Annotated in this window: 56 protein-coding genes and 2 pseudogenes (1 of these 58 only partly in view); 41 read left to right on the top strand and 17 right to left on the bottom strand. The window is 55.4% G+C overall.

Translation table 11 applies throughout. The features are described from left to right. Positions 1-235 precede the first annotated feature (235 nt). The 8 genes from gap (at position 236) to ACT3RQ_RS08740 (ending at position 8,216) form a co-directional block, all read left to right on the top strand. The gene (gap, locus tag ACT3RQ_RS08775; RefSeq protein WP_444680338.1) at positions 236-1,240 is read left to right on the top strand and encodes a type I glyceraldehyde-3-phosphate dehydrogenase; all 1,005 of its coding nucleotides are present in this window, start codon (positions 236-238) and stop codon (positions 1,238-1,240) included. 179 nt (positions 1,241-1,419) lie between these two features. After that, positions 1,420-1,941, top strand: coding sequence for a DUF3455 domain-containing protein (locus ACT3RQ_RS08770; RefSeq protein ID WP_444680337.1), 522 nt, complete (start codon positions 1,420-1,422; stop codon positions 1,939-1,941). A gap of 112 nt (positions 1,942-2,053) precedes the next feature. Further along, positions 2,054-2,617, top strand: coding sequence for a sigma-70 family RNA polymerase sigma factor (locus tag ACT3RQ_RS08765; RefSeq protein WP_444640581.1), 564 nt, complete (start codon positions 2,054-2,056; stop codon positions 2,615-2,617). Between the two features lie 19 nt (positions 2,618-2,636). After that, positions 2,637-3,077, top strand: coding sequence for an anti-sigma factor (locus ACT3RQ_RS08760; protein WP_444640579.1), 441 nt, complete (start codon positions 2,637-2,639; stop codon positions 3,075-3,077). A 393-nt stretch (positions 3,078-3,470) separates the two neighbouring features. Continuing rightward, on the top strand, positions 3,471-4,976 hold the full coding sequence (zwf, locus tag ACT3RQ_RS08755; RefSeq protein ID WP_444680336.1) for a glucose-6-phosphate dehydrogenase: 1,506 nt from the start codon (positions 3,471-3,473) through the stop codon (positions 4,974-4,976). Position 4,977: 1 nt separating this feature from the next. Further along, positions 4,978-5,643, top strand: coding sequence for a 6-phosphogluconolactonase (gene pgl / locus ACT3RQ_RS08750; RefSeq protein ID WP_441679274.1), 666 nt, complete (start codon positions 4,978-4,980; stop codon positions 5,641-5,643). Between the two features lie 34 nt (positions 5,644-5,677). After that, positions 5,678-6,340, top strand: a complete 663-nt coding sequence (locus ACT3RQ_RS08745) for a bifunctional 4-hydroxy-2-oxoglutarate aldolase/2-dehydro-3-deoxy-phosphogluconate aldolase (protein WP_172118281.1) — start codon at positions 5,678-5,680, stop codon at positions 6,338-6,340. A 280-nt stretch (positions 6,341-6,620) separates the two neighbouring features. Beyond that, a complete protein-coding gene (locus ACT3RQ_RS08740) occupies positions 6,621-8,216 on the top strand; it encodes a solute:sodium symporter family transporter (protein ID WP_444631309.1) in 1,596 nt (531 codons plus the stop codon). A gap of 124 nt (positions 8,217-8,340) precedes the next feature. On the opposite strand, the gene ACT3RQ_RS08735 is transcribed toward ACT3RQ_RS08740, so the two are convergent. The 8 genes and pseudogenes from ACT3RQ_RS08735 to edd form a co-directional block, all read right to left on the bottom strand. Then, positions 8,341-9,225, bottom strand: coding sequence for an SMP-30/gluconolactonase/LRE family protein (locus tag ACT3RQ_RS08735; RefSeq protein ID WP_444680335.1), 885 nt, complete (start codon positions 9,223-9,225; stop codon positions 8,341-8,343). After that, positions 9,225-9,833, bottom strand: coding sequence for a 2-dehydro-3-deoxy-6-phosphogalactonate aldolase (locus tag ACT3RQ_RS08730; RefSeq protein WP_444680334.1), 609 nt, complete (start codon positions 9,831-9,833; stop codon positions 9,225-9,227). Before ACT3RQ_RS08730 ends, ACT3RQ_RS08735 begins: the two co-directional genes overlap by 1 nt. After that, on the bottom strand, positions 9,830-10,822 hold the full coding sequence (locus ACT3RQ_RS08725; RefSeq protein ID WP_444680333.1) for a 2-dehydro-3-deoxygalactonokinase: 993 nt from the start codon (positions 10,820-10,822) through the stop codon (positions 9,830-9,832). The genes ACT3RQ_RS08730 and ACT3RQ_RS08725 overlap by 4 nt, the downstream gene beginning before the upstream one ends. Positions 10,823-10,873: 51 nt before the next feature. Continuing rightward, positions 10,874-12,022, bottom strand: a complete 1,149-nt coding sequence (dgoD, locus tag ACT3RQ_RS08720; RefSeq protein WP_193055084.1) for a galactonate dehydratase — start codon at positions 12,020-12,022, stop codon at positions 10,874-10,876. Positions 12,023-12,091: 69 nt separating this feature from the next. Continuing rightward, on the bottom strand, positions 12,092-12,808 hold the full coding sequence (locus tag ACT3RQ_RS08715; protein WP_441679278.1) for a FadR/GntR family transcriptional regulator: 717 nt from the start codon (positions 12,806-12,808) through the stop codon (positions 12,092-12,094). A 150-nt stretch (positions 12,809-12,958) separates the two neighbouring features. Next, positions 12,959-13,908 (bottom strand): annotated as a pseudogene (locus ACT3RQ_RS08710) (carbohydrate kinase family protein). 41 nt (positions 13,909-13,949) lie between these two features. Beyond that, positions 13,950-14,918, bottom strand: a complete 969-nt coding sequence (glk, locus tag ACT3RQ_RS08705) for a glucokinase (RefSeq protein ID WP_444680332.1) — start codon at positions 14,916-14,918, stop codon at positions 13,950-13,952. Continuing rightward, entirely contained in the window at positions 14,915-16,807 is a 1,893-nt protein-coding gene (gene edd / locus ACT3RQ_RS08700) for a phosphogluconate dehydratase (RefSeq protein WP_193055080.1), read from the bottom strand. Before edd ends, glk begins: the two co-directional genes overlap by 4 nt. A 416-nt stretch (positions 16,808-17,223) precedes the next feature. On the opposite strand from edd, the gene cobT reads away from it, so the two are divergent. From cobT to ACT3RQ_RS08665, 7 genes are read left to right on the top strand one after another with little or no spacing between them, the layout of a single operon-like run. Beyond that, on the top strand, positions 17,224-18,270 hold the full coding sequence (cobT, locus tag ACT3RQ_RS08695) for a nicotinate-nucleotide--dimethylbenzimidazole phosphoribosyltransferase (protein WP_444680331.1): 1,047 nt from the start codon (positions 17,224-17,226) through the stop codon (positions 18,268-18,270). After that, positions 18,267-19,232 (top strand): adenosylcobinamide-phosphate synthase CbiB, encoded by a 966-nt coding sequence (cbiB, locus tag ACT3RQ_RS08690; RefSeq protein ID WP_444680330.1) that lies wholly within the window; start codon positions 18,267-18,269, stop codon positions 19,230-19,232. The genes cobT and cbiB overlap by 4 nt, the downstream gene beginning before the upstream one ends. Then, positions 19,229-20,350, top strand: coding sequence for a threonine-phosphate decarboxylase CobD (cobD, locus tag ACT3RQ_RS08685; RefSeq protein WP_444680329.1), 1,122 nt, complete (start codon positions 19,229-19,231; stop codon positions 20,348-20,350). The genes cbiB and cobD overlap by 4 nt, the downstream gene beginning before the upstream one ends. After that, positions 20,334-20,870, top strand: coding sequence for a bifunctional adenosylcobinamide kinase/adenosylcobinamide-phosphate guanylyltransferase (locus ACT3RQ_RS08680; RefSeq protein ID WP_087106133.1), 537 nt, complete (start codon positions 20,334-20,336; stop codon positions 20,868-20,870). Before cobD ends, ACT3RQ_RS08680 begins: the two co-directional genes overlap by 17 nt. Beyond that, positions 20,867-21,637 (top strand): adenosylcobinamide-GDP ribazoletransferase, encoded by a 771-nt coding sequence (cobS, locus tag ACT3RQ_RS08675; RefSeq protein ID WP_444680328.1) that lies wholly within the window; start codon positions 20,867-20,869, stop codon positions 21,635-21,637. Before ACT3RQ_RS08680 ends, cobS begins: the two co-directional genes overlap by 4 nt. Beyond that, entirely contained in the window at positions 21,574-22,227 is a 654-nt protein-coding gene (locus ACT3RQ_RS08670) for a histidine phosphatase family protein (RefSeq protein WP_444680327.1), read from the top strand. The genes cobS and ACT3RQ_RS08670 overlap by 64 nt, the downstream gene beginning before the upstream one ends. Continuing rightward, a complete protein-coding gene (locus ACT3RQ_RS08665; protein WP_172118262.1) occupies positions 22,179-22,610 on the top strand; it encodes a bifunctional adenosylcobinamide kinase/adenosylcobinamide-phosphate guanylyltransferase in 432 nt (143 codons plus the stop codon). Before ACT3RQ_RS08670 ends, ACT3RQ_RS08665 begins: the two co-directional genes overlap by 49 nt. 54 nt (positions 22,611-22,664) lie before the next feature. Here the strand turns inward: ACT3RQ_RS08665 and ACT3RQ_RS08660 are convergent, their stop codons facing one another. After that, on the bottom strand, positions 22,665-23,429 hold the full coding sequence (locus tag ACT3RQ_RS08660; protein WP_444680326.1) for an ABC transporter ATP-binding protein: 765 nt from the start codon (positions 23,427-23,429) through the stop codon (positions 22,665-22,667). Beyond that, a complete protein-coding gene (locus ACT3RQ_RS08655; protein WP_444680325.1) occupies positions 23,426-24,481 on the bottom strand; it encodes a FecCD family ABC transporter permease in 1,056 nt (351 codons plus the stop codon). The genes ACT3RQ_RS08660 and ACT3RQ_RS08655 overlap by 4 nt, the downstream gene beginning before the upstream one ends. Before the next feature lie 407 nt (positions 24,482-24,888). Here ACT3RQ_RS08655 and ACT3RQ_RS08650 point away from each other — a divergent pair, with 407 nt between their 5' ends. The 9 genes from ACT3RQ_RS08650 to cobJ are packed head-to-tail and all read left to right on the top strand — an operon-like array spanning position 24,889 to position 36,812. Next, positions 24,889-26,616, top strand: a complete 1,728-nt coding sequence (locus ACT3RQ_RS08650) for an AAA family ATPase (RefSeq protein ID WP_444680346.1) — start codon at positions 24,889-24,891, stop codon at positions 26,614-26,616. Next, positions 26,613-27,206, top strand: a complete 594-nt coding sequence (gene cobO / locus ACT3RQ_RS08645; protein WP_444680324.1) for a cob(I)yrinic acid a,c-diamide adenosyltransferase — start codon at positions 26,613-26,615, stop codon at positions 27,204-27,206. Before ACT3RQ_RS08650 ends, cobO begins: the two co-directional genes overlap by 4 nt. Continuing rightward, positions 27,206-28,594: a cobyrinate a,c-diamide synthase gene (locus ACT3RQ_RS08640; RefSeq protein ID WP_444680323.1), complete on the top strand. Its 1,389-nt coding sequence runs from the start codon at positions 27,206-27,208 to the stop codon at positions 28,592-28,594. The genes cobO and ACT3RQ_RS08640 overlap by 1 nt, the downstream gene beginning before the upstream one ends. Beyond that, the gene (cobW, locus tag ACT3RQ_RS08635; RefSeq protein WP_444680322.1) at positions 28,581-29,693 is read left to right on the top strand and encodes a cobalamin biosynthesis protein CobW; all 1,113 of its coding nucleotides are present in this window, start codon (positions 28,581-28,583) and stop codon (positions 29,691-29,693) included. The genes ACT3RQ_RS08640 and cobW overlap by 14 nt, the downstream gene beginning before the upstream one ends. Continuing rightward, positions 29,693-33,523 (top strand): cobaltochelatase subunit CobN, encoded by a 3,831-nt coding sequence (gene cobN / locus ACT3RQ_RS08630; RefSeq protein ID WP_444680321.1) that lies wholly within the window; start codon positions 29,693-29,695, stop codon positions 33,521-33,523. Before cobW ends, cobN begins: the two co-directional genes overlap by 1 nt. Continuing rightward, the gene (locus ACT3RQ_RS08625) at positions 33,520-34,695 is read left to right on the top strand and encodes a cobalamin biosynthesis protein CobG (RefSeq protein WP_444680320.1); all 1,176 of its coding nucleotides are present in this window, start codon (positions 33,520-33,522) and stop codon (positions 34,693-34,695) included. Before cobN ends, ACT3RQ_RS08625 begins: the two co-directional genes overlap by 4 nt. Then, positions 34,679-35,308 carry a precorrin-8X methylmutase gene (locus ACT3RQ_RS08620; protein ID WP_172118253.1) on the top strand — a complete coding sequence of 210 codons (630 nt, stop codon included), beginning with the start codon at positions 34,679-34,681 and terminating at the stop codon, positions 35,306-35,308. Before ACT3RQ_RS08625 ends, ACT3RQ_RS08620 begins: the two co-directional genes overlap by 17 nt. Further along, a complete protein-coding gene (cobI, locus tag ACT3RQ_RS08615) occupies positions 35,305-36,066 on the top strand; it encodes a precorrin-2 C(20)-methyltransferase (RefSeq protein WP_444680319.1) in 762 nt (253 codons plus the stop codon). Before ACT3RQ_RS08620 ends, cobI begins: the two co-directional genes overlap by 4 nt. Beyond that, entirely contained in the window at positions 36,063-36,812 is a 750-nt protein-coding gene (gene cobJ / locus ACT3RQ_RS08610; RefSeq protein WP_444631701.1) for a precorrin-3B C(17)-methyltransferase, read from the top strand. Before cobI ends, cobJ begins: the two co-directional genes overlap by 4 nt. Here cobJ and ACT3RQ_RS08605 read toward each other — a convergent pair whose 3' ends face one another. Further along, a complete protein-coding gene (locus ACT3RQ_RS08605) occupies positions 36,813-37,550 on the bottom strand; it encodes a cobalt-precorrin-6A reductase (protein WP_444680345.1) in 738 nt (245 codons plus the stop codon). Here ACT3RQ_RS08605 and cbiE point away from each other — a divergent pair. The 8 genes and pseudogenes from cbiE (at position 37,549) to rho (ending at position 44,517) form a co-directional block, all read left to right on the top strand. Beyond that, positions 37,549-38,757, top strand: a complete 1,209-nt coding sequence (cbiE, locus tag ACT3RQ_RS08600; protein WP_444680318.1) for a precorrin-6y C5,15-methyltransferase (decarboxylating) subunit CbiE — start codon at positions 37,549-37,551, stop codon at positions 38,755-38,757. The genes ACT3RQ_RS08605 and cbiE overlap by 2 nt on opposite strands. After that, positions 38,754-39,161: a cobalamin biosynthesis protein gene (locus ACT3RQ_RS08595; protein ID WP_444680317.1), complete on the top strand. Its 408-nt coding sequence runs from the start codon at positions 38,754-38,756 to the stop codon at positions 39,159-39,161. The genes cbiE and ACT3RQ_RS08595 overlap by 4 nt, the downstream gene beginning before the upstream one ends. Beyond that, positions 39,158-39,955 carry a precorrin-4 C(11)-methyltransferase gene (cobM, locus tag ACT3RQ_RS08590; RefSeq protein WP_444680316.1) on the top strand — a complete coding sequence of 266 codons (798 nt, stop codon included), beginning with the start codon at positions 39,158-39,160 and terminating at the stop codon, positions 39,953-39,955. Before ACT3RQ_RS08595 ends, cobM begins: the two co-directional genes overlap by 4 nt. Continuing rightward, entirely contained in the window at positions 39,952-40,716 is a 765-nt protein-coding gene (gene cobF, locus ACT3RQ_RS08585; protein WP_444680315.1) for a precorrin-6A synthase (deacetylating), read from the top strand. The genes cobM and cobF overlap by 4 nt, the downstream gene beginning before the upstream one ends. Before the next feature lie 74 nt (positions 40,717-40,790). Beyond that, positions 40,791-41,231 carry a YtoQ family protein gene (locus tag ACT3RQ_RS08580; protein WP_193092533.1) on the top strand — a complete coding sequence of 147 codons (441 nt, stop codon included), beginning with the start codon at positions 40,791-40,793 and terminating at the stop codon, positions 41,229-41,231. A gap of 529 nt (positions 41,232-41,760) precedes the next feature. Next, complete coding sequence (locus ACT3RQ_RS08575; RefSeq protein WP_444680314.1) at positions 41,761-42,897, top strand: PIN-like domain-containing protein; 1,137 nt, start codon at positions 41,761-41,763, stop codon at positions 42,895-42,897. Between the two features lie 179 nt (positions 42,898-43,076). Next, positions 43,077-43,472: pseudogene (locus ACT3RQ_RS08570) on the top strand (GFA family protein). A gap of 85 nt (positions 43,473-43,557) precedes the next feature. Next, a complete protein-coding gene (gene rho, locus ACT3RQ_RS08565) occupies positions 43,558-44,517 on the top strand; it encodes a transcription termination factor Rho (protein WP_444680313.1) in 960 nt (319 codons plus the stop codon). Positions 44,518-44,651: 134 nt separating this feature from the next. On the opposite strand, the gene ACT3RQ_RS08560 is transcribed toward rho, so the two are convergent. After that, positions 44,652-45,839, bottom strand: coding sequence for a DEAD/DEAH box helicase (locus ACT3RQ_RS08560; protein WP_444680312.1), 1,188 nt, complete (start codon positions 45,837-45,839; stop codon positions 44,652-44,654). Between the two features lie 222 nt (positions 45,840-46,061). On the opposite strand from ACT3RQ_RS08560, the gene sugE reads away from it, so the two are divergent. Next, complete coding sequence (sugE, locus tag ACT3RQ_RS08555; RefSeq protein ID WP_444680311.1) at positions 46,062-46,379, top strand: quaternary ammonium compound efflux SMR transporter SugE; 318 nt, start codon at positions 46,062-46,064, stop codon at positions 46,377-46,379. 129 nt (positions 46,380-46,508) lie between these two features. Here the strand turns inward: sugE and soxR are convergent, their stop codons facing one another. Next, on the bottom strand, positions 46,509-46,988 hold the full coding sequence (soxR, locus tag ACT3RQ_RS08550; protein ID WP_444640952.1) for a redox-sensitive transcriptional activator SoxR: 480 nt from the start codon (positions 46,986-46,988) through the stop codon (positions 46,509-46,511). 95 nt (positions 46,989-47,083) lie between these two features. On the opposite strand from soxR, the gene ACT3RQ_RS08545 reads away from it, so the two are divergent. The 6 genes from ACT3RQ_RS08545 (at position 47,084) to ACT3RQ_RS08520 (ending at position 50,527) form a co-directional block, all read left to right on the top strand. Then, positions 47,084-47,509: a VOC family protein gene (locus ACT3RQ_RS08545; protein WP_444680310.1), complete on the top strand. Its 426-nt coding sequence runs from the start codon at positions 47,084-47,086 to the stop codon at positions 47,507-47,509. Between the two features lie 301 nt (positions 47,510-47,810). Then, a complete protein-coding gene (locus ACT3RQ_RS08540; protein ID WP_444680309.1) occupies positions 47,811-48,557 on the top strand; it encodes a class I SAM-dependent methyltransferase in 747 nt (248 codons plus the stop codon). 63 nt (positions 48,558-48,620) lie between these two features. Beyond that, positions 48,621-49,067 carry a GNAT family N-acetyltransferase gene (locus ACT3RQ_RS08535; protein WP_444680308.1) on the top strand — a complete coding sequence of 149 codons (447 nt, stop codon included), beginning with the start codon at positions 48,621-48,623 and terminating at the stop codon, positions 49,065-49,067. 13 nt (positions 49,068-49,080) lie between these two features. Continuing rightward, positions 49,081-49,356 (top strand): putative quinol monooxygenase, encoded by a 276-nt coding sequence (locus ACT3RQ_RS08530; protein WP_444680307.1) that lies wholly within the window; start codon positions 49,081-49,083, stop codon positions 49,354-49,356. A gap of 180 nt (positions 49,357-49,536) precedes the next feature. Further along, the gene (locus ACT3RQ_RS08525; RefSeq protein WP_444680344.1) at positions 49,537-49,959 is read left to right on the top strand and encodes a tetratricopeptide repeat protein; all 423 of its coding nucleotides are present in this window, start codon (positions 49,537-49,539) and stop codon (positions 49,957-49,959) included. Positions 49,960-50,044: 85 nt separating this feature from the next. Next, a complete protein-coding gene (locus tag ACT3RQ_RS08520) occupies positions 50,045-50,527 on the top strand; it encodes a YehS family protein (protein WP_087107629.1) in 483 nt (160 codons plus the stop codon). Positions 50,528-50,622: 95 nt separating this feature from the next. On the opposite strand, the gene poxB is transcribed toward ACT3RQ_RS08520, so the two are convergent. The 3 genes from poxB to ACT3RQ_RS08505 are packed head-to-tail and all read right to left on the bottom strand — an operon-like array spanning position 50,623 to position 54,287. Continuing rightward, the gene (gene poxB, locus ACT3RQ_RS08515; protein ID WP_444680306.1) at positions 50,623-52,359 is read right to left on the bottom strand and encodes a ubiquinone-dependent pyruvate dehydrogenase; all 1,737 of its coding nucleotides are present in this window, start codon (positions 52,357-52,359) and stop codon (positions 50,623-50,625) included. Between the two features lie 8 nt (positions 52,360-52,367). Further along, on the bottom strand, positions 52,368-53,870 hold the full coding sequence (gene mqo, locus ACT3RQ_RS08510; protein ID WP_444680305.1) for a malate dehydrogenase (quinone): 1,503 nt from the start codon (positions 53,868-53,870) through the stop codon (positions 52,368-52,370). 21 nt (positions 53,871-53,891) lie between these two features. Beyond that, positions 53,892-54,287, bottom strand: a complete 396-nt coding sequence (locus ACT3RQ_RS08505; RefSeq protein ID WP_444680304.1) for a hypothetical protein — start codon at positions 54,285-54,287, stop codon at positions 53,892-53,894. Positions 54,288-54,559: 272 nt separating this feature from the next. Here ACT3RQ_RS08505 and ACT3RQ_RS08500 point away from each other — a divergent pair, with 272 nt between their 5' ends. Then, positions 54,560-55,603, top strand: a complete 1,044-nt coding sequence (locus ACT3RQ_RS08500) for a linear amide C-N hydrolase (RefSeq protein WP_444680303.1) — start codon at positions 54,560-54,562, stop codon at positions 55,601-55,603. Between the two features lie 348 nt (positions 55,604-55,951). Next, on the top strand, positions 55,952-56,221 hold the full coding sequence (locus ACT3RQ_RS08495; RefSeq protein WP_444680302.1) for a DUF4019 domain-containing protein: 270 nt from the start codon (positions 55,952-55,954) through the stop codon (positions 56,219-56,221). Here ACT3RQ_RS08495 and ACT3RQ_RS08490 read toward each other — a convergent pair whose 3' ends face one another. Then, a protein-coding gene (locus ACT3RQ_RS08490) for a class I SAM-dependent DNA methyltransferase (protein WP_444680301.1) crosses the window boundary here: on the bottom strand, positions 56,222-56,379 show its final stretch. Its footprint extends 628 nt past the window's final position; 158 of the gene's 786 nt are visible here — the last part of the coding sequence; the start codon falls outside the window, past its right edge — the gene reads right to left on this strand; its stop codon occupies positions 56,222-56,224.

The raw sequence follows: 56,379 nt of genomic DNA, 5'->3' as shown, positions 1-56,379 counted from the left end.
ATTAAAAAAAAGCAAAAAACCAGTGTTGTCAGACGGCAAGGTGACTGCTTAATTGTCGGCGTGAAGTGTAGACGACCATAGTGATAATATAGTAATTTTACTACAAATAGGTTATTCAATAGCCAGTAAAGCAGCGTTGTAAGCGATTTTGTTCTTTTTAAAACGCTTTTGCGTGTCTTTTTGGTAATTTTTTTACTTGAATGAAGCCATCCACCACCGAGCATGAGGTGTCAGCATGACGATCAGAGTTGCTATTAATGGGTTTGGACGGATCGGCCGTAACGTCTTACGCGCCCTGTATGAAAACGATTACCGTGACAAAATTCAGGTAGTGGCGATTAATGACCTTGGCGATCCTTCGCTAAATTCGCATTTACTACGCCACGATACGGTGCATGGGCATTTCCCCTTCACTGTAGAGCACGACGCAGAAAGTATCAGCGTTGACGGCGACCGGATTGCGATCTCTTCCGAGCGCGACCCTGCCAGCCTCCCTTGGGCATCCATGAATATCGATTTGGTCATGGAGTGCACGGGGCTGTTTACCAAACGTGAAGCCGCTGCCAAGCATTTGGAAGCGGGCGCTAAACGAGTACTGATTTCGGCACCCAGCCCGGATGCGGATGCAACGATTGTTGTCGGTGTTAATGATGACGTGCTGACTGCTGAGCATAAGGTTGTCTCCAATGCCTCCTGCACGACTAACTGCCTGGCACCGGTCGCCAAAGCGCTGAACGACACTATAGGTATCGAAAACGGCCTGATGACGACCGTTCACGCCTATACCAATGACCAGAATCTTTCGGATGTTTATCATACCGACCCGTACCGCGCACGCAGCGCCACTCACTCCATGATCCCGACCAAAACCGGAGCCGCAGCTGCGGTGGGTTTGGTTCTGCCTGAGCTGGAAGGTAAACTGGATGGGCTGGCCGTGCGCGTACCGGTGATTAACGTGTCGCTGGTGGATCTAACCTTTAACGCAGGGCGCGATACCAGCAAGGAAGAGATCAACCAGATCCTCGAAAAGGCCGCTGCCAACTCGAGCGTACTGGCTGTCAATGCTCAGCCGCTGGTATCCATCGACTTTAACCATGATGCGCATTCATCAACGTTTGATGCCAATCACACCCGTGTGAATGGTCGCTTGGTAAAAGTAATGGCGTGGTACGACAACGAGTGGGGTTTCTCCAACCGTATGCTGGATACCGCCATTGCGATGCAGGCAACCGCAAAATAGTTATTTTTGAAGTGCGCTGTTAATGTTTGATTTAAAGGCCGAAAATTTATTTTCGGCCTTTATTTTTAATAAAAAGAATCTTTTTTTTAATAGGACTGCATCCAAAACGTCTTCTCGCGTGTATCCCCTATACAGCCACCATTTACGGCGGTTGATAATAATCCTCAAGGAGACTGAAAATGACCATTCATCATTTCACGCGTACCGCACTAGGCGCAGCGCTGATCGCATCCTTCAGTCATGCCGCTTTGGCCGAAACGCCAGCGGATGTCCAGGTTCCGGACGGTAATACCGTAGCACTTGAAACTATAGGTGTGGGCGCGATTACCTATATGTGTGAAATCAATGATTCCGGCGATATGGCGTGGGTCTTTAAAGGTCCTCATGCCGCGCTAAATGCTACCGATGGTAGCCAGGTAGGTAGCTACTACGGCCCCCCCGCTACATGGGAAGCACTGGATGGCTCTAAAATCACTGGCACCCAATTAGCGACCGCACCCAACGGTGACGACAATATTCCTCTACAACTGGTAGAGGCCAACCCTGCTGAAGGTGAAGGCGCGATGAAGGATGTTAGCTACATCCAGCGCTTGAATACTGAAGGTGGCGTGGCGCCAGATGTTGCTTGTAATAGCGACCACGACGGCGCTACTGCAGTCGTTACTTACCAGGCTGACTATGTTTTCTGGAAGGCTGAATAAGCAGTAACAGGTTAATTCAAGTTACGCCAAGGGCTCGTTTGTTATGCCCTTGGCGGCTATGCTGTCTGGATGTGCGACAAGTGGAATTGACGCGTCACCAGGGAGCCCAGGTGTGACAGACGTAACCAGCGAATTTGACCATGTTGCCGTGCTTGCACGTTGTGCCCGCGGTGACCAGGACGCTCTTCACCAGCTCTATTTGCACGAGGGCGCCGCACTATTAGGAGTTGTGATTCGAATCGTCAAGGATCGTGGCATGGCCGAAGATATTGTCCACGATGCCTGCCTGAATATCTGGCAGCGTGCCGATAGCTTTGACCCTACCAAGGGGTCGCCCCAGACATGGATTTTTAGTATCGCACGGCATCTTGCCCTTAACGCGATTCGCTACCGGGGGCGTGAAACCAATGTCGATCATAATGACCCCGCCGAGTGGGAGTATGATGAAGCGTTCCAACTGGCGTCACCTGCTGAGGAGGCCTATGACTGGCAAACAGGCCAGCGCATGGATGAATGCCTCGAACAGCTTGAAACAGAACGGCGCAACTGCGTACTCCACGCCTATGTGGACGGCCTAAGCCATGCGGAAATTGCCGCCCACACGGGTGCGCCACTCGGCACGGTGAAAGCCTGGATTAAGCGCAGCCTGCTTCGCCTGCGGGAGTGTATGGCATGACCCGTACCCACGCAGGTCAGTGATCAACAGTTTGCCTGTTTGGCGTGGTGCTGCCGGGCTTGGGCTTGCGGCGGCATTGGTGATGGGCGTTTTGCTCGCCACTGATACCCCAGTACCAACAACTCCCGAATACATGGTGGTGCTCATGGCGCCGCAAAATCAGTCGGCTGGCTGGGTGGTTCAAGCTTCCACACGGCAAAGCATTCAACTGATACCGCTGGGCACGTTTGAAGTACCAGAAGGTAAGGCGCTGGAGTTTTGGACCAAAGCGGACGATTGGCAAGCACCGGTATCATTGGGTTTGGTAACCCCGGGTGAGCCCATTAACGTCAATCTGAACGAGCTGCCGCCTCTTCAAGATAATCAGCTGTTCGAGCTAACCCTGGAAGAAGAAACAGGCTCGGCAACAGGCCTGCCCACCGGCCCTATCGAGTTCATTGGCCGGGCAGTGGAGATTTAATAAGAACTGCGTGATGGGGCTCCGGCGAAAGCCTGCGCCCATCAGCATGCCGCTACCTATCAATTATTGGGCAGCATCTCCAAGCCCCGGCCTCGCGTGAGCCACCGCGATAACAGCACCCGACAGGGCGGCGATCAAACCCAGCCCAAGCGCCCCGGGCTTTAGAGTTCATTCTCCATCGGGTGGCGGCATCAGTGGGGGTATCCAGTGGTAGCGGCAGGTGCTATCAAGCACGTAGAGTGTGTTTATAGCGAAATAAAAGCGCGTCGAACCGCTCCAAAAATATTTTATTGTAGTAAAATTACATTAAATATTGCGCATGATGCCTTTTTTTAGATAAATTTTAGGTAATCTAACCACGTAGATGGTCGTGGATAATAAATAGGAGCAGAGATGAGCCAGTCATATGCCTCCCCAGGCGCCCCATTAGGTGAACGTGACCATGCCATTGATCTAGCGCTTTTCGGGGCGTTGGGCGACCTCGCCATGCGCAAGCTGTTTCCTGCTTTATATCATCTTGACCGTGAAGGCCTGATGCCTGAAAGCACCCGCATTATGGGGCTGGCGCGTCAGGAGCATGATGTGGCGTCGTTCAGGCAGCTGGTTGGCGGCGCATTGCGTAAACGGCTCAAAAGCAGCGAGCTAGAGGACTCAAGCTTTGAGCGCTTTCTAAATCGTCTGGATTATCGTCAGCTCGACTTTTCAACAGCAGGGGGCTTTGAAGCCATTCGCGAATGGCGAGAAGGCTCAAAACAACCGATGGTGGTGTACCTTTCTGTTGCCGCGCGTATTTATGGCGATATTTGTCACCATCTTCAGGCCAGTGGAAGTCTGGACGAAGACTCCCGCGTCGTTGTTGAAAAACCGATTGGCTACGATCTGACATCGTCTGAACAGATCAACAATGCCATTGGTGCTGTATTTCCTGAGTCACGGGTATACCGCATTGACCACTACTTGGGTAAAGAAACGGTTCAGAACCTGATTGCGCTGCGCTTTGCCAATCCGCTCTTCGGCACTCAGTGGAACCAGAATCATATTTCCCACGTTGAGATTACCGTGGCCGAAAAGGTCGGTATTGAGGGGCGTTGGGGCTATTTTGATGATGCAGGCCAACTGCGTGACATGGTGCAGAACCACCTGCTGCAGCTGTTATGTCTGATCGCCATGGACCCGCCCTCTAACCTGGATGCGGATGCCATTCGTGATGAAAAGGTAAAAGTGTTGAAAGCGCTGAAACCTTTTACAGGGGAGGCGCTAGGGCGCGATGTGGTACGCGGGCAATATATTGCCGGCACCAGCGATGGCCAAGCGGTGCCTGGTTACCTGGAGGAAGAGGGCGCTAATACCCAGAGCCAGACGGAAACCTTTGTTGCGATGAAAACCGAGGTGTCTAACTGGCGTTGGGCGGGTGTGCCTTTTTATCTTCGCACCGGTAAGCGGATGCCCGAAAAGCTTTCGCAAATTGTGATCCATTTCCGCCAGCAGCCGCACTATATCTTTGATCCGGACCAGCGCGATATTGCTTCCAACAAGTTAATTATTCGCCTTCAGCCGGAAGAGGGAATTGCCCTACAAGTACTTACCAAAGACAGTGGCCTGGATAAAGGCATGCGTTTGCGCCCAGGGCCCTTACATCTTGATTTTAATAGTGCCTTCCCTAAATCACGTATTCCCGATGCTTATGAGCGCCTCTTGCTTGAAGTCATGAAGGGCCAGCAGTATCTGTTTGTACGCCGTGATGAGGTGGAGCACGCTTGGCGCTGGTGCGATCAGTTAATTGCTGGTTGGCAGAGTCGTGAAACCCCACCGAGGCGTTATCCGGCGGGCTCCTGGGGGCCGGTTGCCTCCATTGCGATGATTACCCAGGATGGCCGCAGCTGGTACGAGGATTATTAACATGAGCCAACAACGTCAAAAGCTGGCGGAACAGCTAGCCGAAGCGGTCGCGCAGGCCTTGAGTGAAGATCTAGACCGCCAGGAGCGCGTGCTTCTGGTCGTGTCCGGTGGCTCGACCCCGGTGCCTTTTTTTAAAGCCCTGGCTGCCAAGCCGCTAGCCTGGTCGCGTATCGATATCACGCTGGCAGATGAGCGCTGGGTGGATGAACAAAGCAGCGACAGCAACGCCAGGCTGGTGCGTGAAAACCTGCTGCAAGGCGCTGCCGCTGCGGCGCGTTTCGTGCCCCTAACCGCAGAAGCTTCAACGCCGGAAGAGGGCGTCGCGGCGGTAGCCGAACAGACCGCATCGCTTAGCTGGCCAGCCAGCGTGGTGATACTTGGTATGGGCGGGGATGGCCATACAGCCTCGCTGTTCCCGGATAGCCAGGAACTCGGGTTAGCGCTTTCTACGGATGAGCCGTTGGTCGCGGTAAGAACCCCCAGCCAGCCACAGCCGCGGATTACCTTTTCAGCTTCCCGGCTACACCAGGCACATCGGCATATTTTACATATTACCGGTGACGATAAGCGTGCCGTACTGGCCAATGCCTTGAACGGCGATGATGTGCGGCAACTGCCAATACGTGCCTTTTTGTCATGCCCCTTGGCTATTTACTGGGCACCTTAACAATCAATTAATAATAGATTTCCGGAGACTTACGATGTCGATAGATAAACAGTTACCTTCAACGCGCACCGCTGAACTTGACAGCATTTGCCTTAAAGCGGAAGTGATTCCGGTGATCACCATTGATCGCCTTGAAGATGCCGTGCCGCTTGGAAAGGCCCTGGTAGAGGGCGGTTTAACAGTTCTCGAAGTCACCCTGCGTACCGACTGTGCGTTGGAAGCCATTAAGCGCATGCGTGAAGCGTTACCCGGAGCAAGCATTGGTGTGGGTACCGTACTCACCCCTGCTCAATATCGCCAGGCCGAAGAAGTAGGTGCTGATTTTGTCGTAACGCCGGGCACGACCGAGGCACTTTATCGTTACGGTATCGAAAGCTCAGTACCCATGCTGCCGGGCGTTTCGACCATATCCGAGCTGATGACCGGCTGGCAGTTCGGTTATCGCCGCTTCAAGTTCTTCCCGGCGGAGTCCAGCGGTGGCGTTAAAGCACTCAAGGCCTTTGGTGCTCCGATCCCTGGCGCGAAATTTTGCCCCACGGGCGGCATCACGGTCGAGAATGCGGCATCCTACCTGTCACTGCCCAACGTCATGTGCGTAGGTGGCTCCTGGCTCACGCCCGCCAGGTTGGTTGAAGCCGAAGATTGGGAAGGCATTCGCAAATTAGCTCAGGAAGCCGCCGAACGTTTTCATCATTAATGGAGCGCCTGGATTGGTACGCCCAAAGCTATTTCAAGGGCTATTGCAAAGACTATTTCAAGGGCTATCCACAGGTCTAGGCGATTTCTAAAGGTCTTCCTGTCCAATCACCGGGCAACGTCATGTTGCCCGGTTTTTTATGCAAAATAACACGTTAGGTAAGACCAAAGGGGGATAAACGTTAATCCATCGCTCCGTTAGAATCTCTGCGGAAATATGTCAGACATTTATTCGCACTGCGCATGTACAACACGATGACTAAATAATGGAGCAAGCCAACATGCATATGCTGACCCTGGCGTCTTTCCTGTTTTTTACAGGGCTGGTCGCTTTTATTACGTGGCGTATCACACGCCGGGATGATCACTCCAGTACCACTGGTTATTTCCTGGCAGGGCGCTCGCTGACCTTCCCGCTGATTGCGGGTTCGTTGCTAATGACCAACCTCTCCACTGAGCAGATGGTAGGCCTAAACGGGGCTGCGTTTGCCGATGGGCTAAGCGTTATGGCATGGGAAGTCGTTGCAGTTATCGCGTTGGTCGCGCTGGCGCTGTTTTTCCTGCCGCGCTTTTTAAAAAGCGGTATTACTACACTGCCGCAATTGCTGGAAATCCGCTTTGATAAAGGCACCCAGCTGATCACCAACGTTATTTTCCTTATTGCCTATGCCGTTATTTTGCTGCCGATCATTCTCTATTCTGGTGCGATTGGCTTGCAGGGGATGCTGGACCTGCAAGGACTAACCGGTATTCAGTCATCAAGCACACTGCTTTGGCTAACCGTATGGATTGTGGGCATTATCGGTGCGATCTATGCCCTATTTGGCGGGCTACGTACGGTTGCCGTTTCCGACACGCTGAACGGTATTGGGCTGTTAGTGGGCGGTTTTGTGGTCGTCTATTTTGGCCTTCAAGCGGTGAGTGGCGGTACGGGCATCATGGAAGGCTGGAGCATTCTTAAGCAGAGCGACCCGGATAAGCTCAACTCGATTGGTGGCTCAGAGCAGCAGGTGCCGTTCTTCACGCTGTTTACCGGGGTCTTTCTGATTAACTTGTTTTATTGGAGCACGAATCAGCAGATTATCCAGCGAACGCTTGCCGCCAAAAACCTGGCCGAAGGCCAAAAGGGTGTGCTGCTGACAGGGCTTTTTAAACTGCTTGGCCCGCTGTATCTCGTGCTACCAGGTATTATTGCCTATAACCTGTATGCTGATCAGGGTGTGCAGGCTGATGAAGCCTATGGGCACTTAGTGTTTAACGTTCTACCGCCTTATTTAACGGGTTTCTTTGCGGCGGTTATGGTCGGGGCGATTCTGTCCTCGTTTAACTCCGCGCTTAACAGTACCACCACCATTTTCAGCTTGGGTATTTATAAAGGCGTGCTGAATAAAGACGCTACTGAGCAGGAGGTTGTTAAATCGGGCAAGATCTTTGGTTGGATCATGGCGATTATTACCATGATTATCGCGCCACTGCTGGCCGGGCAGGATAGTCTATTCGGCTACCTGCAGAAGATGAACGCCATTTACTTTATTCCTATTCTGGCTGTTGTGTTGGTGGGGCTACTGACTAAACGGGTACCTCCCATGGCCGCCAAAATAGCGCTGGTGGGCGGCTGTTTATTGATCGCTGCTGGTTACTTTGTGCCGCCATTTAATCTCTTGCCTGAGATTATGAATGAGTTCCACTTCGTCGCATTGGTGTTTGCCTTGTTAGTGGTGATGATGCTGGTGGTTGGCAAGCTACGTCCGCGCGAAACGGACTGGGTACAGGAGCATGTCGGCGGTGTTGATTTAACGCCCTGGAAAGGTGCACTACCCTCTGGTGTCGCGTTGATCATTTTAGTGATCATTATTTATATAAGCTTTGCTGGATGATTGTCGATTAGGCGCTGAAAGCTAGCGCTGTTAGCAATAGCGCTGTCATCAATAGCCCAGTAACAGAAAGGCCCCGTTAGTATCAACTAGCGGGGCCTTATCGTTTTAGCGGCTGTTGTTGAATTTATGCAAGCCGTAGCGGCGGTTCGGCGAGCCCGGCTATGTCGATTTGCACGGAAAATAGCGCGCCAGCGTTCGGCTCTTTGGCAAGCTGCTCTGAAGTGAAACCCTCTTGAGCCGTCGTGATATACAGCGTTTTAAGCTCTGGGCCTGCAAACACCGGGCAAGAGGGTTGGCTGGCTGATAGGTGCACTCGGCCAATAGTCTCACCGTCAGCGTTTAAGCGCACAACCTCGCCAGCACCCCAAAGCGCTAGCCATAGGCAGCCCTGGCTATCCATCACGGCGCCGTCGGGGCTGCCAATATGACCGGAAAAATCCGCAAAAGGCTCGGGTTCTCCGAGCGGCCAGCCTTGGTCATCCAGCGCCCAGCGCATCACAACGCCGGTTGGTGTATCCGTAAAGTAAGCGGTGGTGCCATCGGGTGAAAAGCACAGCGCATTAGGAATGCTAAGCCCGGTACGCAGTTGGCTAAGCGTGCCGCGATGCAGTCGGTAGAGGCTGCCCGCCTGGTGCTCAGCCTGTTTTCCCATGCTTGAAAACCACAGGCTGCCATGCCTGTCCACACGTGCGTCATTGCTGCGCGTAACAGGGTTATCGGCTTCAACATCGGCAAAGTGGGTAATGTTGCCGCTTTCAGGGTCGAAGTGGCTCAATGAGCGCTCACCCACTAGTAGCAGGCGGCCATCCTCAAGCGGCGCGGCCAGAGAAACCATATCGTCTAGCGCTACATGATCATGCTGCTGGCTGGTGTGAGAGAGCCAGTGCAAGCGCTTGCCAATAATATCGCACCAGTAAAGCCGTCCGCTGCTGACTTGCCACTGCGGGCCTTCTCCAAGCAGGCAGCCACTATCTACTGCGACAGTTGCCTGCCATGTGGGTAATGACATTACTCTTCTCCGGCTTTTTTCCAGGCGTTAACTAACGCAATCGCCTGCTGGGCAACCGCCTTGGCGCTTTGCCCGGGTTTATAAAGTGCGCTGCCCAGGCCAGCACCATCTACACCGGCTGCTCGCCAAGCGGCGAAGTTATCGATTCCAACACCGCCTACGGCGTACAAACGAGTGCCTTCAGGCAGTACGGCGCGTACGGCTTTCATACCTTCCAGCCCGACCTGAACGGCAGGAAAAAGCTTAAGCCCTGTCGCGCCAGCGTCAAGTGCATCGAATGCTTCGGAAGGGGTAACAATGCCTGGCCAGCTCGCCATCTCAAGACGGTGCGTTTCTTCAATCACGCTGGGGCGACAATTAGGCGAGACAATTAAACGCCCACCAGCGGCATGAACGTCTCGCACTTGTGCGGGGGTAAGCACGGTGCCCGCGCCAATGACCGCCTGCTCGCCAAAAGCGTTGACTAAGCGGCGAATGCTCTCTAGTGGCTCCGGCGAGTTAAGTGGCACTTCAATCTGGGTGATGCCTGCGTTAAGCACCGCATCAGCAACGTCGATAACGTCATCGGGCGTTACGCCTCGCAAAATTCCGATCAGGGGTAACGTCATAGAGCTCTCTCTGCATTATTTGTTAGCGCCTGGTGGGCGAGTCGAAGACCTGCCAGTACGGCGGTGTCGCCCTCAACGTGATGGGTCTGAAAGCCGAGCGCATTAAGGGCCAAATGGTAACGATGACAAAGCGCTGGATTACCAATCAAGGTAACCGTTTCAGCGGTGGATAATGATTGGCAGGCGCCCGCTAGCTCAAGGCCAATCGCAAGGCCAGAAAGCCGTGCCGAGAGCACGCTTGCCCGGGTGTTACCCATGGGCAGGCGGCTATCCAGTAAATCCTGCGCCCGCAGGCCGAACAGGCGGCTGCTAAATGTCTCTGGGGCTGCGCTTATCTCGCTGACGGCGGCGATGAACGCATCACGGCAGGCGGGCTCGTTTAGCGCATCGCTGCCAATGGAGTGCTTTAGAACCGACTGAGTCGCCAGCAGTTGATAAAGCTCGCCTGTTAGATAGGTGGTGAACTGTATTACCGCGCCTGACTCAATGCTCGCCCATTTGGAGTGGGTGCCCGGCAGGCAGACCCGGCCTGAAAAATCGGGCGCTTCGGCCGCCAGGCCAGCAAGCTGGGTCTCTTCTCCGCGCATGACATCAAAATGCTGAGCCGCGCTGTGGGTTTGGCTCAGACCGGGCAGCAGATGCACACGCAGCTGGCCACCTACCAGCCGAGGCATCACCGCGCCATGGCTAAGCTGGTCAAGCGAGATAGGCACCGGCAAGTAAGCGGCTTCCAGCCAGCCTTGTCGAGCGCCTGCCATGCCGCACACCATTACCGCTATTTGGCCGGCGGCAGGTAGCCAATCGCCCACCAGGCGCAACAGCTCAGCCTCGTATTCATCTGGCGTGAGCGAAAGCATGCCCTTATCGCTGCTGGCGTTGGCGATCACCTGGTCTTGCTTATCGAGCCCCCAAGCACGCAGGTTGCTTGAGCCCCAGTCTACCGCGATCCAGGCGAGCGTTTGCGGTAACGCATCAGAATCGGTACGCATGTGACGATATCTCCCCACGAATAAGGTTCTCCACTATTAAGAAAGCAGGGCTTACCACTCAGCGATAGAGCCGTCGTCGTGCGTCCATACCGGGTTGCGCCAGCGGTGGCCTGTTTTGGCGCGCTCTTCAACATAGGCTTCATCAATTTCTACGCCCAGGCCGGGGCCTTGGGGGATAGCGCAAAAACCGTCGGTGATACTTAGGGCTGTTTTGTCTACCAGGTAGTCCAGCACGTCATTGCCCTGGTTGTAGTGAATCCCCATGCTTTGTTCTTGAATGAAGGCGTTATGGCAGACAGCATCCAGCTGAAGTGAAGCGGCCAGGGTTAACGGCCCAAGCGGGCAGTGGGGCGCCAGCGCCACATCGTAGGCAGAGGCGAGGGTGGCGATTTTCAGCCCTTCGCTAATGCCGCCACAGTGGGAAATATCCGGCTGGATAATGTCGATCATGCCATCGGCCAGCAGATCGCGGAACTGAAAGCGGGTATGTAAGCGTTCGCCGGTCGCCAAGGGGTAGCTCAACCCGCCCGCAATATCTTTCAAGCAAGGCAAGTGTTCCGGTGCAACGGGCTCTTCAACAAACATGGGATGGTAAGGCTCAAGCTCACGCAGTAATGCTTTGGCCATGGGGCGATGGACGCGGCCATGAAAGTCGATACCGATACCCACATCCGGCCCAACGGCCTCGCGCGCCTCACGCACTCGGGCCACGGCTTCATCGACCTTGCGATGAGAGTCGACGATTTGCATTTCGGGCGTGCCGTTCATCTTGAACGCGGTAAAGCCTTTTTCGACCAGTGCCTTGGCACCAGCGCCCACATCGCTTGGGCGGTCTCCCCCGGTCCAGGCATACATGCGCATTTTATCGCGCACCGCTCCCCCCAAGAGTTGGTGAACGGGAACACCCAAATCACGCCCTTTAAGGTCCCACAGTGCCTGGTCAATACCCGCAATAGCGCTCATCAAAATGGGGCCGCCGCGATAAAACCCGGCACGATAGAGCGTGTTCCAAAGGTGTTCGATCCGATGAGGGTCCTGGCCAATCAGGTAGTCGGAAAGTTCGTGAACAGCCGCTTCTACCGTTGCGGCACGGCCTTCGATGACCGGCTCGCCCCAGCCATAACAGCCTTCATCGGTTTCGATTTTAAGAAACAGCCAGCGGGGAGGGACTTGCCATGTTTTAAGACGCGTAATTTTCATACGATGTAATCCTCACGGTTAGCCGAGTGGGTACGGCAAACGTTATTGCAGAAGTTGGTTTCAGCCCAGCTAGACGATGCCCAGGTCGATAGCGGTGCGCCGCAATACCTCGCGCGCAGCGGTGTCGGCCGCGTTAATGTCGCCGGCTTTAATCGCATCCAGTACGTGGCGGTGCCGGGTCAAACTGTCGTCGAGTGTTTTAATATCGTGTTGCGAGCGATATACCAGCGCCATGATTGAAGGGCGTAATAAATGGCCCATTTGCCGCCACACCAGGTTATGTGTCGCTTGGTAGATCACATCGTGAAAGGCAACATCGAACTCAATGTGCTGGGCGCGCGCGTCAGGATTGCCTGCCGAACAGCGCATACCTTCAAACGCCGCTTCCAGACGTGTAATGTCATCACCGGTGGCCGCTTGGGCCGCTAATCTCGCAACCGTGGGCTCTGCTGAGAATCGAAAAGCGTAAATTGCGCGCACGAGCTGAGGGTCCAGGTTGACGAGCCCTGTCATCCATTCGCTCATCAATGGGTCCAGCAGGTGCCACTCACTCATTTCACGAACCAGCGTGCCTCGGCCCGCCGTGCGCTCTATAAGCCCGGCGGCCGTTAGGCTTGCTAATGCGTTGCGTACCTGATTGCGGCTGACGGCAAAGTGTTTGCCGATATCCAGCTCCTTGGGAAAGACGTCACCGGGCTGCCAGTGGCCGGTTAATAGCGCCCTGGCCAGTAAGCGTGCCAAGTGTTCAGCGCCACCGTGGTGGGCGGGCAGGGTATCCAGCGTCATGGGATGTCTCTATGAATGACGGTAATAGCGTGAGCTTATTAAATGTCAGACATTTTAACAACCAGACGAAAGTTGGTTTTAGGTGGGTCTTTTTTAAAAGGACTGTTTGTAAAGTACCGTTTTTAAAAGGACGAGTCTTGGAAACTGCTTTTAACGTGCCCGAAGTGCGGCAATATCATCCTGAGTGGGTAGCGCGGCGTACGCGCCAGGCCGAGTAACGGCATGAGCCCCACAGCGGCAGGCAGTCTCCACGGCAGCGCGTAAGAAAGCGTTATCCTCGTGCCAACCTGGGGCAATGCCGTGGCGAGAAAGCTCTGTCAGTAGGCCACCAATAAACGCATCGCCACCTGCTGTGGTGTCCACCGTTTGTACACTGGGCGGCGCAATGTGCTGTGCCATGGCAGCACTTTTAAGCACCACATCGTTAGGGCCGTCAGTAATCAAAATGACGTTGACGCCTGCGGCCAAACGCTGGTTAAGCCAGGTGTCCTGGGACTGCTCGCCGCGCAGGTAATCCAGCTCCTCAAGCGATATCTTGAGCAGCTCGGCAGTGTCTAAAAGCTGCATCACCAGGCCAATATCGGCGGCGGCATCTGCCCACAAATTATGTCGCAGATTGGCGTCAACGCTCACCAGACAGCCAGACTGCTTGGCCATGTTTGCCAAGGCGAGGGTGGTTTCGGCAATGTCAGGGTCGGTTAGAGGTGCACGATGGCTGGCGTTTCAAATACTCCTTGGGGCAAATGATGAATGCGGTAGAGCAGGTCAGCGGCCGGTGGGCGGTAGAAGTCAAAGGTGCGTTCGCCGAGGGCATCTCGGGAGACAAACGCGAGTGCCGTACGGGCCATTTTAGTCCGCATAACGCCATCGGTATTAACACCGTGGCTATTCAGTTCCCGAATCAGAAAATGGCCAAATGTGTCATCGCCGACCATACCTAAAAAGTGACTAGGCACCCCAAGTCGAGCACAAGCGACGGCAACATTAGCGGGCGCACCGCCAGCGTAAGGAGTAAAGGTTTCCTGACGGTCGTTAGCATCGCCTAAGCGGCTTGAAAGCATATCCACCAGCGCTTCGCCAAACGCAATAACAGAAATCATGGGTTGTCCTTGTTGTTTTGAGGTTGCTGCCGCCCTGCGCGTTAAAACACTTCTTCGTTATGTAGCGCTTCGGCAGCGCCTAGCAGGCCTGTCCATGGGTGAGTGACGACCCAGATAGGAATATCCGCATTATAGGTGTGCATACGCCCTTTATTGATAAAGGCCGTATGTAGCTCGCTGTTGGGCAGCCAGTCCAGTAGGCGTGGAACAATACCGCCACATAGATAAACGCCCCCACGAGCGCCCATCGTCAGTGTTGCATCGCCACACACATCCCCCAGGATTTTTAGAAACCGCAGCAGCGTACGACTGGCTATTTCATCACCCTGCTGGGCAGCCTGAGTCACCTCGGCAGCAGTGGTAAACGCTGGCGCTATGCCTTCAAGGGAGCAGTCAGCCGTATACAGGTCAACAATGCCCTGGCCACACAATAGGCGCTCTACGCTGACGCGCGGGTAGTGCTTGTGTAGCTCATCCAGCAGTTCACGCTCTCGAATATCGGTGGGGGCAAACGTAACATGGCCGCCTTCGGTGGGCAGCGGAATCCATGCGTGCAGGCCTGGGAAAACGCCCGCCACGCCCAGCCCCGTGCCAGGGCCAATTACCAGGCGCGCTGCATGTGCTTGAGGCGTGCCGGGCTTCACTTCCACCAGGTCGTGATCTGGCACGTGGGGGATGCCCAATGCCTGAGCGGTGAAGTCATTAATGACTTTAAACAGCGAAAGGTTCAGCGTCTGCTGAACCTCGCTTTTTAAAAACTGCCAGTGGTTGTTGGTCATTTTGACCTGCTCGGCATGCACCGGGCAGGCAAACGCTAAGCAGGCCTCGGTGGGCGCGTTACTACCGGTCGCGCCCACTTGGCTCAAATAGTCCTGGGCGGCTTCCACCACCCCCGGGTAGTCGGCGCAGGGTAGGTTGAGAATGTGTTGGGGCGTTTTCTCCCCCGGGGTGACCAACGCAAAGCGGGCATTGGTTCCCCCGATGTCGCCAATGAGAGCAGGTCGGCTCATTGGTCCTCCTGCTCGATTTTTTCCAGCTCCCGGGAAAGAACGTCAGCTTCAAAGCCGCCAAACACGCCTGCGCCTTCTTCGGCTTTAGTGGCCAAATGGCGGAAGCCGCCAAATAGCTCGCGACCCATGCCAAAGTGGTTCTGCTCAAGATTGGCCTGCGCGCAAGGTCTGGCATCAAACGTGGCGGCATCCATCAGTACGTTAAGTTCGCCGGTTTCGGCATCCAGGCGCACAATGTCACCATCCTGCAACTTGGATAGAGGACCACGGTCAATGGCTTCAGGCGTGACATGGATAGCGGCAGGCACTTTGCCTGAAGCGCCCGACATACGGCCATCGGTCACCAGGGCCACTTTAAAGCCACGGTCTTGTAGCACGCCTAAAAACGGTGTGAGCTTATGCAGTTCAGGCATACCATTGGCTTTAGGCCCCTGGAAGCGCACCACTACGATGACATCGCGATCCAACTGACCCGATTCAAACGCCGCTTTTACCTGGTTTTGATCATCAAATAGCTGAACAGGCGCCTCAACGATGCGGTGTGCCTGCTTCACTGCGGAAATTTTAATCACGCCGCGGCCCAGATTGCCGTCGAGTACGGTAAGTCCGCCAGTTGGCGAGAAAGGATTGCTGACCGGACGGAGTACCTCTGAATCGAGGCTGGATTCAGGGCCTTCGCGCCAAGTGAGCTTGCCATCTTCAAGGAAAGGCTCTTGCGTGTAGGCGGTCATGTCCGTACCAAAAACGGTAGGAATGTCGCCATGCATAAGACCCGCTTGGAGCAATTCACGAATCAGCAGACTCATACCGCCCGCCGCCTGGAAGTGGTTAACATCCGCCTGGCCGTTGGGGTAAATGCGGGTCATGCTGGGCACCACAGCGGAAAGCTCGGTGAAATCATCCCAGTTAATGGTAATGCCCGCCGCGGCTGCCATGGCCACCAGGTGCAGCGTGTGGTTGGTTGAGCCGCCGGAGGCCAGTAGGCCGACAATTGCGTTAACAATCGCTCGCTCATCAATTTGCTTATAGAACGGGCGGTAGTTGCCGCTTTGTTCGGTATTGCGAATGGCCTGTTCCGTAGCGTAGCGGGTGAGCGCTTCACGCAGTGGAGTACCAGGGTTAACAAACGAGGCACCGGGCAGATGGAGGCCCATCATTTCCATCATTAACTGGTTGGAATTGGCGGTACCGTAAAACGTGCAGGTGCCGGGGCTATGATAGGACTGGGATTCGGATTCCAGCAGCTCGTCTCGGCCAACCTTGCCCTCCGCATAAAGCTGGCGAACGCGGGCTTTTTCGTCATTAGGAAGGCCGGTGGTCATGGGGCCACCAGGCACAAACATGGCCGGTAGATGGCCAAAGCGTGCAGCGCCAATAAATAGCCCAGGCACAATTTTATCGCAGATACCCAAGTACAGCGTTGCATCAAACATGTTGTGAGAAAGTGCGACCGCCGTCGCCATGGCAATCACATCGCGGGAGAACAGCGACAGCTCCATGCCGGGCTGCCCTTGGGTCACGCCGTCGCACATGGCGGGTACGCCGCCTGCGAACTGGGCGGTTGAGCCCATGCCCCGCGCGGCTTCTTTAATAACCGCAGGGTAGTCTTCAAAAGGCCGGTGAGCAGAAAGCATATCGTTATAGGACGATACGATGCCCACGTTGGCGCTATTGGTTAGCTTGAGTCGGCCCTTGTCGACAGGCACATCGCAGCCGGCAAAGCCGTGCGCCAGATTCCCGCAGGAAAGCTCGCCACGATGAACGCCTTGCTTATGTTGGTCCGCCATATGCGCTTCGTAGAGCGCACGCCGCTGCCGAGAACGTTCACGGATACGTTGAGTAACCTTGGCAACGGTAGGATTTAACGTAGCAGGTGTTGGGCTCGGCATAATGACCTCTGCATGATAGAAACGGCACGGTTTGTGTAGTTATTTTACATATTTTTATACTATTTAAAGTAAATAAATAATAAAACAGGTTATTCATTTGGTTTTATTACTATATCCAAGGTCTTGCGTCTTTTGCTTCCTTGCCTCCATGCAACGCTCAAGCCGCTCAGAGGCTTATAGACACAAGCCTAGTATAATTCAATTGCCTCTATCGAGTTCCGCCTGCCAGGCTGGATGGGCGGCTCCATCATTATTGAGCTGGCGCACAACCCTTCCTGGATGACTGGCTGCTCATCGCTACTGTTAGTGGCTAAAAAGCCGGATGCGCGGCGATGAAAGAGCAACGTTAAAGCCCCAACGTTTGTTACTATTTAAGGCTTAACTGTCTGTTTTCTTTTACGCTACTGGAGCCCGCTATGCATTCCCTTATTGCCCAGATACAACCTGTTGATTACGCTGCTGGTGATAGGGCAAGGGCGTATCTGGACACGCTGACCAAGCCGCCTGGAAGCCTTGGGATGCTAGAGCAGTTGGCGATTCAGCTTAGCGAAATTAGCGGTGAACGTGCGCCTACTCTTACGCCGCCTGGGGTCGTGGTGTTTGCCGCGGACCATGGCGTTGCCGCCGAAGGCGTTTCTGCCTTTCCCCAAGCGGTTACGGCACAGATGGTCGCCAACTTCGCCAGCGGAGGTGCGGCAATCAACGTGTTTGCCCGGCAGGTGAACGCCAGGCTTGAAATCGTCGATGTGGGGGTCGTAAGCGATGTTGATAAGCCGGGCGTGGTCGTCAATAAGATACGTCGCGCCTCGGGAAATATTGCTATTGAAAATGCCATGCTCCCTGAGCAAGCCCAAGCAGCAATTGAGGCAGGCATTAATGCCGTGACGCGCGCTCACCAGGCGGGTTGTCGTAGTGTGATAGTAGGCGAGATGGGCATTGCCAACACCACCGCAAGTAGCGCCATGTTAGCAGCCTTGACCGGTACGCCGGTGGCTCAGGTGGTGGGCGCAGGCACAGGGCTTAACAGCCAGCAGCAAACCCATAAGGTGAATGTTATTGAACGGGCGCTTGCGGCGCGGCATTTTGAGGCGGATCAACCGCTAAGCGTACTGACCGCCTTGGGTGGGCTTGAAATAGCCGCGATGGCCGGCGCCTATTTGGCTGCAGCCGCTTATCGCCTGCCCGTCATTGTCGATGGTTTTATTGCGAGCGTGGCCGCACTGACTGCCTGCCGAATTTGCCCCGCTGTAAGCGGCTATCTTGTATTCGGTCATCGCTCTGAAGAGCCAGGCCACGGGGTAGCGCTGGAAGCGCTTGAGGCAACACCGTTACTCGCGCTGGGCATGCGCTTGGGGGAAGGCAGCGGTGCCGCGCTGGCTTTTCCTTTGCTCCAGGCGGCTACCGCCATGATGGCTGAAATGGCGACGTTTACCTCCGCCGGTATCGCGGACAAAACAGCGTGACCCTGCTACTGCTTATTACCCTCGCTATCGGGTTGGATTTACTACTAGGCGACCCTCGCTCGTTGCCGCACCCGGTCGTTTTCATTGGCCGCATGATCAGCTTTTTAGAAAAGCGCTGGAATCGAGGCACTGATTCACAGCGAAAGCGCCGAGGATTTCTACTCACCGCAACCGTCGTTATTAGCGTATGGGGCGTAAGCTGGTCAGTGCTTGCGCTGTTAACGGCGATTAACGTTTGGCTTGGGTTAGTTGCGGAGCTCTGGCTGCTGGCTACAACGCTTGCCATTAAAGGGTTGGCGGATGCAGGCCGAGCCGTCGCGGTACCGCTGGCTAACGGTGATTTGCCGGGCGCACGCCAAGCGCTTTCCATGATTGTAGGGCGCGATACGGCAGCGCTCGATGAGGCTGAAATCACTCGGGCGACGGTGGAAACCGTGGCTGAAAATACCGTGGATGGTATTACCGCACCGCTGTTTTTTGCCGTGATAGGTGGGGCGCCGTTAGCTCTGGCGTATAAGGCGATTAATACGCTGGACTCCATGGTAGGGTACCGTAACGAGCGCTTTGAAAAGTTTGGCTTTGCCTCGGCCAAGCTGGACGATATAGCCAACTGGCTGCCTGCCCGAATCACCGCGTGTTGCCTTTGGTTAGGCGGCATTTTATTGGCCTTGATGGCCAACAAGCCGCTACGCTGGAAAGGCGCGCTACGTGCCACTTGCCAAGAGGCCTCGCGTCACCCAAGCCCCAATGCCGGTTGGCCAGAAGCCATGGTTGCCAGGCTATTGGGTGTGCAACTGGGTGGGCTTAATACCTATCAAGGTGCTATTTCTCGGCGCGCAACGCTTGGCGAGCCTCTGGCGCCACTAAACGTGACGCACATTGGGGCAACCATTCAACTAATGCATGTAGGGTGGCTGCTGTTTATGGGGCTGATGGGATTGCTATGGGTGGGGGTAAGGTGAGCTATAAAGCAGAGCAGAGCGTCTCTCACTGGCCAAGCCATGGTGGCCAGCCAGCCGCACTTTTAAGGCGCTTTGGGCTGCCCGATGCGCACCCGGTAGAAGACTTTAGCGCCAACCTTAATCCGCTTGGCCCGCCTGAGTGGGTGGCAAACGCGCTCACTACGTCGATTGCGTCGCTTGCCCATTACCCAGCACCTGACTATCGCGTGGCTCGGGAAGCGATAGCCGCCTACCACGGCGTTACGCCCGAGCAGGTACTGCTGACCAACGGGGGAGCCGAGGCGATTTTTTTAGCGGCAGCCCGGTATGCAGGCAAACGCGCCGCCATCGTGACGCCTGGCTTTGGAGAGTATGCGCGCGCCTGCCGCGCACATCGTTTGTCAATTACTTATATTGCGTTATCCGCTCCAACGTTTGAGCTTGATCTCGACGCATTAATGGCATCACTAAAAGGCATCAGCGTACTGTTTTTATGCCGCCCCAATAACCCTACCGCTACGTTGATTCCACTGAGTACCATGCAGGCGTTATTGGCCCGCACGGCAGCGATAGGTTGCGATGTGGTGGTTGATGAAGCGTTTGTCGATATGACCGTGGAGGAGGGGGAAAGAGCATCGTTAACTCCCTTGTTGGCCGAGTACCCGCATCTACTACTGCTACGCTCGATGACCAAGTTTTATACGTTGCCGGGGTTACGCGTAGGCTACGTGCTGGCGCCTTCGGTGGCCATTCAAACGTTGGCTGTGCACCAACCTCCCTGGAGCGTAAATCAGATGGCGGCTGCGTTGGTGGCGCCGCTCCTTCGGGATGCGGCGTTTGCTGAGCAAACTCGCAGCTGGCTAAACCAGCAACACCCGCTGATGGCGGCATCTCTGCCTACAAAAGGGCTTGATGTCGTCACCAGCACGACTAATTTTTTTCTGGCAAGGCCTAATAACACTTTGCGTGAAAGGGGGCTTACCAGTAACGTACTTTTTGAGCGCCTGTTGCGAAACGGCATATTGGTTCGTCATACGCATAACTTTGCAGGTCTGGACGGCGATTGGGTGCGCATTGCCCTGCGTGGCGCAACAGCGAACCAGCGACTATTAAAGGTACTGAATGATTGTCTTTGTTAGTGGCGGCGCTCGCTCGGGGAAAAGCGCAGTGGCCGAGCAGCAGGTAATAAAAGCCGCCAATGGGAGTAGTTGCTACTACATTGCTACTGCGGAGGTTTATGACGCGGAGATGGCGGCGCGAGTGGCACGCCATCAAAGCGCGCGGGATATGCGTTGGATCACGATGGAGGCACCCGTTGCCATCGATCAGGCGATAGCACAAGTGCCCGATGGCGCTGCTGTATTGTTGGACTGCCTGACACTCTGGGCCAGTCAGGTGCGTTACGCGGGTGGTTTAACTGACTCCCAAGGCAAGGCGCTGTTAGCTAAGAGCGTACAAGATGCGCGCTCGCGAGGCATTCACCTGGTGCTGGTGTCCAACGACCTCAATGAGGACCTGCCTTCACCTGATAAAGAACTCGGGAGTTTCCTGGCATTTTTACAGTCACTGCATTGCTGGCTGGCGGCTGAGGCAAACTCGGTGCTTGAAGTGGTGGCTGGGCATGCCATTGAGTGGAAACCCAAGAGTGACCCTTCATGAAAAATGCTTTTTATGGTGGTGCGCTTGCCCTGCAGTTTTTAACCCGCTTACCGGTACCGATTGCTTGCCCCTGGACACCTAAAACCCGCCGTTGGGCTATTCGTGCCTATCCCCTGGTGGGGCTATTGTTGGGTAGTTTGTTAGCGCTGCTGGCGCTGTTGCTTCAAAACGCGCCCACGCCAATTGCCGCACTTGCGCTGCTCAGCCTATGGGTGAGCTTGAGCGGAGGCTTGCACCTGGATGGAGTAATGGATTTAGCCGATGCGCTGGGCAGCAATCAACCGCTGGCGCGCCGCTGGGAAATCATGAAAGACCCCCAAATTGGCAGTTTCGGCATATTGGCGCTGCTTTTTTTGCTTGCCTGGAAAGGCGTTCTGCTTTGGGTATTGCTGCAACACGGCGCTCCACTCTGGTGGTTGGTGGTACTCCCCGCGTTGGGTCGATGGGGGGGCGCGATGCTACTGGTATTCACGCCATGTGCTCAACAAACAGGGCTGGCCTGGGCTTGGAAGCAGTCGCTTGGCCTGCGTGATGTACTGCTGGCGCTGGTACCTTTGCTGCTGCTCGCGCTTGTTTGGCCGGGCATTATGGCAATGTGCCTTGCGACAGGCTTATTTGTAGTCGCCAGCCGATGGGCGCTGATGACACTGTTCCAGGGTATTAATGGTGATATGGTGGGCGCGACGATAGAAGGAGGTGAGTTGTGCCTGATGGGGTTAATGTTGAGCTGGTGGTGGTACGCCATGGCATCACCGCCTGGAATGTAGAGCGCCGCTATCAGGGGCAGCGCGATATTCCGCTGTTATTTCCTGATGCTGAAGAGGGGCTGTTAGCACTTCGCGAAGCGCTAGCAAGCGAGCGTTTTGACGCGATCTATTCAAGTGACCTTCACCGTTGTCAACAAACGCTTGAATGGATTCAAGCGGCCAAACCGGGTGTGCCGCTACATTTGGAGTCTCGCCTACAAGAACTCAATTTTGGCGATTATGAAGGCAAGGTTTACGATGAACTTAAAGACTTGCCGCATTATCGTGCTTGGGTGGATAGCGTCGGCGAGCTACAAATTCCCGGTGGCGAGTCCGCGGCTCAGCTACGTGAGCGCTTGGCGCTTTGGCTTGCCGATGTAGCGAAAGATGCCTTGGCGCATGGGTATCAAAAGATTCTGGTCGTAACGCATGGCGGCGTTATCCGCGAGCTTCGCCGCCGCTTTGAAACGGTTGAGTTTTGGGATGGCGTGGTGACTCAGGCCCAAGGAAGACGCTGGCAATTGACGTATCACCCCGGCGATTGTGGAAAAGGAGAGTGGCTATGCAACTGTTCATCGGCGGTGCCTGTGCCGGTAAGCGAAGCCTTGTAAAAACACGTTTTCCAAGTGCTGTCTGGTGGCGATTAGCGCCTGGGCAGCGCTTACGTGAGTGCGCCGGGATAATGCTGCCCAGCACACCATTAATACTACATGGCGTACTGGAATGGCTCTCAGCCTCCATGGACTCCGATGCAGGAAGCGATGGCTGGCGGTCACAATGGTGCGATGATTTAAACGAGCTTCTGCAATCTGCCAAGGCGCAGCAAACAGCGCTGGTTATTATCGCCAGCGATATCGGCCGAGGCATTGTGCCCATCGAGCGCCATCAACGCCGCCTGCGTGATTTAAACGGCTGGTTTAGCCAAGACGTAGCGGAACGTGCCGAGCACGTTTGGTATGTGCGCCATGGGTTGGTTATGCCGATGCCAGCATAGAATTAGTGCTGTTTTATTGTCTGGCGTGTACGCAGAGAGTGGCTGGCATGCCTTTTAAACCGCGCTTCTAAAACGCATGATCCGTTTGCCGTCAATGGGATCATCCAGCACGCGGGCATGCACGCCGAACGTCTCTTGTAAGCACTGGGTGGTTAGCACGTCATGTGGTTGGCCGCTGGCGATCAGTCGTCCGCCGTCCATCACGCCAATGCGGTCGCACTCTATGGCCTGGTTAAGGTCGTGCAGGGTGATCACAACGGTAATCGGCAACTGCCTGACCAGCTCAAGAATGGAGAGCTGGTGGCGGATATCCAAATGGTTGGTGGGCTCGTCCAGCAGGAGAATTTTGGGTTGTTGGGCCAGTGCTCGGGCAATATGAACGCGCTGGCGCTCACCGCCCGAAAGGGTATGCCAGAGGCGGTCCGCCATGTGTGCCATATCCACGTCATCCAGTGCCTGGCCGACAATCGCATCATCCTCGGCAGACCAGGGGCGAAGCGCAGTGAGAAATGGCGTACGTCCCAGTGCAACCACCTGACGCACATGAATTCTATCGGTGGTTTCCGCCTGCTGTTCAACCATCGCGATAGACTGCGCAATATGGCGCTGGCGCATTTTTGCGATCGGCTGGCCGCCCATGTGCACATGACCCGTTTTGGGTTTGTTTAAACCTGCCAGCAGGCGAAGCAGCGTGGTCTTGCCGGAGCCGTTGGGGCCAATCAAGCCAAAGGTTTGGCCGGGCGCAACGTCCAGGCAAACGTCCTTTAAAAGCGTGCGCCCATGTACGCTCCAGCCCAGCTGTTCAGCGGTTAATTTCATCGGTTCCTCGTGCCGCGAACAAGAATCAACGCAAAAGCTGGCGCGCCGATCAGCGAGGTAATAACCCCAATGGGCAGCACCTGGCCGGGCACCAGAATGCGCGAAAGAATATCCGAGCCAATCAAAAACACAGCGCCAGCAAGTGCCGAAGCGGGCACCAGGCGCGTGTGCTGGGTGCCCACGATAAAACGCATGGCATGCGGAATGACCAAACCGACAAAACCAATAGCACCCACTATCGACACCATAATAGCTGTCACCAACGCTACCGCAATAATTAACAGCCCTCGCGTTGGGCGCACGGCGATACCCATGGACGCCGCGCTGTCGGCGCCGAAGGTAAAGGCGTCCAGTGCGCGGCGGTGCCAAAGGCAAATCAGCAAGCCGCCCAAGGCGGCAGGTAACGCGATAACGACATCGCTCCAGCGTACGCCGGAAAGATTGCCCAGTAGCCAGAACATGATGCCGCGTGCCTGCTCGGCGCTGGCCGACTTGGTAATGATGAAGGCGGTCAGCGCGTTAAACAGTTGAGAACCTGCAATGCCCGCCAAAATAATGGCCCCGGCGGCTTGGGTGCTGCGCCCACCGCCAGTCCCGCTGCTGGCTGCATGGGCAAGCAGTACCACTAGGCCAAAGGCAAGTACTGCCCCGGCAAACGCCCCGACAGATAAAGTGAAAGCACCCGCACCAAGCCCCGCTACGGTAACGGCTACGGCACCGGTTGAGGCGCCTGCAGAAATACCCATCAAGTACGGGTCCGCCAAGGGGTTACGCAGCAACGCTTGAAGCACCACTCCGGCCAGCGCCAGCGCGGCGCCACAACACGCAGCCACAATGGCGCGGCTTAAGCGGTAGTTCCAGATAATACCGGCATCAATGCGATCAACGGCGTAGTTAGCGCCCAGAAGATGGTTAGCCAATACCTTGAGAATCGTATCCACAGGAATCGAGGTTTCACCAATCGCCGTACCAGCGAGCAGTGCTACCAGCAATACCAGGGGGGCAAGCCAAAACCAGTGCGCCTGAGCGCGCAGTGCTTGGGTACTTTGCATCGCAACCGCTTTCATAGCGTAAACGAGGTAGCAGGTAGGGCGGGGAAGGGCTTCATGGGATGGTGTTCCGGGTGCCGATGGATATAAAACTCGACAGACTGCCGAAGACGTGACGATAAAGCACGAAAAACCTTTGCGATTGATGACTTGCTTAAGCGGGGAGGTGGCTACACCCTGGTGCCATCCTCTATAATGCGCGGTTATTGTAGTCATTTTATCGGCGTTTGGCTCTATCGTTATTCTCTTGTCAGTGATGAATAACTTTCACGTGTGTTGCAGTGTCCATGCGTCGCTTAATGTATTAGGTTTACCCGCTTGTAAAGTAGGCGCTTTACTCGCTTGTGAGGGCGCTGAGTAGCTCAATATCTTCTTGTTAAATCAAGTTAATGTTCCTTCTGCCCATGGTGATGCCTGTGGTTGAGTTTCCCTTTACCGCCGTCGTCGGCCAGGCATCGCTTAAAAAAGCGCTGCTTCTGAACGTGATTAACCCGCGCATTGGCGGGGTGCTGATTAGCGGCCCGCGAGGCAGCGCAAAATCGACCCTCGCCCGCGCGTTGGCCGCACTACTTCCAGAATCAGGTCAGGGCGACACGTCGCCGTTTGTTACGCTGCCGCTGGGCGCCAGCGAAGACCGCCTGACCGGTAGCCTGGACCTGCAAAAGGTATTGAACGAGCGCGAAGCCACCTTTCACGAAGGGCTGTTGGCCAAAGCTCATGGCGGCGTTTTGTACGTTGATGAAGTCAATCTGCTCGCTGACACGCTGGTTGACCTGCTGCTGGATGTTGCCGCAAGCGGGGTCAATATCGTCGAGCGTGACGGTATCAGTCACTCCCACGCGGCGCGTTTTAGCCTGATTGGCACCATGAACCCGGATGAAGGCGAACTGCGCCCGCAGTTGCTCGACCGTTTTGGGCTCTGCCTTGAGCAACCGCCTTCTATGAGTATTGAAGAGCGGATTGCCATTGTGCAGCAGCGCGATGCTTTTGACCGTGACCCCGACCGCTTTATCGCCGACTACGCTACTGAGCAGTCAGCGTTGCGTGAACGTATCGAGCAGGCGCGCCGCACGCTTGCTGCCGTTACCGCACCTGACTGGGTTTACGCGCACATCGCCAAACGCTGTGAAGAGGCTGGCGTTGAAGGCCTGCGTGCCGATGTTACCTGGCACCGCGCCGCCCAGGCCCACGCCGCCTGGCGGGGAAGCGATACGATCACCAAGGACGATATCGATACCGTTGAGCCTTGGGTATTGGCCCATCGGCGTACGCGTGAACCTTCCACACCGCCATCAACGCCGCCGTCTTCTCCACCGCCTTCGTCCACGTCAAATGAAAAACCTTCTGGCGGTCAGCCGTCTGCCAGTGGACATTCTGGCGAGCAAGGGCAGTGGGGCGCCATGCCGCCCGTGGCGCAGAATATGCGGGATAGCCAGCCGCTTGATCTCCCTACGCTACGCTTGGCTCCTTCTTCCCACCGGCCTGTGGCTAAGCAGCCGCTATCACTGGGTGGTAGGCGCAAGGGCGATGAAGCGGGCCAGGGGCGGACTAGGGCTGCGCTGAGCCCTCGCCCGGACTGGTTTGCCACGCTGATCGCTAATCGCGGCCAGTGGCCCTGGCGGCAGTTGCGTTATCAAAAAGCGCGCACTGGGCAGCCGGTGCTGCATTTGGTGCTGCTGGACACCTCCGGCTCGACGCTGGGTAAGCGCCTGCTGGGCCAAGCCAAGGGCTGGGTCGATAGCCTGACCCGCCAAGCGTACAGCGCGCGTGAGCAGATGGCCGTATTGGGCTTTGGCAACGATACGGTGACGTCGTTATTCACCCGCCAACGCGCCCCCAAAAGCCTAGAAGCGACGCTGAACAGTGCCGATGGCGGGGGCGGCACGCCACTGCGTAAAGTGGTAGAGGAGGCAGGGCGGTTGATTCGCCAGTGGCAGCGCCGTGAGCCTGGTCTGCATATACGCACTTACTTGATCACCGACGGACGCACCCGCGAATCCGTTGCAGACCTGCCAAAACTTGGCGACTGCATGGTGATGGATACCGAATACTCATTTGTAAAACGTGGCCAGGCCGTGCGCCTTGCCCAGCAGCTGGGCGCCCACTATTGGCCCCTGCCCACCCAGGAGTCAGCATGAGCGATAGCAATCACCAAAACCGCATGCAGCGCAAAAAAGAGGTGGTCGATGAGCGCATCAGCCGCGCTATTGATGAGCGCGGGGTGTTAATCCTGCTCAAAGGCAACGGCAAGGGTAAAAGCAGCTCGGCGCTCGGTACATTGGCGCGCTCGCTGGGGCATGGTCAGAAAGGCGCGGTCATTCAGTTCATTAAAGGGCGGCGCGAAACCGGCGAATACCTGTTCTTTCGTGACCACCCAAGGCTTGACTGGCACATCATGGGCCAAGGGTTTACCTGGGAAACCCAGGACCGCGAGCGCGATATACAAGCCGCCGAAGCCGCCTGGGAAATCGCCAAGGGCCTGTTGGAAGACCCGGCCTACAACATCATCGTGCTGGACGAAATGAGCTATATGTTCAAGTACGGCTACCTGGACCCGGTGCCGGTGGTCGAGGCACTCAAACGCCGCCCAGCGCATCAGAATGTGATTATTACCGGGCGCACCATGGCGCAGCCGCTTCAGGAAGTAGCAGATACCATCAGCACCGTACAGGATGAGCGTCACGCATTTCGCGGCGGCGTTAAAGCCCAGGCGGGGATCGAGTACTGATGAGCACACCTTCCGCCCGCTGCTCCGCGCTGTTTATCTCGGCACCTGCCTCAGGCCAGGGTAAAACCACGGTAACCGCTGGGCTTGCGCGGCTGCTGCGTAATCAGGGCAAGGTGGTGCGGGTATTTAAAACCGGCCCGGACTACCTGGACCCGCAAATACTCGCTCAGGCCTCGGGCCAGCCGGTTGATCAGCTCGATTTATGGATGGCAGGCGAAGCCTATTGCCGCCAACGCTTTTATGAAGCCGCTGTTGAAGCCGATTTGATTCTGGTGGAAGGCGCCATGGGGATGTTTGACGGCGAGCCTTCCAGTGCCGATTTAGCCGCGCTGTTCGGCATCCCCATGGCCATCGTGATGGATGTTAAAGGCATGGCCCAAACCGCCGCTGCGCTGGTAACAGGGCTGGCTGGCTTTCGCGACGATATTCATTTCGCCGGGCTGATTGCCAATAACTGCGGCTCACAGCGCCACCGTGAGCTGATTGAGGGCGCGCTGCCTGAAGCCATATCATTTTTGGCCGCTGTACCACGTGACCCTGAGCTGGCACTTCCCGAGCGTCATCTGGGCCTGGTGCAGGCGGAAGAGATTCGCGACGATCTGGAAATTCGCTTTGAAGCCGCCGCGCAGGCGCTGGAAGCCGCAGGCCTGCTGGATGCGCTCGCCACGCTTTCGCCGGTCAGCTTTAGTGCCTCTATTGAGGCGCTTCCCGCTGTGCCGCAAGGGCTAACAGGGCAAACGATAGGCGTGGCCCGCGATGCGGCGTTCAGCTTTATTTATCAGGCCAACCTGGACCTGCTGGCGCAGATGGGCGCGCAGGTGCGCTTTTTCTCGCCGCTGAGCGATGCTGAACTGCCCGAGTGCGATGCCCTTTGGCTACCTGGCGGCTACCCGGAGCTTCACGCGCAGGCGCTTGCGGCGAACAGCGCCATGCGCGATGCGATTAAAGGCTTCTTTAGCGCGGACAAACCCATCCTCGCCGAGTGTGGTGGCATGCTGTATAGCCTGGAAACGTTAACCGACTATGCTGAGAACACTCACACCATGCTCGGTTTACTGCCGGGGCACGGTGCCATGCGCGGGCGCCGCGGCTGCCAAGGCATGCAGACTGCCGAGCTACCCGAAGGGCCGGTTCGCGGCCATGCCCACCATCGCTCAATGGCCGAGCAAACGCCTGAGCCGATTGCTTACGGGCGCCGCCAGCGCCACCCAGCGCCTGGCGAGCCGATTTATCGTGCCGGGCGCCTGACGGCGACCTACTTACATCTGTTTTTCCCGAATAATCCTGCGGCGGTAGCGCGTCTGTTTAGCCACGCTCTTGGCAACGATTCAGCGCAGGCCACGGCCGCAAGCTCCCAAATTAAGGAATCCTCGCATGCAGTTAAATAAAATTCCCGCCACGGTTGTGACCGGTTTTCTGGGCAGCGGCAAGACCACCTTGCTGGCTAATATACTACGCCAGATTACCGGCAAGCGGATTGCGGTTATCGTCAATGAGTTTGGCGAGCAGGATATCGACTCAAGCCTGCTGCGTAGCTGTGCGCTGGATTGTGACGCAGAAAGTGACGAGGGTGAGCAAATCGCCTCCGGTGAAGACGGCAGTATTTACGAGCTGGCCAATGGCTGCATCTGCTGCACGGTAGAAGAAGAGTTTTTGCCGGTGATGAAACAACTGGTGGCGCGGCGTGATGATATCGACCACATCCTGATCGAAACCAGCGGGCTGGCCTTGCCCAAGCCGCTGGTACAGGCGTTTAACTGGCCGGAAGTCCGCCAGCACTGCACCGTGGATGCGATTATCACGGTGATCGACGGGCCTGCCGTCGCTGCGGGCCGGTTTGCCAACGACGAAGAAAAGGTTGCCGCCCAGCGCCTGGCCGATGACAGCCTTGATCACGATCCCAGCCTGCGCGAACTGCTGGATGACCAGCTAAGTGCGGCGGATTTAGTGCTGGTCAGTAAAACCGACCTGCTGAACGCCGACGAAAAAGCCCGCGTTGAAGCGCTGGTACAGGCGCGGGTGCCCGCATCGGTCAAAACGCTGTTTATCGATCAGACACTGGCTACCGACACGGCCCAACTGGAAGCCCTGATGGGCATTGGTGCGGCCAGTGAAGAGCATATCGACAAGATTACCAACCATCACGACAAGCACCATGCCGAAGGCGCCCACCACGATCACGCCCACGATAACTTCGATTCCTGCGTGATTACGCTGGGCGAAGTCGATGGCGATGAGCTGGCGGCCAAGCTTCAACATCTGCTGAAAACCCAGGAGATCTATCGCGCCAAGGGTTTTGCGGCCATTCCCGGTAAGCCCATGCGCCGAGTCATCCAGGCCGTTGGCGAACGCCTGGACGGTTATTTTGACCGTTTGTGGCGCCAGGACGAGGCGCGCCAGACCCAGCTAGTGATTATTGGTAAAACGCTGAACAGCGATGAAATTCATAAGGCGCTTGCCAGCGCTGAGAAGCCGGTAAGCGCCTAATGCATCTTTTCGCCGCCAAACCGGGAGGCTTTGTTGATGATGAAGGCATCATCGACCTACAGCAAAGCCCTGCCGAGGTTGTGATTATGTCCGCCGCCGACAGTAACTTGTCGGCGTTGGCCCAGGCGGTTGATCGCCTGGGCGATGATTACCCCTCGGTGCGGCTGGCGAACTGGATGAACCTGGTAAAACCGGCGGCGTTTGATCTTTACGAAGACCGTGTGCTGGAAAAAGCCCGCTTGGTGGTGGTGTCACTGCTGGGCGGAAAGGGCTATTGGCAGTACGGCTACGAGCGGCTTCTGGCCTGGGCGGCTTCCAGGCCCGAGCGCCAGCTGATACTGGTGCCCGGCTGCGACGCCCCGGACGATGCTTTGCTTGAAGACTCAAGCATAGCCTTTGACGATGCCTACCGCGTGTGGCGCTATTTACGCGAAGGCGGCGTGGACAACGCCGAGCAGCTGCTGCGCTTTATCGCCAATGAATGTTTAGCGCACGAGCATCCGTGGCAAGAACCTAAAGTGATTCCGGCAGCGGTTATTTATGCACCTCAAGCCAACGGCCAGCAGGCGGTCAGCCTAAGTGAGTGGCACAAACAGCGTATTGCAGAGCGCCCGGTGTGCCTGCTGCTGTTTTATCGCAGCCACCTGCAGGGCGCGAATACGGCTGTGCTCGACGGCATGATCGACGCGCTGAAAGCCGAAGGGCTTGAGCCGTTAGCCGTCGCGGTGGCCTCTTTAAAAGAAGGTCCCTGCATCGCGTTTGCCAATCACCTCATTGAGCAAACCGGCGCCATGCTGGTAGTCAATACCACCAGCTTTTCGGTCAACCGCTCCGCCGATGAGGAAAGTGCCTCAGATGCGCTGGGCAGCAATCTTCATGAGAGCCTTTTTGTCGGGCGGCCCGTCGTACTTCAGGTGATACTCGCCAGCAGTACGGCGGATGACTGGCAGAGCATGGCCGCAGGCCTACATAGTCGCGATGTCGCCATGCAGGTAGTGCTACCCGAAATGGACGGGCGAATTATCACCCGCGCCGTTGGATTTAAAGCCGAGGCGCACTATAACGCTCGTGCCCAGCTTTCGGTGACGCACCACACGCTGCACTTTGAGCGTGCCGCCTTTGTGGCCAAGCTGGCCCGGCGGTTTTGCGCGCTGCGCCAAACGCCCAATGCTCAAAAGCGCATCGCGCTGATTATGGCCAACTACCCCAATCGCGATGGACGTATTGGTAACGGGGTAGGGCTGGATACACCGGCCTCTATGCTGCACATTTTAAATGCCCTGAAAGGTGCTGGTTATCCGCTAAGCGAATTGCCGGAAAGCGGCGATGCGCTGATTCGCCTGCTCCAGGGCGCGGTTACTAATGATCATGACAGCCTGGATCAGCGCGCCTGCTGGCAAAGCATCAGCGTTGAGGATTATCTGGCCTGGTTTCAAACGCTGCCTGCCGCGCTTCAGAAAACGATATGGACCCGCTGGGGCGCGCCGCAAGACGACCCCAAATGCCGTCAGGGCCGGTTGATGATCTCCGGTATCCGCTTGGGCGAAACCTTCGTGGGCATCCAGCCCGAGCGCGACTTTATCGAAGACCTGACCCAGTCCTACCACGATATGGAGTTGGCGCCGCCGCATAGCTACCTGGCGTTTTACCTCTGGCTGCGCGAGCACTATCAGGTCGAGGCGGTTATTCATGTGGGCAAGCACGGTAATCTTGAGTGGCTGCCGGGTAAAAGCACCGCGCTAAGCGCCGAATGCTGGCCGGATATCGCGCTCGGGCCGATGCCGCATTTCTATCCGTTTATCGTCAATGACCCCGGCGAAGGCGCCCAAGCCAAGCGCAGAAGCCAGGCGGTAATTATCGACCACCTGATGCCGCCGCTGGCACGAGCCGAGCTTTACGGCCCCATGGCCGAGCTTGAAGCGCTGACCGATGAGTATTATCAGGCGCTGGACATGGACCCGCGCCGTGAAGCGCTAATTCGCGAGCAGATACTTTTGCATCTGCGGGCAACCGGCATCGACCAGGAGCTTGCCCACGCGGTGAATAGCAGCTGTGACAGCGAAATTCTCAACGAGCTGGACACCTTTTTGTGCGATATCAAGGAAGCCCAGATTCGCCACGGCCTGCATGTACTTGGCACGCTACCGCCCGAGGAAAAGCGGGCGGCCACGCTGGTAGCACTGTTAAGGCTGCCGCGTGGTGAAGCGGTGGCAAGCCGCGGTTTGCTGCACAATCTGGCCGCTGACCTGGCGCTGGGCGAGGACTTCGACCCGCTGGCGGCGGGCAGCGAGCCTTGGCTTGGCCCCAAGCCTGCCGTGCTGGCAGGCAAGCTAACCGCTGCCTGGCGAACCGGCGCGGATACCCGCGAGCGGCTGGAACTGCTCGGCGAAGAGCTGGTGGCCGACTACGTGTTGGCCCAAGGCAATCTGGCAACGCTTGCCCAAGCGTATCCTGCCACGGCCGAACAGCTTACGTTTGCCCGCAATCAGCTTTGGGCCGCCATGCAGCAGGGCGTGAAGATGGAGATTGGCTCGCTGCTGAATGGGTTAGAAGGGATTTTCGTACCCGCCGGGCCAAGCGGCGCGCCGAGCCGGGGGCGGCTGGATACGCTGCCCACCGGGCGCAACTTTTTTAGTGTGGATAACCGCTCGATCCCATCGCCTGCTGCTTGGACGTTGGGCGAAAAGTCCGCCCAGGCGTTTGTCGAACGTTACCTGCAGGATCACGGTGACTACCCGCGCCGCCTAGGGCTCTCCATCTGGGGGACCGCGACCATGCGCACCGGCGGCGACGATATCGCCCAGGCGTTTGCGCTGATGGGCGTGCGGCCCAAATGGTCATTGGGTTCTCAGCGGGTGATCGATTTTGAAGTGATCCCCGCAATGCTGCTTAACCGCCCACGGGTAGATGTCACGCTGCGGGTGTCCGGCTTCTTTCGCGATGCCTTTCCCAATGTGATTCGCCTGTTTGATGCCGCCGTGCAAGCGGTTGCCAACTATGTAGAACCAGGCGATAGCAACACCATTCGCGCCGCCGTGCTTGATCGCCAGCACGCCCTTGAAGCCCAAGGGTTAAGTGCCGAAATGGCCGCCCAGGAAGCGAGCTACCGTATTTTTGGCAGCAAGCCCGGCGAGTATGGCGCAGGCCTGAACCGGCTGATTGAAAACCGTAGCTGGGGTAATGCCGATGACTTGGCCGAGGCCTACCTGGGCACCGGCGCCTACGCTTACGGGCAGTTTGCGGATTCCGGCACCGCCGCACGCGGCGCCTTTGAACAGCAGATCAAAGGGCTGGATGCGGTAATGCAGAATCAGGATAACCGCGAGCACGATATTCTCGATTCCAACAGCTACTACGCCTTTCAGGGCGGCATGGCTAATGCCACCCGCGCGCTGAACGGCCAGGCGCCGGAGATTTATCACGCCGACCACGCCAACCCCGCCGTACCCAAAATTCGCACACTCAAAGAGGAGCTTGCCCGGGTCATTCGCTCGCGGGTGTTAAACCCCAAGTGGATCAACGCCATGCGCGAACACGGCTACAAGGGCGCGTTTGAAATGGCCGCCACGGTCGACTACCTGTTTGCTTACGACGCCACCACGGACCTGGTGGCGGATTACCAGTACGCTCAGGTGAGCGAAGCGCTGGTGCTGGATGAGGCCAACCAGCAGTTTTTACGAGAGCATAACCCCGCAGCGCTTGAAGAGATGGCCGAGCGGTTACTGGAAGCCGCCCAGCGCGGCATGTGGCAAGAACCCGGCGAGCACGGCGACGCGCTGCAAGACCTGCTGCTGGAAATGGACGAAGCCAGGGAAACCGCCAGTTTATGAGCACTAGTCCGCTGATCAAAGGCTGGTGCCCCGGTGCCTGGCAGCCCATGGAAACCGGCGATGGCTGGTTAGTGCGCGTGCGCCCACCGCTCGGCCAGCTATCCAAAGCGCAGGTGCTCGCGCTGTGCGACGCAGCGGAAACCTTCGGCAATGGGTTAATTGAGTTAACCAGCCGCGCCAATATTCAGCTGCGCGGCGTCTCGGAAAGCACATGGCCGCCGCTAATGGATTTTTTGGTGGCGCACGAATTGGTCAGTGCGGACCCCGCCACCGAGCAGCAACCCCAATGCCTGCTAGCGCCCGACTGGCAGGCGGGCGATGACACGCATCAACTTGCCTGCTTGTTACAGGCGCGAGGCAGCGAGCTGGCCGTGATGCCCAGCAAAGTTGGTATTGCGATTGATGCGGGTGAATTAGCGGTATTGGGAGATGCCGCCGCTGATTTTCGAGTTGAGCGCTCAATAGAAGGTGGGCTGATAGTGCGCGCCGAAGGCCATGCCTGCGGTACGCCGGTGGGCTCTATTGAGGCGGCCACCGAGCATTTAATACGCCTGACGCACTGGTTTGTGGAAAGCGACGGAAATGACGCCGGGCGGATGCAGCGGCATAAAGTGCCGCTTCCCGCGTGGTCACCTGCTAAAATGCGCCCCGCGAGCGCTTCTGCCATGGAGAAAGCAACGCAGGGCGCGGCGCTGGCGCTTGGCGAGTATCAAGCGGGGATGGTTTACGGGCTGCCGTTTGGGCGCGCAGCCGCTGCTGCGTTGCGGGCAGCGGTTGCCCCTGCGTCGGTGAGCCATGTGCGGGTAACGCCGTGGCGACGTTTATGGGTCAAGGGCGCAAGTGAGCCGGTTGAAGGCTTGATCAGTGATAATCAGGATACGCGCTTATTGATGGATGCCTGCCCCGGCGCGCCTTACTGCGCTCAGGCAAGCGTTGCTACCCAGCCGCTGGCTAAACGGTTAGCGCCCGGCGTTAAAAGACACAGCGTTCATATATCCGGTTGCGCCAAGGGGTGCGCCCGCCGTTCATCGGCCGACGTGTGCCTGGTCGGTCAGGCAGGCCGATTTAATCTTATTGTTAAGGGTGGTGCCCAGAGCACGCCCGTTAAGATAGGCCTCACCGAGACTGAGGTCGTCGAATATTTGGAGAGTTTGGGTGCCCTATACGTATGAAACAAGCGGCCCGGCGATTTACCGGGAATCCTTCGCGATTATCCGCAGCGAGGCCGACCTTGCGCGCTTTTCTGCTGAGGAAGAGACCGTTGCCGTGCGCATGATTCACGCCGCCGGGCTTGTCGAGTTGGCCGCGCATATTCACTTTCAAAATGACGCGGTCAATAAAGCGCGCTCGGCACTCGAACGCGGCGCGCCGATTCTTTGTGATGCACGGATGGTTTCTGAAGGCATCACCCGCAAGCGGCTGCCGGCCAATAACGAGATTATTTGCACCCTGAACGATGAGCGCACGCCACACCTCGCCCAGGAAATGGCTAACACCCGTTCGGCCGCAGCACTAGAACTATGGCGCCCGCATTTGGAAGGCGCCGTGGTGGCCATTGGCAACGCACCCACCGCGCTGTTTCATCTTTTGAACATGCTGGAAGACCCGAGCTGCCCACGCCCGGCGGCGGTAATCGGCTGTCCGGTAGGCTTTGTAGGCGCCGCTGAATCCAAGGAAGCGCTGTGGGCGACGCCCGCCATTCCCAGCTGCATTGTACGTGGCCGCTTGGGCGGAAGCGCGGTGACGGTCGCGGCCATTAACGCCATGGCGGATCGCGTCGAATGACTCAGGCAGCTACGCAAGAAACTATACAAAGAACTAGGCAAGGCACGGTATACGGTGTTGGCCTGGGGCCGGGCAGCCAGGACTTGATGAGCGTGCGCGCCGACCGGCTGATTCGCGGCGCCACACATATCGCCTATTTTCGTAAAAAGGGCCGCAAGGGCCATGCGCGCAGCATTGTTGAAGGGCTGTTAGCCCCTGGCACCATTGAGCTGCCGATGGAGTACCCGGTCACCACAGAGATTCCTTTCGACGACCCGCAGTACAACGCACTGCTCTCGGCGTTTTACTCGCGGTGCGTGGCCCAGCTGATCGAGATAGCCAACGCCGGTGACAACGTGGTGGTGCTCTGCGAAGGCGACCCGTTCTTCTACGGCTCGTTTATGCACCTGTATACGCGCCTGCTGAGCCAAGTGCCGGTGTCGGTAGTGCCGGGGATTACCGGTATGTCTGCCGCCTGGACGGCGACCGCGCAGCCGATTACCTGGGGCGATGATATTCTGACCGTGCTGATGGGCACGCTGCCGGAAGAAACGCTCGGCAAACATATCACCGATACCGACGCGCTGGTGGTCATGAAGATTGGGCGTAATCTAAACAAGCTGCGCCGGGCGCTTAAACAAGCGGGCCGGGAAGACCAGGCGTGGTTGATTGAGTACGCTGCCATGGAGCAGCAGCGCGTGCTGCCGTTGGTAGACGTTGGCGAGAGCGTGCCTTACTTCTCGATAGTGCTGATTCACGGTAACGGGAGGCGCCCATGAGCGGCTGGCTAAAAATTGTCGGCCTGGGCCCAGGCGCCGAGGCGATGATGACCCCCGAAGTGTCCGCCGCGCTTTCGGATGCCACCGACGTTGTCGGCTATGTGCCTTACGTTAACCGCGTAGCGCCGAGGGAAGGACTTACGCGCCACGGCTCGGATAACCGCGAAGAGATTCGCCGTGCCGAGCAGGCCTTGCAGCTGGCGTTAGAAGGGCACCGAGTTGTGGTGGTTTCCTCTGGCGACCCCGGCGTATTCGCCATGGCCTCGGCAGTGTTTGAAGCGCTGGAAGCGGGCGATGCCGCGTGGCGCGCACTGGATATTCAGGTGCTGCCGGGTATTTCGGCCATGCTGGCGGCCAGCGCCCGTGCGGGCGCGCCGCTGGGCCACGACTTCTGCTGCATCAATTTATCCGACAATTTGAAGCCCTGGGCGCTGATCGAAAAGCGCCTGCGTTTGGCCGTTGAAGCCGATTTTGCGATGGCGTTTTATAATCCGCGCTCAAAATCGCGCCCGGTAGGGTTTGAACGCACGTTGGAGGTGTTGCGCGAGGCGTGCGAACCCGAACGGTTGATCATCTTCGCCCGCGCGGTTTCCACGCCGGAAGAGTCAATCCGCGTAACGGCCTTAAAAGATGCCACCCCGGAAATGGCCGATATGCGCACACTGGTGATTGTCGGTTCAAAACAGACGCGGTTAATTGAGCGAGATGGTGAGCCGTTGGTTTATACGCCGCGTTCAGCGCTTTGATCAAGAGCGATCATTAAGCCAGGCAAGCACCTCATCAACGCTATGCACTTCATGGCGAGCGGGCAGCGCCGGGCGGTCAATCATGATAACTGGCACGCCGAGCGCGCGGGCGGCGCCAAGTTTGGAAACAGCACCTTCGCCACCAGCGTTTTTGCACACGATGCGCTCGATACGTTGGGTTTTGAGTAGCGCTAAATCGCCCTCCAGCGTGAACGGGCCTCTATCCACCGTGGTGGTGAAGTGGGCAAGCGGCGGCGGGGCGGTTGGCTCGTCGACCAAACGCAGCACATAGTGGTGTTGAGGCTGCACAGCAAACGCGGCCATGTGCATGCGGCCAATGGCAAGCAGCACGCGCTGGGGCGGGCCTTCGAGGGCGCTAACCGCCTCTTCGACACTTGCCACGTGTTGCCAGTTATCGTGAGTGGTGGGTGCCCAGGCGGGGCGGGTCAGAGCAATCGCCGGTACGCCGGTTTGCTGGGCGGCGGCCAACACGTTACGGCTCATCTGTGTGGCAAACGGGTGGGTTGCATCAATAATATGGGTGATGCGCTGTTGGGTAATAAAAGCCGCCAAACCGTCGGCGCCGCCGAAACCGCCCACGCGGGTGGGCAGCGGCTGCGCTTTAGGCGCGTTAACGCGGCCCGCATAGCTGAACATGGCTGGGATACCGCGCTGGCTAACGGCGCTGGCCAAAGCGCTTGCTTCACTCGTACCCCCAAGAATCAGGACGTTTATCATGGCTTTAGTTAACAAGGCTCCGTGGCTCACACTGTTAGGTTGGGGGGAGAGTGGCACAGCGGGCCTGACAGCGGCAAGCCGTGAGCAGCTTGAACGTGCCGAAATCGTGTTCGGCGCCCGCCGCCATCTGCGGCTTCTTCCTCCGTTAAACGCGGATATTCGCGAGTGGCCGGTGCCGTTTCTTGATGGCATCCCCGCACTTCTCAACGAGCGCGGCCGCCAAGTGGTCATGCTGGTATCCAATGATCCGTTCTGGTTCGGGGCGGGCACTAGCGTGGCGCGCCACTTGGAGGCCAGCGAATGGATCGCCGTGCCATCACCCTCGACCTTTAACCTAGCGGCGGCCCGGTTGGGCTGGCCGCTTGAGCGCTGCACCTGCCTAGGCTTGCACGCCAAACCGCTGACCCGCATTAGGCCCTACCTGCAAAGCGGCAGGCGCTTACTGGTACTGCTACGCGATGGCTCCGCCGTGGCTGAGCTGGCCGCGCTGGTGAAAACATTCGGCTTTGGGGATTCCCAACTAAACGTGCTGGAAGCTCTGGGCGGTGAAGATGAGCGCATTCGCACGCTGCGCATGGATGACACGCTACCCGAGGATATCGCCCACCCGGTGGCGGTAGGTATTGAAGTCGCGGGCAACGGCCCCGCAATTCCCTTAACGCCGGGCCTGGCCGATAGCTTTTTTGAGCACGACGGGCAGATCACCAAGCAGGCCGTGCGCAGCCTAACGCTTTCGGCACTTTCCCCCAGGTTTGGGGAGCGGTTGTGGGATATCGGCACTGGCTCTGGCTCCATCGCCATTGAGTGGCTGCTGGCCCATCCGGATAACCAGGCCGTAGGCTTTGAGCAGCACCCAGAGCGCGCCGCGCGGGCACGGCGTAATGCAGAAAACCTCGGCGTTGATTGGCTGGAAGTAAACGAAGGCCACGCCCCGGAGGTGCTTGAGAATGCACCGCTGCCTGATGCGGTGTTTATCGGAGGCGGACTTTCTCAGGCGCTGCTGGATGCTTTATGGCAGCGCCTACCTGCCGGGGTGCGCGTAGTAGCTAACGCGGTCACGCTGGAATCCGAAGCGTTGCTGGCGCACTGGCAGCAACAGGCGGGTGGCGAGCTGCTACGACTGGAGCTTGCCCACGCCGCACCCATGGGCACCCGCCGGGGCTGGAGAGCCAGCTACCCGATTGTGCAGTGGCGTGGCGTTCGATGATCAAGCAAACAGTGACTAAGCAGGCGCTGAAAGTCGCAGGGTTCGGCTTTCGCCAGCAGGCAACGCTTGAATCACTGGAACAGGCGCTGGATCAACTGATTGCTGAGTACGGCCCTATCGACCGGCTGGCAGCAGCGAGCAGCATGCTGCCCCTAGTTGAAGCGCTGGGCAGCGCCCGTAATATTCCGGTAATAGGCGTCGCGGATGCAGCATTAGCAAGCGTTACCACGCTGACGCATTCCGCCTATAGCCTGCGCGAAAAAGGCACCGGCAGTGTGGCAGAAGCCGTGGCGCTTCTGGCCGCAGGCAGCGGGGCGCGGCTTTTAGGCCCGCGCACGGTTTCAAACGATAGAAAGGCCACGGCCGCGGTGGCCATCGCAGCGGCGAAAGGAGTTGGATTATGACGGTTCATTTTATTGGCGCAGGCCCCGGCGCGCCGGATCTTTTGACGCTGCGCGGGCGCGATTTGATTGCCGCCTGCCCGGTGTGCCTGTATGCGGGTTCACTGGTGCCCGAGCAAATTCTTGGGCACTGCCCAGAAGGCGCGCGCATCATCAACACCGCGCCGCTGTCGCTCGATGAGATTATGCAGGAAATTCAAACCGCCCACGCCGCAGGCCAGGATATCGCACGGCTGCACTCCGGCGATTTATCGGTGTGGTCCGCCATGGGCGAACAGCTGCGCCGCCTGCGCGAGCTTGATATTCCCTACAGTGTTACCCCCGGCGTGCCTTCCTTTGCGGCAGCGGCGGCAACGCTCGGCCAGGAACTAACGCTACCCGGCGTAGCGCAATCCGTAGTGCTGACTCGTACGCCGGGCCGGGCAAGCGCCATGCCGGACAACGAGACGCTGGCCAACTTTGCCCGCACCGGCGCCACGCTTGCCATTCATCTCTCCATTCAGAACCTAACCCAGGTGGTGGAAAGCCTGACGCCTCATTACGGCGAAGAGTGCCCGGTAGCGATTGTATGGCGAGCCAGTTGGCCGGATGAGCATGTGGTGCGCGGGCGCTTATCCACGGTGGAATCTCTGATCGATAACACGCTGCAGCGCACGGCGCTGATTCTGGTAGGGCCGGTGCTGGAATCCCATGACTTTCAGGAAAGCAGCCTGTACGCGGTAGGCTACGACCGCCGCTTTCGCCCCCAGTCCGCCGATTCGCCGTTTGCCAGCAGCGATGAAGAGGGCAGCGCATGATCACGCTCTCGCTGATCGGCATTGGCACCGGCAACGTTGACCACGTAACACTCGAGGCGGTGCGCGCCTTGAACGAGGCCGAGGTGATTCTGCTACCCCGCAAGGGAGAAGCGAAATCGGACCTTATCGACCTGCGCCGAGTACTCTGCGGCGAGCTGCTTGATGAAGCGGCCAATACCCGCATCGTTGAGTTCGATTTACCCACCCGCGACGGCGAACGCCAGTACCTAAGCGCAGTAGACGAGTGGCATAACGCCATTGCCAGCGTGTGGGCCGAACTGATGGATAAACATCTGCCCAACGGCGGCCGCGTCGGAATGCTGGTATGGGGCGACCCCTCGCTTTATGACAGCAGTCTGCGCATCGCCAAACGCCTGACGGACAGCGGCCGCGCGGTTGAGGTTAACGTGGTGCCCGGCATCACCAGCCTGCAAGTGCTCACCGCCGAACATAAAATCCCGCTCAACGCGCTCGCCGAACCCATCCAAATCACCACCGGCCGCCGCCTGCGCGAACGCGGCTGGCCTAATGATGCCGCCACCGTAGCAGTAATGCTCGACAGCGGCGGGGCATTTACCACGCTGCCACAAGCTGATACTTACATTTGGTGGGGCGCCTACCTGGGCATGGATAAGCAGTGCCTGATCAAAGGTCCGTTAAGCGAAGTAAGCGACGAGATCATTAAGCGCCGCGCCGCGCTGCGTGAAGCGCGCGGCTGGATTATGGATATTTATCTGCTGGCCAGACAGCCTCTGCTGTAACGCCGGTATTAAGTTGGAATGTTTTTCCATAAAATGGCTCTATACACTCAACACGTGATTATCAGGAGAGCGATATGAGCTTTTACGTTTATTTATCTGGCGAGATCCATACCGACTGGCGAGATGAGATCCAGCGCGGCGCAGAAGCCGCAGGCTTGGATATCGTCTTCACCGCCCCAGTCACCGACCACGACGCCAGTGACGCCGCAGGCGACCACCTTGGCGAGCAGAGCAACCAATTCTGGCGCGACCACCAATCCTCCAAGGTCAACGCCATCCGCACCCGCACGCTGATCGAACAAAGCGATTTAGTCGTGGTACGCTTCGGCGACAAGTACAAGCAGTGGAACGCCGCGTTTGATGCGGGTTACTGCGCCGCACTCGCCAAGCCCTACATCACACTGCACTCTGAGGATATCGTTCACCCTCTGAAAGAAGTGGACGCCGGTGCGCAAGCCTGGTGCACCACCACCGAGCAGGTAGTCGAAACCCTCAAGTACGTGTTGAAAGCATAAACCCGCCAAATATACTGCAGGCCCAAAGTGGCCTGCAGAATTCCTGCCTCTGAGTCACTAGGTTTTGTGGGAGCCCGCTTTAGCGCGCGAAAGATTCCACCCAAGCTTTATCACTCCGTAGCGTGGCGTAACGTTTGGCGAGGCACGAGCCAATAAGGCACCCGCGAAGGGCAGCGCTAGCTGCCCCGATGCTAGCGCTCATGCAGCCTTTTAACTCAAAAAACTGACATCAGATTTTCCTCACCGCGGCCTATTCTTCCCAGTGACCTCGCTGCACTACGACCTATTGCTGACTGCTGTCATGAAATTACTACGTGACCGAAGGTAAATTTGTGAATAGAGTATAATTGAAGTGAGCAAAACGAGCGGGCACGCGAATCATAAATATACTGCCTGAGAGTTTTGAGAAACTATATGAAGCAGTGAGTTATGGCTTTTGTGTAGGCTGTATAACATCAAGGAATGTGCTGGCACGTTTATTGATGTTACATGGCTGGGCGTATAATCACTGTTCAATGATGGAGATAATATGAAGGACCTTTTTCCCGGCCACTTTAAAGAAAGTGAAAAGAATTTAAAGCAGGTGTGGGATTCTTGCATTTTTGTATTTGATGCAAATATATTGTTGAATTTTTATAGGTATTCTGATTCTACTAGACGCGAGTTTCTTCAGCTTCTTCAAAAAATACAAGAGCGTGTATGGCTGCCTCATAGAGCTGCCGAGGAATATTTAAATAATCGACTATCGGTAATTGATCAACAAGAACGCTCATATGACGAAACGGCTAAAGCTATAAACTCTTTAAGGAGTGATTTGGATAACGCTCGTCAACACCCCTTTGTTAGTCAGCAGACAATGAATCAAGTCAATAAAGTCTTTGACCTTCTTTGTAATGAGTTGTCAGAAAACAAAGGGGTTCACACCAAACGTATTTCTAATGATGAAATTAAAGAGTCTATTTCTTCCATATTTGAGAATAATGTAGGGCAGCCATATTCTAGAGAAGATCTAGAAAAGTTGATTGTTGATGGCGAGGAACGTTATAAGCAAAAAATTCCACCTGGATTTAAAGATGGCACCAAATCTGGAGATAGCGATGTATTCACAGAGAAGTGTCGCAAATATGGAGATTTGATCGTTTGGAATCAGGTTATCGACAAGTCAATTGAAGCCAAAAAGGGCATAGTTCTTGTAACTGATGATAAAAAGGAAGATTGGTGGGAAAAATTTAAAGGAAAGACTGTTGGCCCCAGACCAGAGTTGGTGAAAGAATTTAAAGATAGAGCTGAAAATACATTTCACATGTATCAAGCAGATAGGTTTCTTGAGCTAGCAAGAGAGAATTTGAATGAACAAGTTAGTGATGAAATTGTCGAGGAAATAAGAGAAGTTAGAAGACGAGATAAGATTGCTTATAAGAAAATGAAGGAAATGGAGTTCATGAAAAGAAGAAAATTAAAAGTGCATCACCTTATGGATGAGCTTGAACAGGTTCGTCATCAAATGATGTCATATGAAAAAGAAATGAGCATGCTGCAAGAAAAAAGTACGCAAAATTTCGCTCATTTGTTGCCTTCAAAGGTAAGCCAAAACATATCCATGAGTGGTTGCTCTATTCTTGCATTTCAGAGTTTGAGTCAAGAAAAACGATTCGACTGTCAATAAGGAAATTTAAAGAACAGCAGCGTGGCTCAACAGTATAAAAAAGCGTTTAAGACAGATTTCGCAACGCCCGCCATTTTTAGCTCAAGCTGAGTTTTTTGTTTACGAAGCAATGGTTTTGATTAGGCGGTAGACGTCGCTCACTACTTAGCGCGGTGTTATCAAATAGTGAGTTGAAAAAAATGACCCTATCAGGCAGCTGCCTCTGTGGCGGCGTCCAATACGAAATAACAGGCACCCTGACAGACGTTTACCACTGCCACTCTCGATGTGCCGCAAGCTACACGGCCGCTTTTCGACCCTGTGCCAAGGTACAGGCCAGTGACTAGCGAACCGTCAGGGGAGAGGAGCTAATTAAAACCTACGAGTCGTCACCCGGTGAGTTCAAGGTGTTCTGCTCGACCTGTGGTTCCAGTATTCATACCCGGTTCACTGAAAAGCCGGAGATTTACGCGCTTCCCCTTGGCACCCTCGATACCGATCCCGGTGTGCGTCCAGGCCGCCATGTGTTCGTGGGCAACAAGGCGCCGTGGTTCGAAATTACCGATGAGTTACCCCAGTTCACTGAAAACGGTTAAGGCAGTGTTGCTCGCACTCAATACCATTTTCAAAGCCCAGCCGTTACTCTATGCACTCAGCTTACCCAGGCGAACCACCAATCTTATGACGAGAAAAACACTAAGCTTGAAAGTCAAAAGGCAGCAAGAGACTAAGCCCACTGAAGAAGTTGAAGATCAATTCGCCGATGACCCCGAAAAACGCTTTCTAAATGGCGTCGCCATCCATCCTTCCCCACGCATTCATTTAGAGCTTGGTTCCAACCAGCGCAGCGTGCGTGCGATGGATTTGATTACGCCCATAGGGATGGGCCAACGTGGCTTGATCGTCGCACCGCCAGGCTCCGGCAAAACGACGCTGTTGAAACATATCTGCCAGGCCGTGGCTGAGGCGCACCCGGATATCAAGCTGTATGCCTTGCTGATCGATGAGCGCCCGGAAGAAGTGACGGACTTCAAACGCAGCGTGTCGGCAGAGGTACATGCCTCATCGTCAGACGAAAGCTACACACACCATGTGCGTATGGCCGATAAGCTCCTTAAAACAGCGCGCAAGCAAGCGGGTGAGGGGCACGATGTGATGATCGTGATCGATTCGCTGACTAGGCTTTCACGCATTCATAATGCCGAGCAGCGGGGCAATGGTCGTACCATGTCCGGCGGGCTGGATAGCCGGGCGATGGAAATACCCCGAAAGCTGTTTGGCGCCGCGAGGAAGATCGAAAACGGCGGGTCGCTCACGATTCTGGCCACCGTGCTGGTGGATACGGGAAGCCGTATGGATCAGGTGATTTTCGAGGAGTTTAAGGGCACTGGCAATATGGAGATCGTGCTGTCACGCGAGGTGGCCAATCAACGCATCTTCCCAGCGATAGATATTGCCAAAAGCAGTACCCGGCGCGAAGAGCTTTTGATTGATGCAAAAGACATTGAAAAAGTACGCACACTGCGTAGAGCGTTGACCCAGCTTAAGCCAGTCGAGGGGGCGCAGAAGTTGTTTGAACTCCTGGAGAAATATCCAACCAATGCCGAGCTATTGGACGCGTTTTCACCAGGCTCCGCCTAGTCGTTAGCAAGACCTTTAACGGCTACACTGCTTACCCATGATTTGTTTAAACAGGCCTTAATTGCAAACGCCTTTAGCAGAGAAGCCCACCTTTTATTCGTTAAGAGGTGAGCTTCATTGGCAAGGTTTAACGATTACTTTTTCTTAAAATTCAGGTTTGAAGCGGGCACTACTTTTCGAACCGGAAAGCCTTCAATTTCTTTGCGCTCAATGATGCTGTTTAACCGCCTTTCAATGGCGCAAAGATTTTTAAAGTCAGCCAAGGCGACAAACGAGATGGCTTCACCAGAGGCACCCGCACGGCCAGTTCGGCCAATACGGTGAATGTACTCTTCTGGCTGAAAAGGTAAATCGTAATTCACCACTCGGCTTAGCTCGCCAATATCCAAGCCCCGTGCGGCAACCCCCGTGGCGACCAGGTACTTTAGCTCGCCAGATTTGAACTGGGCCAAAATCTTTTCACGCATGGCCTGGCTTCTGTCGCCATGAATGGAATCCGCTTTGATGCCACGTTTTGCAAGTTGGTCAACCAGCTTGGCCGCGCCGTGTTTTTTCTCGATAAAAATAAGCGCTTGATCCCACGCTTGCTCGTTAATCAGGTGGCTTAGCAGGGCGGACTTGGTGTCTTTGTCTACGGTGATTAGCCACTGTTTGATATTAGCGGCGGCGCGAATGTTGGGAGAAATGGATATTTCAGACGCCAGGTCGGTCATCTTGCTGTCTGAAAAACCGTAGGCCAGCGCCCGAACATCGCCATTCATGGTGGCCGAAAACAGCAGGTTCTGACGGTTTTCAGGCAGGCGCTCGATGATTTTGTTGATATCGTCGACAAAACCCATGTCGACCATTCTGTCCGCTTCGTCCAACACCATGGCGTTGAGTTCATCAAAGTGCAGTGCACGCTGATGCGCCAAATCCAGCAATCTGCCCGGTGTGGCGACAAGAATATCAACCCCTTCAATCAAGCGCTCTTTTTGAGGTTCGCTATCAACTCCCCCATACACCGCCATAGACGTTAAGTGCAGGTGTTTAGCGTATTGAGCCACACTGGCTTCAACCTGAACCGCTAGCTCACGCGTCGGCACCAGGATCAGTGCACGGATGCGTTTGCCGCGAAGCGTTCCCGCTGTACTGAACCGTTCTAGCAGAGGCAGAACGAAGGCAGCGGTTTTGCCAGTTCCGGTTTGTGCGGTGGCGATTAAATCGTTACCCGAAAGAATGGCCGGGATCGCCTGTTCCTGAATGGGCGTTGGCGTTTTGTAACCTAGCTCGGTAATCGCTTGAACAAGAGGACTGGATAATCCTAGTTTTGCAAAGGGCATGGGAAGCTCTGACGGTGTGTCGTAAGGGGGGCGAAATGAAAATATGGTGCAGTATAACTTAGTGCTTGTAGTAGCGCTGATTTACCGTGTTGCGTGAACTTTGCACATGCCTTGCTGCTCCGCATTCAAATTCCGAATAGGGCGGGCTGACCCGCAACGCCGTGCGCCATTATGAGATAATCGAGTCAGAGAATTGATTACGCAATCGATGAAGAGGAATGCATGAGCTGGTTTATATTGTTTGTAGCGGGCCTTCTGGAGATTGGCTGGGCCATCGGGCTGAAATATTCGGTGGGCTTTACAAAACTCTGGCCGACCGCCTGGACGCTACTTTCGCTAGTGACGAGTTTTCTACTGCTGGGCCTGGCGCTGAAAACCCTGCCCGTGGGTACCGCTTACGCGATATGGGTAGGGATTGGCGCAGTGGGAACAGCCATTTTAGGCATCGTGCTGTTTGGCGAATCTTTGGGCGTACTCAAACTAATGAGTTTAACGCTGATCGTTGCGGGGCTTGTCGGGCTTAAACTTGCCCACGCCTGATATCCATGGAAGCCGCTAGTGGCTGCCCGTTCATTAAGCGTACCGGGGCGTGCTACCCGAAAGGCCACCGGGAGTACGTTGTTGAAAGTACGTTGTCGAAATCTGCTCTGTTAATGCCAGCGTTATTGTTCATGACGCTTGATCGTGTTCATCACCGGCAGCCCGCTCCTCCGCCTGATCCAACAGTACTGGGCCACTACCCGCCTCCGCCAACTCATCATCTGGGTTATACAGCGGGCAGCGGGTCATGCTTAAACAGCCGCAGCCGATACAGCCGCTGAGGTTATTGCGCAGCGTTTGCAGGTAGGCAATGCGGCCATCTAGCATGCGCTGCCAGTTCTTGGAAAGTTGCTGCCAATCTTCCACCGTGGGCGTGCGGTTATTGGGCAGTGACTCGAAAGCTTGCTTGACCTCGTCCAGGCTGACGCCCACTTTTTGCGCGGCTTTAATCACTGAAATGCGCCTTAGCACCTCCGGTTTATAGCGGCGTTGGTTGCCCGCATTGCGCGAGCTTTGAATTAGTCCCTGCTGTTCGTAGAAGTGCAGGGCGCTGATATTAATGCCGCAGCGCTTGGCGACTTTGCCGACACTCCAGTTTGCCTCTGCCATTCTTGCTCCCGTTTTTCTTCTGGTTCAAAAAAAGCTTTACCTCAACTTGGGTTGAGGTTTTAACCTTTTATCCGAACCCACGCAAGGAGAACAATATGCACCTGGAACACGTGAATCTGGTCGTTGCTGATATGAATGCCATGCTGGAGTTTTACCGCGCTGCCTTCCCACACTGGCATATACGCGATGAGGGGCAGGGTGAGTGGTACGGCAAGCCACGCAAATGGATGCACTTTGGTGATGACAAACATTACCTGGCGTTAAGCGATCATGGAGAAGGACAGAACCGAGCGCTGGAAGGCCATAGTGTGGGCCTGGCCCACTTTGCCTACGTGACCGATAACCTGGATGCCGTAGTGGCTCGATTAAATAACGCGGGCTTTGCCGTTGCCAAACCGGGTGCCACCGAGCCGTTTCGTAAAAACGTTTACTTCGTTGACCCTGCGGGGTTTGAGGTGGAGTTTGTTGAGTATCTGAGCGACATCCCGGCAGAGCGTAATTTAAACCGTGATGCGCTGTAATCAGCAGTGCAGTACTGTGTAAAGATGATCGGCTGCCTGGAATGCCCGTGGCGAGCTGCTTGCTCAATTGCACCCAGAAGCCATATCGCTTTTCGCGCCAAAACACACAATGAAGTTAATGCTTTCTACGAGGCAGCAATAAAGTGTGGTGGCAAATGCAATGGCGTGCCGGGTTACAGGCCTAACTACCATGCAAACTATTATGCAGCCTTTATTCTCGAATTGGATGGCTACAATATAGAAGCTGTTTGTCATCAATAAGTACGCATCCAGTTAACAATCAGCCGCACAGGGAGCACACATGGCCCAGTACTTCACTGAGGTTGGCGCGGGGAAGCGGTATGACCAGTATCGACCCAAAACCCATCAGGCTGTCGTTCAAAAAATGCAGCAGCATATTAAGGGTAGGCGCTTTGAACGCGTGGTTGATGTGGCGTGTGGTACCGGTGATTCTACCGTTCCGCTGCTGGCGTTTGGTCACAACGTTATGGGGATTGATTCATCCGATGAGATGCTAGCCATAGCGCACAAACGTGGTCTCTCTGTGAGAAAAGCGGACTACTCTGATCTTCCCCAACAAGGTCGCTTCGACCTCATTTCTACGTGTATGGCGTTTCATTGGTTTGATGGCGCGCGGGCGATTGCCTCTTATAAAGCTGCGTCTAGCCCTGGGGCTGTCTGGCTCATCTATGATTTCGCATTCGCGGGCCATACCACCTCTGAACAGTTTAATCATTGGCTTCGTAACGAATATTTTAAGCGCTATCCCTCACCGCCACGTAATCGATTTGATGATATGAAACTGGCCGATGATGAAGAGCTTTCCGTTATTGCCAGTGACTGCGGGTGGTTACCCGTAGAATTTACGCTTGAGCCGCTGATCGGCTATTTGTCTACCCAATCCAATATCGAAGAAGCGACGCGTACCGGCAAAAAACTTGATGCGATAGCTGCTGAATTGCGTCAAGAACTTTCAGGAATCGACATCACGGGGGCGTTTAAGTATGCCTACTCGTATGAAATTTTGGAGTACATGGGTAACCAATAAGGGCTGCCATGAATGCTGTAACTCAGCTGTACTAATCTCCATCGTTATGGGCTTGAGATAAGAATGGACTATCTAGAAGTCAATGCCAGTGACGTTCCCACCCAGCTTTTACTGGAAGCCGATCCTTCTGAACAGAGCATCGCATCTTATCTGGAAGGCGCTTGGTGCTTCGCGGCAAAGCTAAACGGAAACGTCGTTGGTGCCTGTGTCACAAAACCTATTAACACCAACATCGCTGAAATATTTAATATCGCGGTTTACCCGGAATTTCAGCAGCAGGGCCTTGGTTCTGGGCTGTTGAGCTTTGCCTTGTCTGAGCTGAAAAGCAAAAAAATACAGCGTGTGGAATTAAGCACTGGCACTTTTGGATATCAGCTGACCTATTACCAACGCCATGGGTTTAGAGTTGATCATGTGGTTAAAAACTATTTTTTGAATAATTACCCTGAGCCGATTCTTGAAGATGGCATACAGCATCAAGACGCGTTGCGGCTGTACGTAACGCTATAAAAAGGTGAGTTCAGTGGCAAAAGTAACCTTAAAAGGGTTTATCGAGGTTCCCGGTGGCGATCTTGATGGCGTGCAAGCCGAACTTAACACTCACCGCCAACTTACTCTTGAGGAGCCAGGCTGCATAACGTTTAAGGTTACTCAAGATAAAACTGACCCGTGCCGTTTTGATGTTTATGAGGAATTTATTGACCGCAAAGCCTTTGAAGAACATCAACAGCGGGTGGCAAGCTCTGACTGGGGCAAGCTAACCCGTAACGTGAAACGTCATTACGAAGTGTTTGAATAGCCTGAGTCGAATGGCTATTTTTCAATCGCCAACTCGACTTTACTGTCGTAAAAGCCTTCAAGAGAGCGCTTCATGGGTATAATGCGCCCCATCGCCAATTGCCGTAGTGTGGGCGCGCATATCGGGTCGTATCGGCGAGTTTATCAGTCGATTCTCATTTTACTGTTGAAGGTAGCTGACGTGATCAATACCAAAATTTACAAGGCCGTTTATGAGTTGGCTGAAAAACTGATGAAGGCGGCTGAGAAGGAGGATCGAGAGGCGTTTGATTCGCTTTATGCAGAGCTGAACGCCATTTGTATCGAGCATGAAGATACTGATAAGGATCATCCAGAGCAGTGGGAAACGTTGGCGGATTTTACCGAAGAGCTGGATGACGCGCTGGTGATGTATGAAAAGGCGCTTCACAAAGCCGAGGTCGCCAATGCTAAAGACCACCTGTCGTCTATCGGTTTTTCAATGGCGACCCTGCAGGTTGAGTTGGGCCAGGAAGAGGCTGCTATTCAACATCTGCAAAATGCCAAAATCAGCGCCAACAAGATTGAAGATAAAGATTTGAAAGCAGAAATTGATGAGCTGCTTGAAAAACTGACAGCGAAATAGCGGGCTTTGTTGTTACCATGATGATCTTGATAAATGCACATCCAACGGGATTGTGCTGGGTTTTCCTAAGACCAGGAGCTGTCGTTTGACCAATAATGATATTTTTCGCCGTATCCGGTACTGCTTTGATTTAAAAGATACTGCCGTATTGAAAGTTTTCGCGCTGGCAGAGTTCACTGTATCTGAGGAGCAGGTGTCCGGGTGGCTGAAAAAGGAGGAAGACGAAAAATTCCTCAAGATGAGAGACCGCGAGTTGGCCGCGTTTCTTAACGGATTTATTAGCTATAAGCGTGGGAAGCGCGACGGCGAGCAGCCCGCGCCAGAAAGTAACTTGAACAACAATATGGTGTTCCAGAAGCTGCGCATTGCGCTGAATTTAAAAGCCGACGATATTTTAGCTATTTTTGAGCAGGCTGAGTTTCGGTTAAGCAACCATGAGTTAAGCGCTTTCTTTCGTAAGCCTACGCATAAAAATTATCGCGAGTGTAAAGACCAGGTGTTGCGTAATTTTTTAATGGGTCTTCAGTTCCAGCAACGCCCTGAATCCAAGGGTTCAGAAGAAGTCTGAGGTTGTCACGCCGCTGTGATTTACAGGGCTCAGAAGTAAAAAATGGCCATTCAATGCGAATGGCCATTTGCTTTTAAGCGTTTTTTAAACAGAACTTAACGCTTTAGCAGGTTGGTTTTGGCCAGATCAATGACTTCGTGCATGCTGCCATCCATGACGGCACGTAGCCCCCAGAGGCTAAACCCTTTGACTTGCTCTATGCCGATGGTGGGCGGCAGTACCAGCTCTTGTTTGGCTGTCACTACATCAAGCACGGCGGGGCCATCGTGGGCTAATACGCTATCGATGGCATCGGCCAGCTCGTCAGGATTCTCAACACGGCGTGCATAAATGCCCATTGCGCTTGCGACGGCAGCAAAGTCGGGATTATCCAGGTCTACGCCCGTGTTAATGAAACCGGCTGCTTTCATTTCAAGCGCGACGAAGCCGAGCACCCCATTGTTAAAGATGACGATTTTGATCGGGATGTTGTGCTGTTTGAGTGACAGTAAATCGCCCATCAGCATTGAAAGGCCACCGTCACCGGAGAACGTAATAACTTGCCGACCCGGCTGCGCGTACTGAATGCCAATCGCCTGAGGCATGGCGTTAGCCATCGAGCCATGCGAGAACGAGCCGATAAGACGACGTTGGCCGTTCATTTTAAGGTAGCGTGCCGACCAGACTGTGCACGTGCCTACATCGGCAGTAAAAATCGCGTCCTCATTGGCTTTTTCGCTCAACAAGCGCGCAAGGTACTGTGGATGTATAGGCGAGTGGCCTGAGTGATTCTGCGCCTGTTTGTCCAGGCCTTCGCGCGCCTTAACGTAGTGGGCCAGCGCTGCATCCAGAAAGTGCCGGTCACTGCGCGTATGAAGCGCCGGCAGAATGGCTTCAATGGTTAACCCGATATCGCCGACCACGCCCAATGCCAGCTTGGCACGCCTGCCCAGGTTTTCAGGGCGAATATCGACCTGCACGACGTTGATCTTTTGCGGTAAAAACTGTTTATACGGAAAATCCGTGCCCAGCATCAGCAGCAGGTCGCACTCCTGCATGGCCGCGTAACCTGATGAGAACCCGATAAAGCCGGTCATGCCGACATCATAGGGGTTGTCATATTCGACATGCTCTTTGCCGCCGAGTGCGTGCACGATGGGACTTTTAAGCGCATCGGCCAATTGCATTAGCTGGGCGTGTGAACCGGCACAGCCCCGGCCAACGAAGAGCGTGATGCGCTCTGCATCATTGAGCAGTTTGGCGAGTGCTTCCACTTCGGTTTTGGCGGGCACCACGCGTGGTGTGGGTGGTAATAAGCCATGGCGCGGCGTTACCGTTTTAACCGGTGAGGCGCGCAGCGCAACATCACCAGGCAGCACCACGACCGCAACGCCACGCTGCCCAACGGCGGCGCGAATGGCATTGTCCAGCACATAAGGTAATTGGCTGGCGTCGGAGACCAGCTCACAGTAGTGGCTGCATTCACGAAACAGTTCTTGGGGGTGGGTTTCCTGGAAATAGCCGCCGCCGATCTCTGAAGAGGGAATATGCGCGGCAATGGCCAGCACCGGCGTGCGCGTGCGGTGGGCATCGAACAAGCCGTTAATAAGATGCAGGTTGCCGGGGCCACAAGAGCCTGCACAAACGGCCAGGCTACCGGTTAGTTGTGACTCGCCGCTGGCGGCGAACGCGGCAACTTCCTCATGGCGTAGGCCCACCCATTCGATGCTGGGCCGCTCGCGTATGGCCTCGGTTAGGCCATTCAGGCTGTCGCCGACAACGCCGTAGATCCGCTCAACACCACTTTCCACCAGCGTTTCGATCACTAAATCAGATATGTTTTTGATAGACATGAGAGACCTCAAACAAAGTCCAGGTTTAACGTTGCGGCTGTTTGCTTGCGCGTGTCGTAGCAGGCCTCTTTATCCGTTTTAAGGTCGATGCCGTAGGTGGGAATGATCGTCTTGAGCTGGGGGAGCCAGCCATCATTGGTTAGCTTGTCGGCAAAGCATTTCTCCAATACCTCTAGCGCGATAAAGGCCGCCGTTGATGCGCCAGGCGAAGCGCCTAGTAACGCGGCGAGGGAGTGATTGGATGAGGCGATTAGCTCGGTGCCAAACTCCAAAACACCGGCTTTTTCATGGCTGGGTTTAATGATTTGCACGCGCTGACCCGCCACGGCGTGGGTCCAATCGTGATGGCGTGCCATTGGGTAGTATTGGCGCAGCATCTCAAATTGGTGGCTCTTGCTCTGCAGTACCTGGGAGACAAGATACTCCGTTAGTTGCCAGTTATCCTTTGCAACATCAAGCATGGGAAGCACATTATCGGGCCGTACCGAACGGAACATATCCGTAAGAGAGCCTTGCTTGAGAAAGCGAGATGAAAAACCGGCGTAAGGGCCGAAGAGCAGCGATTTTTTATCACCAATAATGCGTGTGTCCAGGTGGGGGACTGACATGGGGGGCGAGCCATGGGCTGCCTTGCCGTACACCTTGGCGTGATGGCGTTCACTAATGCTGTCTATATCGCAGCGTAACCAAATACCGCTGACGGGGAAGCCGCCGTAGCCATGCCCTTCAGGAATGCCGGATTTTTGCAGCAGTTCAATAGCGCCGCCACCTGCACCAATAAAGACAAACTCGGCCTGAATGCTCCCTTTCTGCTTGCTATGCGAATCGTGCATTTCCACGCGCCAAGTGCCGTCATTCTGTCGCGCAATGTCCTGCACGTGCTTTAAGTAGTGGATTTCAAATCCTGATTGCTGCGCCAAATGGCCGAACAGCAGGTGAGTAAGCGCACCGTAGTCGACATCAGACCCTGATACGATGCGCGTCGCCGCGACGGGCTCGCCATCGCTGCGTCCTTCCATGATGAGTGGAGTCCATTGCTCAATCTGCGCGGGGTCTTCGCTATATTCCATCCCGCGATAGCAGTGGTGCGATGACATCTGTTTAAAGCGCTGGCGTAGATAGTTGACGTTATCCTCGCCCCAGACAAAGCTCATGTGCGGGCAGGGATTAATAAATGCCTGTGGGTTGGGAATGGCCCCTTTCTTGACCAGATAGGTCCAGAGTTGGCGTGAAATATCGAACTCTGTGTTGACCTCCAGCGCCTTGCTGATATCAACCGTGCCGTCTGAGCGAGCAGGGGTGTAGTTCATTTCGCAGTTGGCGGCATGCCCGGTACCTGCGTTATTCCAACCATTGGAGCTTTCCTGGGCGCAATCTTTCAGCGTTTCCAGTACCACAATCTTGAGTGAAGGCTCTAGCTCTTTGAGAAGGGTGGCGAGCGTGGCGCTCATGATGCCAGCGCCGACCATTACAATATCTGCCCGCTCGGGAATCTGTGCTGATGTAGGCATGAACGTTCTCCGCTTAGGAACTCAACACTTGCTTGATGCGCTGATAAAGGGAAGGTCAATATCCTGCGGCACTATGGCATACACGCGTCGCCAGGGCTGGTTATCGATTAGATGCCAGCGGTGGCCGCTACCTGTGGTGTCTTCCGCCAATAAAATATCGCCGGGGTACAGCGTGAATGAGTCGCCCGTGCGCGTCTCGAAAGTGAGTGTGCCGCTAAGCGTTAAGACGAATTGACGGTTGGGAGCGTCATGCCAGCTAAAGCTGCCGCCTTCGCTTGTTTCGCGAAAGGAGATGCTGGTCGTTTCGATGACATCACTGAGCAAGTCATGGCGCTCACCTTTGGGAAGATCAATCCATCCTTCTTCAAAACACGATTGATGGTTACTGCCTGTCCATAACCTTACACATCGGAACATTACTGACTCCTGATTGTGAGTAGTGACAAAACATGATGAAAAATAGAACAATCATCTGAGTTTAAATACTAGTTCGGATTTTGTGCAATAAGGTGCGTGACCAAAGCTAAATTTATGCCTAAGGTGAAGTGGGTTTGATAATTTAAATATGGGCATGGGCTGGGGATTCCATGCCGCTATTCTTTTTATAAAAAAGGGGTTGGCGCTTTTCTTGTTAGCCGCCAATTATCTCTGGCAGGCTCTATAACGTTTGTAAATAAAAGGAAACCACCATGGGAATCAAAAAAAAATTAACGCTAGCGGCAAGCATGTGTGCCTTGTTCGTGGCCATCACAGCGGATGCATGCACGCGCGCGGTATATCAGGGCCCTGATGACATGATTATCACGGCGCGCTCCATGGACTGGAGGGACGAAATACATCCGAACCTATGGCTGTTTCCAAAGGGAATGGAGCGCGATGGTGCGGCTGGACCCAACTCCGTTACTTGGACATCCCAGTATGGAAGTGTCGTTACCAGCGCGTTTGATATCTCAAGCACTGATGGCATGAACGAAAAAGGCTTGGTGGCTAACCTGCTATGGCTTGCTGAGGCAGAGTATCCTGAATTTGGGCCGGATGACGAGGGGCTTTCCGTGGCTGCCTGGGTCCAGTATGTTTTGGATAATTTTGCGACCGTTGATGAGGCGGTGGAGGCGCTGCGCGATGAGCCTTTTGTGGTCGTCTCTGCTGAAATACCGGGCACCACTCGATTTGCTACGCTTCACTTGTCAATTTCAGATGCCAAGGGTGATAGCGCAATATTTGAGTATATCGGCGGTAAACTCACTATTCATCACGATACGTCATACAATGTGGTGACAAACTCGCCCACCTTCAAGCAGCAACTGACGCTGGATGACTACTGGAGACAGATCGGTGGTTTGGTCATGCTGCCTGGCACAAACCGTGCCGCAGATCGATTTGTCAGAGCGTCGTTCTACATGGATGCCATCCCTAAAACGAGCGATACAAGAGTCGCTGTTGGCAGTGCATTTAGCGTGATTCGCAATGCGTCTGTTCCTTTCGGCATCTCATCAGAAGAGGAGCCGAATATTTCTTCCACCAGGTGGAGAGCGGTATCTGATCAGAAACACCTTGTTTATTATTTCGAGACGGCACTTACGCCTAACACGTTTTGGGTGGATATGAAGGATGCCGACTTTACTGAGGGCGCGCCTGTTCGCAAACTGAGCCTCAAGAATAACAGTGTTTATGCAGGCAATACGGTCAACGCGTTTGAGGACGCCGAGCCCTTTGAGTTTGCTGGCCTGTAAGGTGCGCTAAGGGCAGTTTTTTGCTAGTTAGCGCATGAAATAGCCCCCTGTGTCGCGGTTGGCGCAGGGGGCTTTCTCTTACTTAATAAAGCCAAGGGATAGAAAAAACTGCGGTTAGCTTGTTCGATTATTGTGATTAATACTAAAGTAATGGCGGCTGGTACCGATATTAAATTAAGCACACCTATTTATTGATCGCTGCCCAGAGTTATCCATGCCAAAAATCGTGATCTGTTTCATTACAGCCCTGCTACTGCTGGCACCTTATGCTCAAGCGAACACCGATGCGGCTGAGGCCGCGGCGCTGGCATGGCTTGATGCAATCGACAGTGGTGAGTATGAGCTGGCTTGGGGGAGTCATCACCGCTTCTTAAGAGTCCGCTTTCGCCCAGTATGCTGGAGCGGATCATTAGCGCAGCGCGCCGTGACTTCGGGTCGGTGGAGGCAAGACGCCGCACACGCGTCATCACGCAAACCTCTATGCCCGGCGCTCCCAAAAATGATTACAAAAAGTTCATCTATCAAACGCGTTTTGCCAACAAGTCTGATATTACCGAAACCATTACGCCGCACTTTGAAGACGGCGTTTGGAAAGTAAGTGGATACTATGTGAACTGATCAGCAACAAGTGGATTGGCCCGTTGCTACAACCGTGGGGTGTTGAATCTTCACGCAGGCAAAAATGGCGTTCCCCGAAGTGGTGTTCCACGGCGTGATAGCTTCAAAGTTGTGCTCGAATACGTGCACTTCAAAGTAGGGCTCAAGCAGCGTAATTA

This window comes from Halomonas sp. AOP43-D1-4 (genome assembly GCF_052446175.1).
Taxonomy (GTDB): domain Bacteria; phylum Pseudomonadota; class Gammaproteobacteria; order Pseudomonadales; family Halomonadaceae; genus Vreelandella; species Vreelandella citrativorans.
This window is presented reverse-complemented; position numbering and strand designations above follow the sequence as displayed.

Bases quoted from the DNA above. Each gene is read 5' to 3' on its own strand.
- gap (WP_444680338.1), top strand. From the start codon at position 236: ATGACGATCAGAGTTGCTATTAATGGGTTTGGACGGATCGGCCGTAAC.
- ACT3RQ_RS08770 (WP_444680337.1), top strand. From the start codon at position 1,420: ATGACCATTCATCATTTCACGCGTACCGCACTAGGCGCAGCGCTGATC.
- zwf (WP_444680336.1), top strand. From the start codon at position 3,471: ATGAGCCAGTCATATGCCTCCCCAGGCGCCCCATTAGGTGAACGTGAC.
- pgl (WP_441679274.1), top strand. From the start codon at position 4,978: ATGAGCCAACAACGTCAAAAGCTGGCGGAACAGCTAGCCGAAGCGGTC.
- ACT3RQ_RS08745 (WP_172118281.1), top strand. From the start codon at position 5,678: ATGTCGATAGATAAACAGTTACCTTCAACGCGCACCGCTGAACTTGAC.
- ACT3RQ_RS08740 (WP_444631309.1), top strand. From the start codon at position 6,621: ATGCATATGCTGACCCTGGCGTCTTTCCTGTTTTTTACAGGGCTGGTC.
- ACT3RQ_RS08735 (WP_444680335.1), bottom strand. From the start codon at position 9,225: ATGTCATTACCCACATGGCAGGCAACTGTCGCAGTAGATAGTGGCTGC.
- ACT3RQ_RS08730 (WP_444680334.1), bottom strand. From the start codon at position 9,833: ATGACGTTACCCCTGATCGGAATTTTGCGAGGCGTAACGCCCGATGAC.
- ACT3RQ_RS08725 (WP_444680333.1), bottom strand. From the start codon at position 10,822: ATGCGTACCGATTCTGATGCGTTACCGCAAACGCTCGCCTGGATCGCG.
- dgoD (WP_193055084.1), bottom strand. From the start codon at position 12,022: ATGAAAATTACGCGTCTTAAAACATGGCAAGTCCCTCCCCGCTGGCTG.
- ACT3RQ_RS08715 (WP_441679278.1), bottom strand. From the start codon at position 12,808: ATGACGCTGGATACCCTGCCCGCCCACCACGGTGGCGCTGAACACTTG.
- glk (WP_444680332.1), bottom strand. From the start codon at position 14,918: ATGAGCCGACCTGCTCTCATTGGCGACATCGGGGGAACCAATGCCCGC.
- edd (WP_193055080.1), bottom strand. From the start codon at position 16,807: ATGCCGAGCCCAACACCTGCTACGTTAAATCCTACCGTTGCCAAGGTT.
- cobT (WP_444680331.1), top strand. From the start codon at position 17,224: ATGCATTCCCTTATTGCCCAGATACAACCTGTTGATTACGCTGCTGGT.
- ACT3RQ_RS08680 (WP_087106133.1), top strand. From the start codon at position 20,334: ATGATTGTCTTTGTTAGTGGCGGCGCTCGCTCGGGGAAAAGCGCAGTG.
- cobS (WP_444680328.1), top strand. From the start codon at position 20,867: ATGAAAAATGCTTTTTATGGTGGTGCGCTTGCCCTGCAGTTTTTAACC.
- ACT3RQ_RS08665 (WP_172118262.1), top strand. From the start codon at position 22,179: ATGCAACTGTTCATCGGCGGTGCCTGTGCCGGTAAGCGAAGCCTTGTA.
- ACT3RQ_RS08660 (WP_444680326.1), bottom strand. From the start codon at position 23,429: ATGAAATTAACCGCTGAACAGCTGGGCTGGAGCGTACATGGGCGCACG.
- ACT3RQ_RS08655 (WP_444680325.1), bottom strand. From the start codon at position 24,481: ATGCAAAGTACCCAAGCACTGCGCGCTCAGGCGCACTGGTTTTGGCTT.
- ACT3RQ_RS08650 (WP_444680346.1), top strand. From the start codon at position 24,889: ATGCCTGTGGTTGAGTTTCCCTTTACCGCCGTCGTCGGCCAGGCATCG.
- cobO (WP_444680324.1), top strand. From the start codon at position 26,613: ATGAGCGATAGCAATCACCAAAACCGCATGCAGCGCAAAAAAGAGGTG.
- ACT3RQ_RS08640 (WP_444680323.1), top strand. From the start codon at position 27,206: ATGAGCACACCTTCCGCCCGCTGCTCCGCGCTGTTTATCTCGGCACCT.
- cobW (WP_444680322.1), top strand. From the start codon at position 28,581: ATGCAGTTAAATAAAATTCCCGCCACGGTTGTGACCGGTTTTCTGGGC.
- cobN (WP_444680321.1), top strand. From the start codon at position 29,693: ATGCATCTTTTCGCCGCCAAACCGGGAGGCTTTGTTGATGATGAAGGC.
- ACT3RQ_RS08625 (WP_444680320.1), top strand. From the start codon at position 33,520: ATGAGCACTAGTCCGCTGATCAAAGGCTGGTGCCCCGGTGCCTGGCAG.
- cobI (WP_444680319.1), top strand. From the start codon at position 35,305: ATGACTCAGGCAGCTACGCAAGAAACTATACAAAGAACTAGGCAAGGC.
- cobJ (WP_444631701.1), top strand. From the start codon at position 36,063: ATGAGCGGCTGGCTAAAAATTGTCGGCCTGGGCCCAGGCGCCGAGGCG.
- cbiE (WP_444680318.1), top strand. From the start codon at position 37,549: ATGGCTTTAGTTAACAAGGCTCCGTGGCTCACACTGTTAGGTTGGGGG.
- ACT3RQ_RS08605 (WP_444680345.1), bottom strand. From the start codon at position 37,550: ATGATAAACGTCCTGATTCTTGGGGGTACGAGTGAAGCAAGCGCTTTG.
- ACT3RQ_RS08595 (WP_444680317.1), top strand. From the start codon at position 38,754: ATGATCAAGCAAACAGTGACTAAGCAGGCGCTGAAAGTCGCAGGGTTC.
- cobM (WP_444680316.1), top strand. From the start codon at position 39,158: ATGACGGTTCATTTTATTGGCGCAGGCCCCGGCGCGCCGGATCTTTTG.
- cobF (WP_444680315.1), top strand. From the start codon at position 39,952: ATGATCACGCTCTCGCTGATCGGCATTGGCACCGGCAACGTTGACCAC.
- ACT3RQ_RS08580 (WP_193092533.1), top strand. From the start codon at position 40,791: ATGAGCTTTTACGTTTATTTATCTGGCGAGATCCATACCGACTGGCGA.
- ACT3RQ_RS08575 (WP_444680314.1), top strand. From the start codon at position 41,761: ATGAAGGACCTTTTTCCCGGCCACTTTAAAGAAAGTGAAAAGAATTTA.
- rho (WP_444680313.1), top strand. From the start codon at position 43,558: ATGACGAGAAAAACACTAAGCTTGAAAGTCAAAAGGCAGCAAGAGACT.
- ACT3RQ_RS08560 (WP_444680312.1), bottom strand. From the start codon at position 45,839: ATGCCCTTTGCAAAACTAGGATTATCCAGTCCTCTTGTTCAAGCGATT.
- sugE (WP_444680311.1), top strand. From the start codon at position 46,062: ATGAGCTGGTTTATATTGTTTGTAGCGGGCCTTCTGGAGATTGGCTGG.
- soxR (WP_444640952.1), bottom strand. From the start codon at position 46,988: ATGGCAGAGGCAAACTGGAGTGTCGGCAAAGTCGCCAAGCGCTGCGGC.
- ACT3RQ_RS08545 (WP_444680310.1), top strand. From the start codon at position 47,084: ATGCACCTGGAACACGTGAATCTGGTCGTTGCTGATATGAATGCCATG.
- ACT3RQ_RS08540 (WP_444680309.1), top strand. From the start codon at position 47,811: ATGGCCCAGTACTTCACTGAGGTTGGCGCGGGGAAGCGGTATGACCAG.
- ACT3RQ_RS08535 (WP_444680308.1), top strand. From the start codon at position 48,621: ATGGACTATCTAGAAGTCAATGCCAGTGACGTTCCCACCCAGCTTTTA.
- poxB (WP_444680306.1), bottom strand. From the start codon at position 52,359: ATGTCTATCAAAAACATATCTGATTTAGTGATCGAAACGCTGGTGGAA.
- mqo (WP_444680305.1), bottom strand. From the start codon at position 53,870: ATGCCTACATCAGCACAGATTCCCGAGCGGGCAGATATTGTAATGGTC.
- ACT3RQ_RS08505 (WP_444680304.1), bottom strand. From the start codon at position 54,287: ATGTTCCGATGTGTAAGGTTATGGACAGGCAGTAACCATCAATCGTGT.
- ACT3RQ_RS08500 (WP_444680303.1), top strand. From the start codon at position 54,560: ATGGGAATCAAAAAAAAATTAACGCTAGCGGCAAGCATGTGTGCCTTG.